Source organism: Methylobacterium sp. D48H, assembly GCF_053345715.1.
Map to the genome: position 1 here is coordinate 1 of NZ_JBKFAP010000032.1, position 45,841 is coordinate 45,841.

General features: G+C 72.9%; 49 protein-coding genes, 1 tRNA gene and 1 pseudogene. 28 read left to right on the forward strand and 23 right to left on the reverse strand.

Annotation, left to right across the window (positions count from 1 at the left end):
• The 4 genes and pseudogenes from ACLBX8_RS28370 to ACLBX8_RS28385 form a co-directional block, all read left to right on the forward strand.
• A pseudogene (locus ACLBX8_RS28370) lies at positions 1-299 on the forward strand (methyl-accepting chemotaxis protein); the annotation flags it as partial.
• Positions 300-406: 107 nt separating this feature from the next.
• Positions 407-823: an FKBP-type peptidyl-prolyl cis-trans isomerase gene (locus ACLBX8_RS28375; protein WP_026605341.1), complete on the forward strand. Its 417-nt coding sequence runs from the start codon at positions 407-409 to the stop codon at positions 821-823.
• A gap of 36 nt (positions 824-859) precedes the next feature.
• Positions 860-2,230 carry a Wadjet anti-phage system protein JetA family protein gene (locus ACLBX8_RS28380; protein WP_447716189.1) on the forward strand — a complete coding sequence of 457 codons (1,371 nt, stop codon included), beginning with the start codon at positions 860-862 and terminating at the stop codon, positions 2,228-2,230.
• On the forward strand, positions 2,223-2,849 hold the full coding sequence (locus ACLBX8_RS28385) for a DUF4194 domain-containing protein (protein ID WP_020095807.1): 627 nt from the start codon (positions 2,223-2,225) through the stop codon (positions 2,847-2,849). The genes ACLBX8_RS28380 and ACLBX8_RS28385 overlap by 8 nt, the downstream gene beginning before the upstream one ends.
• Before the next feature lie 169 nt (positions 2,850-3,018).
• Here ACLBX8_RS28385 and ACLBX8_RS28390 read toward each other — a convergent pair whose 3' ends face one another.
• A complete protein-coding gene (locus ACLBX8_RS28390; protein ID WP_447716190.1) occupies positions 3,019-4,695 on the reverse strand; it encodes a methyl-accepting chemotaxis protein in 1,677 nt (558 codons plus the stop codon).
• A gap of 171 nt (positions 4,696-4,866) precedes the next feature.
• On the opposite strand from ACLBX8_RS28390, the gene ACLBX8_RS28395 reads away from it, so the two are divergent.
• Positions 4,867-8,304 carry an SbcC/MukB-like Walker B domain-containing protein gene (locus ACLBX8_RS28395; protein WP_447716191.1) on the forward strand — a complete coding sequence of 1,146 codons (3,438 nt, stop codon included), beginning with the start codon at positions 4,867-4,869 and terminating at the stop codon, positions 8,302-8,304.
• A gap of 70 nt (positions 8,305-8,374) precedes the next feature.
• On the opposite strand, the gene ACLBX8_RS28400 is transcribed toward ACLBX8_RS28395, so the two are convergent.
• The gene (locus ACLBX8_RS28400; protein WP_042674010.1) at positions 8,375-8,590 is read right to left on the reverse strand and encodes a hypothetical protein; all 216 of its coding nucleotides are present in this window, start codon (positions 8,588-8,590) and stop codon (positions 8,375-8,377) included.
• A gap of 413 nt (positions 8,591-9,003) precedes the next feature.
• On the opposite strand from ACLBX8_RS28400, the gene ACLBX8_RS28405 reads away from it, so the two are divergent.
• The 3 genes from ACLBX8_RS28405 to ACLBX8_RS28415 are packed head-to-tail and all read left to right on the forward strand — an operon-like array spanning position 9,004 to position 11,144.
• Positions 9,004-10,134, forward strand: a complete 1,131-nt coding sequence (locus ACLBX8_RS28405) for a S1C family serine protease (RefSeq protein ID WP_026605342.1) — start codon at positions 9,004-9,006, stop codon at positions 10,132-10,134.
• A complete protein-coding gene (locus ACLBX8_RS28410; protein WP_447697493.1) occupies positions 10,131-10,379 on the forward strand; it encodes a hypothetical protein in 249 nt (82 codons plus the stop codon). The genes ACLBX8_RS28405 and ACLBX8_RS28410 overlap by 4 nt, the downstream gene beginning before the upstream one ends.
• Positions 10,380-10,382: 3 nt before the next feature.
• Positions 10,383-11,144, forward strand: a complete 762-nt coding sequence (locus ACLBX8_RS28415) for a J domain-containing protein (protein WP_447716192.1) — start codon at positions 10,383-10,385, stop codon at positions 11,142-11,144.
• A 138-nt stretch (positions 11,145-11,282) separates the two neighbouring features.
• Here ACLBX8_RS28415 and ACLBX8_RS28420 read toward each other — a convergent pair whose 3' ends face one another.
• Positions 11,283-12,752 carry a D-alanyl-D-alanine carboxypeptidase gene (locus ACLBX8_RS28420; protein WP_447697495.1) on the reverse strand — a complete coding sequence of 490 codons (1,470 nt, stop codon included), beginning with the start codon at positions 12,750-12,752 and terminating at the stop codon, positions 11,283-11,285.
• 338 nt (positions 12,753-13,090) lie between these two features.
• Here ACLBX8_RS28420 and ACLBX8_RS28425 point away from each other — a divergent pair, with 338 nt between their 5' ends.
• From ACLBX8_RS28425 to ACLBX8_RS28445, 5 genes are all read left to right on the forward strand, one after another.
• A complete protein-coding gene (locus tag ACLBX8_RS28425; protein WP_447697496.1) occupies positions 13,091-13,435 on the forward strand; it encodes a phasin family protein in 345 nt (114 codons plus the stop codon).
• A gap of 205 nt (positions 13,436-13,640) precedes the next feature.
• Positions 13,641-14,027 (forward strand): ATP-dependent Clp protease adapter ClpS, encoded by a 387-nt coding sequence (gene clpS / locus ACLBX8_RS28430; protein ID WP_447683660.1) that lies wholly within the window; start codon positions 13,641-13,643, stop codon positions 14,025-14,027.
• Between the two features lie 38 nt (positions 14,028-14,065).
• Positions 14,066-16,552 carry an ATP-dependent Clp protease ATP-binding subunit ClpA gene (clpA, locus tag ACLBX8_RS28435; protein WP_026605345.1) on the forward strand — a complete coding sequence of 829 codons (2,487 nt, stop codon included), beginning with the start codon at positions 14,066-14,068 and terminating at the stop codon, positions 16,550-16,552.
• Between the two features lie 92 nt (positions 16,553-16,644).
• Positions 16,645-16,929 (forward strand): hypothetical protein, encoded by a 285-nt coding sequence (locus ACLBX8_RS28440; RefSeq protein ID WP_020095819.1) that lies wholly within the window; start codon positions 16,645-16,647, stop codon positions 16,927-16,929.
• 64 nt (positions 16,930-16,993) lie between these two features.
• On the forward strand, positions 16,994-18,292 hold the full coding sequence (locus ACLBX8_RS28445) for a flavin monoamine oxidase family protein (RefSeq protein ID WP_447716193.1): 1,299 nt from the start codon (positions 16,994-16,996) through the stop codon (positions 18,290-18,292).
• Between the two features lie 21 nt (positions 18,293-18,313).
• Here the strand turns inward: ACLBX8_RS28445 and ACLBX8_RS28450 are convergent, their stop codons facing one another.
• Genes ACLBX8_RS28450 through egtB form a run of 3 tightly spaced genes read right to left on the reverse strand, consistent with a single transcriptional unit; the run spans position 18,314 to position 21,667 of the window.
• Entirely contained in the window at positions 18,314-19,378 is a 1,065-nt protein-coding gene (locus ACLBX8_RS28450; RefSeq protein WP_447716194.1) for an adenylate/guanylate cyclase domain-containing protein, read from the reverse strand.
• Positions 19,379-19,405: 27 nt separating this feature from the next.
• Entirely contained in the window at positions 19,406-20,380 is a 975-nt protein-coding gene (egtD, locus tag ACLBX8_RS28455) for an L-histidine N(alpha)-methyltransferase (protein WP_100253524.1), read from the reverse strand.
• Between the two features lie 18 nt (positions 20,381-20,398).
• Positions 20,399-21,667 (reverse strand): ergothioneine biosynthesis protein EgtB, encoded by a 1,269-nt coding sequence (egtB, locus tag ACLBX8_RS28460; RefSeq protein ID WP_091679828.1) that lies wholly within the window; start codon positions 21,665-21,667, stop codon positions 20,399-20,401.
• Positions 21,668-21,961: 294 nt separating this feature from the next.
• On the opposite strand from egtB, the gene murI reads away from it, so the two are divergent.
• Complete coding sequence (gene murI, locus ACLBX8_RS28465; RefSeq protein WP_447716195.1) at positions 21,962-22,837, forward strand: glutamate racemase; 876 nt, start codon at positions 21,962-21,964, stop codon at positions 22,835-22,837.
• 131 nt (positions 22,838-22,968) lie between these two features.
• Here the strand turns inward: murI and ACLBX8_RS28470 are convergent, their stop codons facing one another.
• Entirely contained in the window at positions 22,969-23,166 is a 198-nt protein-coding gene (locus tag ACLBX8_RS28470; protein ID WP_447697500.1) for a hypothetical protein, read from the reverse strand.
• A 424-nt stretch (positions 23,167-23,590) separates the two neighbouring features.
• Complete coding sequence (locus ACLBX8_RS28475) at positions 23,591-23,803, reverse strand: hypothetical protein (RefSeq protein ID WP_427509305.1); 213 nt, start codon at positions 23,801-23,803, stop codon at positions 23,591-23,593.
• Between the two features lie 242 nt (positions 23,804-24,045).
• On the opposite strand from ACLBX8_RS28475, the gene ACLBX8_RS28480 reads away from it, so the two are divergent.
• The 4 genes from ACLBX8_RS28480 (at position 24,046) to ACLBX8_RS28495 (ending at position 26,399) form a co-directional block, all read left to right on the forward strand.
• Positions 24,046-24,258: a hypothetical protein gene (locus tag ACLBX8_RS28480; protein ID WP_020095828.1), complete on the forward strand. Its 213-nt coding sequence runs from the start codon at positions 24,046-24,048 to the stop codon at positions 24,256-24,258.
• Between the two features lie 106 nt (positions 24,259-24,364).
• Positions 24,365-24,622, forward strand: a complete 258-nt coding sequence (locus ACLBX8_RS28485) for a hypothetical protein (protein WP_042673854.1) — start codon at positions 24,365-24,367, stop codon at positions 24,620-24,622.
• Between the two features lie 133 nt (positions 24,623-24,755).
• Entirely contained in the window at positions 24,756-25,397 is a 642-nt protein-coding gene (locus ACLBX8_RS28490) for a DUF47 domain-containing protein (RefSeq protein WP_447697501.1), read from the forward strand.
• 15 nt (positions 25,398-25,412) lie between these two features.
• Positions 25,413-26,399: an inorganic phosphate transporter gene (locus ACLBX8_RS28495; RefSeq protein ID WP_020095831.1), complete on the forward strand. Its 987-nt coding sequence runs from the start codon at positions 25,413-25,415 to the stop codon at positions 26,397-26,399.
• Between the two features lie 30 nt (positions 26,400-26,429).
• On the opposite strand, the gene ACLBX8_RS28500 is transcribed toward ACLBX8_RS28495, so the two are convergent.
• The 4 genes from ACLBX8_RS28500 to ACLBX8_RS28515 all read right to left on the reverse strand — a co-directional run bounded on the left by ACLBX8_RS28500 (position 26,430) and on the right by ACLBX8_RS28515 (position 29,408).
• A complete protein-coding gene (locus ACLBX8_RS28500; protein ID WP_447697502.1) occupies positions 26,430-26,771 on the reverse strand; it encodes a GCG_CRPN prefix-to-repeats domain-containing protein in 342 nt (113 codons plus the stop codon).
• A gap of 84 nt (positions 26,772-26,855) precedes the next feature.
• Complete coding sequence (locus ACLBX8_RS28505; RefSeq protein WP_447697503.1) at positions 26,856-27,119, reverse strand: GCG_CRPN prefix-to-repeats domain-containing protein; 264 nt, start codon at positions 27,117-27,119, stop codon at positions 26,856-26,858.
• 181 nt (positions 27,120-27,300) lie between these two features.
• Entirely contained in the window at positions 27,301-28,674 is a 1,374-nt protein-coding gene (locus tag ACLBX8_RS28510; RefSeq protein WP_447697504.1) for a sensor histidine kinase, read from the reverse strand.
• A complete protein-coding gene (locus ACLBX8_RS28515; RefSeq protein ID WP_354455823.1) occupies positions 28,674-29,408 on the reverse strand; it encodes a response regulator transcription factor in 735 nt (244 codons plus the stop codon). Before ACLBX8_RS28515 ends, ACLBX8_RS28510 begins: the two co-directional genes overlap by 1 nt.
• Before the next feature lie 151 nt (positions 29,409-29,559).
• On the opposite strand from ACLBX8_RS28515, the gene ACLBX8_RS28520 reads away from it, so the two are divergent.
• Positions 29,560-30,639, forward strand: coding sequence for a tartrate dehydrogenase (locus tag ACLBX8_RS28520; RefSeq protein WP_447697505.1), 1,080 nt, complete (start codon positions 29,560-29,562; stop codon positions 30,637-30,639).
• Between the two features lie 25 nt (positions 30,640-30,664).
• Here the strand turns inward: ACLBX8_RS28520 and ACLBX8_RS28525 are convergent, their stop codons facing one another.
• A complete protein-coding gene (locus tag ACLBX8_RS28525; protein WP_447697506.1) occupies positions 30,665-31,720 on the reverse strand; it encodes a serine endopeptidase in 1,056 nt (351 codons plus the stop codon).
• 233 nt (positions 31,721-31,953) lie between these two features.
• Between ACLBX8_RS28525 and ACLBX8_RS28530 the strand changes: the two genes are divergently transcribed.
• The 4 genes from ACLBX8_RS28530 to ACLBX8_RS28545 all read left to right on the forward strand — a co-directional run bounded on the left by ACLBX8_RS28530 (position 31,954) and on the right by ACLBX8_RS28545 (position 33,352).
• Positions 31,954-32,415, forward strand: coding sequence for an anaerobic typically selenocysteine-containing protein (locus ACLBX8_RS28530; protein ID WP_447697507.1), 462 nt, complete (start codon positions 31,954-31,956; stop codon positions 32,413-32,415).
• A 22-nt stretch (positions 32,416-32,437) separates the two neighbouring features.
• Complete coding sequence (locus tag ACLBX8_RS28535; protein ID WP_447697508.1) at positions 32,438-32,839, forward strand: thiol-disulfide oxidoreductase DCC family protein; 402 nt, start codon at positions 32,438-32,440, stop codon at positions 32,837-32,839.
• 4 nt (positions 32,840-32,843) lie between these two features.
• Positions 32,844-33,059, forward strand: a complete 216-nt coding sequence (locus ACLBX8_RS28540; RefSeq protein ID WP_012317770.1) for a hypothetical protein — start codon at positions 32,844-32,846, stop codon at positions 33,057-33,059.
• A gap of 158 nt (positions 33,060-33,217) precedes the next feature.
• A complete protein-coding gene (locus tag ACLBX8_RS28545; RefSeq protein WP_267965754.1) occupies positions 33,218-33,352 on the forward strand; it encodes a hypothetical protein in 135 nt (44 codons plus the stop codon).
• Between the two features lie 467 nt (positions 33,353-33,819).
• Here the strand turns inward: ACLBX8_RS28545 and ACLBX8_RS28550 are convergent.
• Together ACLBX8_RS28550 and leuC are read right to left on the reverse strand one after the other, a co-directional pair.
• Positions 33,820-33,904: transfer RNA gene (locus ACLBX8_RS28550), tRNA-Leu, on the reverse strand.
• Positions 33,905-33,971: 67 nt separating this feature from the next.
• Positions 33,972-35,384 (reverse strand): 3-isopropylmalate dehydratase large subunit, encoded by a 1,413-nt coding sequence (gene leuC, locus ACLBX8_RS28555; protein ID WP_042673866.1) that lies wholly within the window; start codon positions 35,382-35,384, stop codon positions 33,972-33,974.
• A gap of 244 nt (positions 35,385-35,628) precedes the next feature.
• Between leuC and ACLBX8_RS28560 the strand changes: the two genes are divergently transcribed.
• A complete protein-coding gene (locus ACLBX8_RS28560; protein ID WP_447683647.1) occupies positions 35,629-36,594 on the forward strand; it encodes a 2-hydroxyacid dehydrogenase in 966 nt (321 codons plus the stop codon).
• Positions 36,591-37,502 (forward strand): AprI/Inh family metalloprotease inhibitor, encoded by a 912-nt coding sequence (locus tag ACLBX8_RS28565; protein ID WP_447697509.1) that lies wholly within the window; start codon positions 36,591-36,593, stop codon positions 37,500-37,502. Before ACLBX8_RS28560 ends, ACLBX8_RS28565 begins: the two co-directional genes overlap by 4 nt.
• Positions 37,503-37,544: 42 nt before the next feature.
• Here ACLBX8_RS28565 and ACLBX8_RS28570 read toward each other — a convergent pair whose 3' ends face one another.
• The 4 genes from ACLBX8_RS28570 to ACLBX8_RS28585 all read right to left on the reverse strand — a co-directional run bounded on the left by ACLBX8_RS28570 (position 37,545) and on the right by ACLBX8_RS28585 (position 40,803).
• Positions 37,545-38,159, reverse strand: a complete 615-nt coding sequence (locus ACLBX8_RS28570) for a cytochrome b (RefSeq protein WP_447697510.1) — start codon at positions 38,157-38,159, stop codon at positions 37,545-37,547.
• Between the two features lie 67 nt (positions 38,160-38,226).
• Complete coding sequence (locus tag ACLBX8_RS28575; protein ID WP_020095845.1) at positions 38,227-38,793, reverse strand: NAD(P)H-dependent oxidoreductase; 567 nt, start codon at positions 38,791-38,793, stop codon at positions 38,227-38,229.
• 184 nt (positions 38,794-38,977) lie between these two features.
• A complete protein-coding gene (locus ACLBX8_RS28580) occupies positions 38,978-39,637 on the reverse strand; it encodes a class I SAM-dependent methyltransferase (protein ID WP_020095846.1) in 660 nt (219 codons plus the stop codon).
• A 2-nt stretch (positions 39,638-39,639) separates the two neighbouring features.
• Complete coding sequence (locus ACLBX8_RS28585) at positions 39,640-40,803, reverse strand: glycosyltransferase (RefSeq protein WP_447697511.1); 1,164 nt, start codon at positions 40,801-40,803, stop codon at positions 39,640-39,642.
• A gap of 137 nt (positions 40,804-40,940) precedes the next feature.
• Between ACLBX8_RS28585 and ACLBX8_RS28590 the strand changes: the two genes are divergently transcribed.
• Positions 40,941-42,152, forward strand: a complete 1,212-nt coding sequence (locus tag ACLBX8_RS28590; protein WP_447716196.1) for a DNA topoisomerase IB — start codon at positions 40,941-40,943, stop codon at positions 42,150-42,152.
• Between the two features lie 35 nt (positions 42,153-42,187).
• Here ACLBX8_RS28590 and ACLBX8_RS28595 read toward each other — a convergent pair whose 3' ends face one another.
• Together ACLBX8_RS28595 and ACLBX8_RS28600 are read right to left on the reverse strand one after the other, a co-directional pair.
• Complete coding sequence (locus tag ACLBX8_RS28595; RefSeq protein ID WP_020095849.1) at positions 42,188-42,874, reverse strand: LuxR C-terminal-related transcriptional regulator; 687 nt, start codon at positions 42,872-42,874, stop codon at positions 42,188-42,190.
• A gap of 212 nt (positions 42,875-43,086) precedes the next feature.
• Positions 43,087-43,983 (reverse strand): GGDEF domain-containing protein, encoded by an 897-nt coding sequence (locus tag ACLBX8_RS28600; RefSeq protein ID WP_447697513.1) that lies wholly within the window; start codon positions 43,981-43,983, stop codon positions 43,087-43,089.
• Between the two features lie 74 nt (positions 43,984-44,057).
• Here ACLBX8_RS28600 and ACLBX8_RS28605 point away from each other — a divergent pair, with 74 nt between their 5' ends.
• Positions 44,058-44,414: a hypothetical protein gene (locus ACLBX8_RS28605; RefSeq protein ID WP_447697514.1), complete on the forward strand. Its 357-nt coding sequence runs from the start codon at positions 44,058-44,060 to the stop codon at positions 44,412-44,414.
• Here the strand turns inward: ACLBX8_RS28605 and ACLBX8_RS28610 are convergent.
• Together ACLBX8_RS28610 and ACLBX8_RS28615 are read right to left on the reverse strand one after the other, a co-directional pair.
• Positions 44,386-44,775 carry a hypothetical protein gene (locus ACLBX8_RS28610; RefSeq protein ID WP_020095852.1) on the reverse strand — a complete coding sequence of 130 codons (390 nt, stop codon included), beginning with the start codon at positions 44,773-44,775 and terminating at the stop codon, positions 44,386-44,388. The genes ACLBX8_RS28605 and ACLBX8_RS28610 overlap by 29 nt on opposite strands.
• Positions 44,776-44,924: 149 nt before the next feature.
• Positions 44,925-45,155 (reverse strand): hypothetical protein, encoded by a 231-nt coding sequence (locus tag ACLBX8_RS28615; protein ID WP_026605348.1) that lies wholly within the window; start codon positions 45,153-45,155, stop codon positions 44,925-44,927.
• Positions 45,156-45,474: 319 nt separating this feature from the next.
• Between ACLBX8_RS28615 and ACLBX8_RS28620 the strand changes: the two genes are divergently transcribed.
• Positions 45,475-45,841, forward strand: a 367-nt coding sequence (locus tag ACLBX8_RS28620) for an AAA family ATPase (protein ID WP_447716197.1), incomplete at its 3' end; no start/stop codon positions are given.

The following is a 45,841-nucleotide window of genomic DNA, read 5'->3' on the forward strand; positions in this document are numbered from 1 at the left end:
CCGTCGCGGCGATCGGGACGATCACGGCCCGCATCCGGGACATCGACGGCGTGGCGACCACGATCGCGGCGGCGGTGGAGCAGCAGGGCGCGGCGACCCACGAGATCGTCCGCAACGTCGGGCAGGCGGCGCAGGGCGCGGCCGCGGTCACCGGCCACGTCGCCGGCGTCGCCGCGGCCTCCGGCGCGACCGAGGCGGCGGCGGGCGAGGTCCTGGGCGCGGCCGCCGCCCTGTCGGCCCAGGCCGCGCACCTGACCGAAGAGGTCGGCCGCTTCCTCGACGGCGTCCGGGCCGCCTGAGCGCGTCCCCGGAGCGCGGACGGCCGCCTCCCTGGCCTGGACGGGTCCGAGGCGATAGAAGGCCTCCCGACGGCCGGCGCGCACGGCGCCGGCTCCAGGGAGAAACCATGCCTCGCCTGTCCCCCCTCTTCGGAGCCGCGTTGATCGCCATGACCACAGCCGCCAATGCCGAGACCGTGACCACCCCGTCGGGCCTCAAGTATCAGGACGAGGTCGTCGGCACCGGGCCCGAGCCGAAGGCCGGCCAGACGGTCACCGTCCAGTACACCGGCTGGCTCGACGAGGGCGGCAAGAAGGGCAAGAAGTTCGACTCGTCCCGCGACCGCAACCAGCCCTTCAGCTTCCCCCTCGGCGCCGGCCAGGTGATCAAGGGCTGGGACGAGGGCGTCGCCACCATGAAGACCGGCGGCAAGCGCACCCTGATCATCCCGCCGCAGCTCGGCTACGGCGCCCGCGGCGCCGGCGGCGTGATCCCGCCGAACGCCACGCTGATCTTCGACGTCGAGCTCCTCGGCGCGAAGTAAGCGGCACGGCTGCGCGACGGCGGGAATTTCGACACGATGCTGTTCGCGCAGCTGTCCGACGAGCTGTTCAAGCCGCTGGCCTCGCCGAGCCGCGGCTTCAACGCGGCCCTGCTCCTGCACCTGCACCGGCGCGTCCTCGGGGCCGAGCCGGTGCGCAAGGCCGAGCTCCTGGCCGAGATCGGCGACTTCGCCGCCGGCTGGAGCGACCCGGAGGTCAGCGGCGACGAGCCGATCTCGGCCGACCCGGCCGAGCGCCGCACGGCGCTCTACCGGCGCCTCCTCGACACCGGCTGGCTGATCGAGCGCCGCGAGCGCTACGTCCCGGTCGCGGAGTTCGACCCCGAGGCCCGCCTCCTCTTGGAGGAGCTGTCGCGGCTGGAACGGGGCGAGACCCGCTCCTACGGCGGGGCCGTGCTGGAGGTGCTGGGCGGGCTCGAGAGCGCCCTGTCGGACCCGGCGAACCGATCCGAGGCGCTGTCCAACGCCGCGCGGGGCGCGGCCGCCTTCCTGTCCCACGTGCGCGGCCTCGCGGCCGGCATGCGCAAGGTCGAGGAGCGGATCCTGCGCGAGCCCGACCGCGCCAAGACCTTCCGGCTGTTCTTCGAGGATTTCGTCGAGCGCCACCTGATCAGCGACTACCGGACGCTGCACACCCGCTTCAACCCGTTCCGCTTCCGGGCCAGCGTGGTGCGCGAGGCCGGCCGGGCGCTGCGCGATGCCCTCACGGTCCGGGCCCTGGCCGAGGGCCTGATCCGCGAGGGGCGGAGCGCCGATCTTGACACGGCGCAGCGGGCCGTCCGGGCGGATCTCGCCCAGATCCTCGCGGTGTTCGAGGGCCTCGACAACCACCTCGACGCCGTCGACGCCGTGGTGGCGCGCCTGGAGCGCCGGATCGCCTCCGCGCTGCACGTGATGGACCGCCCGGACCCGAGCGGCGTCGAGCGCGTCGCCGCGATGCTGCGCACCGTCGGGGAAGCGGAGATCGCCCCCGAGGTGCCGGGCGACGTCTCGCTGCTGCGGCCGCCGATCGGGCACGCGCATCTCCAGGCGCCGCGCGCCCGCAAGTCGGCTATCGACATGGAGCCGCTGCCCGACATCGAGGACGACCCCGTGGTCGACGCCTTCGCGGCCGCCAAGGCGGAGTTCCGGCGCCGCACCACCGTGACGCCCGAGAGCATGAGCGCCTTCGTGGAGGCCCGGCTCGGCAGGGCGGTGCGGCTGCGCGGGTCGCAGATCGCCATCGCGGGCGTCGACGACTTCATCGTGTTCCAGCGCCTGCGCGAGATCGACGTGCTGTTCGACGCCAAGCTCGGCGCGCGCTACGCCCTGATTCGGCTGCCCGAGCGCGTGGTCAACGGCTGGCTGGACTGCCCGGATTTCCTGCTGGAGCGCCGTCCCCGTGCTTGAGGGTTTCCGCGCGATCATCGACGGCGACGAGCCGCCGCCGCCCGGCGCCCGGGCGCCGGACGCCGAGGAGCTGTGCCGCGCCCTCCAGGTGCTGCTGAAGGGGCAGGTGATCTACGCCGAGACGCAGGGCATCGGCCGCTCCTACGAGCTCGCCCGGCACTACGCGCCGTTCTTCACCGACTACTTCGCCTGCCTCGGCTACGCGCTGACCGTGTCGCACCGCGACCAGATGGTCTCGCTGAGCCCGGCCGCCGACGCCCCGCGCCACGACATCGTCTCGGAGCGCCTGCGCAAGGACGAGACCCTGGTGCTGCTGGCGCTCCGGCTCCTCTACGAGGAGGGCCTGCGCGACCACCGGGCCGGAACGGACGGGATCGTCGACTGCACCACCGACGAGATCGTCGAGAAGATCCGCGCCGTGGCGCGCAACGAGCCCCCCGAGGAGGGCCGGCTCGCTGACATCCTGCGCCTCTACGCCAAGCGCGGCGGCCTGCGCCTCGGCGAGCGCGACCGGGTCGAGCGGGTCACGCCGCTGTCGCTCCTGCCGGGGCTGACGGTGCTGGCCTCCGACGCCTGGATGGAGCGCCTGCGGGCTTGGTCCGAGGCCGGCGAGGCCTGATTTCGCCGTCCGGTCGACCAGTTCGGCGCCGTCTTTGCGAGCGGAGCGAAGCAATCCAGCCAGCGCCACGATTGCCGGCGTCGCGCTGCCCTGGGTCACTTCGCTGCGCTCGCGATGACGGAGTGAGATACGTCAACCGCGACGTGCGGCCGAACCCACGTGACCGCGCTCAGGCCGCCCGGACCGTCGCCAGGAAGTGCTCGACCTCGCTGCCGAGATGGGCCGCCTGGCGGGCCATCTCGGAGGCCGAGGCCAGGACCTGCGCGGCGGCCGCGCCGGTCTCCTCGGCGGCGCCGGCGACGCCGCTGACATTGACGGTCACCGACTCGGTCCCGGTCGCGGCCTCGGCGACGTTGCGGACGATCTCCTGCGTGGCCGCGCCCTGCTCCTCCACCGCCGCCGCGATGGAGTTGGCCATGCCGCTGATCTCGCGGATGCGGCCGGCGATGCCGTCGATGGCCTGGACGGCCTGGCCGGTCGAGCCCTGGATCTGCGCGATCTGGGCCGAGATCTCGGCCGTCGCCTTGGCGGTCTGGTCGGCCAGCGCCTTCACCTCGGTGGCGACGACCGCGAAGCCGCGGCCGGCGACGCCGGCCCGGGCCGCCTCGATCGTGGCGTTCAGCGCCAGCAGGTTCGTCTGGCTGGCGATCGCCGAGATCAGGTCGACCACCTCGCCGACCCGGCGCGCGCCGGTGCTCAGGGCCTGGACGAGGTCGGCCGTGGCGGCGGCCTCGCGGACGGCGGCCTGCGCCAGGTCCGCCGAGGAGCCGACCTGGCGGCCGATCTCGTTGACCGAGGAGCCGAGCTCCTCGGCCGCCGCCGCGACCGTGGTGACGTTGGAGGAGGCCTCCTCGGCGGCGGCCGCCGCGCTGGTCGACTGGCCGGCCGTCTGCGTCGCCGTCGCGGTGAGGCTCTGGGCCGTGGACTGGAGCTGCGTCGCCGCCGACGTCACCGAGCCGACGATGCCGCCGATCGCGGATTCGAACCGGTCGGCGAGTTCGCGCGTCGCCTGCCGGCGCTGCGCCTCGGCGCCGGCCCGGGCCTGCGCGGTCTCGGCCTCGAGGGCGCGGGCGTGCAGCAGGTTCTCCCGGAAGACCGCGACGGTCGCCGACATGGCGCCGATCTCATCCCGCCGCGCCGCGTAGGGGATCTCGGCCTGGGTGTCGCCGTCGGCGAGCCGCCGCATGGACAGCGTCATCCCGGAAAGCGGCCGCGACACGCCCGTGAAGGCGTACAGCATGGCGCCGAGCGCGATGACGAGGCTGACGAGCAGGCTCACGACGGTCGTCCGGACCGCGTCGGCCTGGCTGTCGCGGGCCGCGCGTCCGGCCGCCTCGCCGTTCCGGATGTTCAGGTCGGCGAGGGCACGGGTCGCGCTGGAGGCCGCGAGGTAGTTGGCGTTCATCGGCCCGCGGAAATAGGCGAGCGCCTGATCGTGCTGGTCGGCCGGGAAGGCGCGCAGACGCGTCCAGTCGGCCTGCTGCACCGCCAGCTTGGCGAGCAGGTCGTCGTAGATCCCCTGCTCCTCCTTCGACGCCACCAGGCCGCGGTACGCCTCGGCCTTGGCCTGGCGGTTCCGCATCATCTCGTCGGCGTTCTTCAGGCTGGTCTCGCGCTCGGCGTCAGTATCCGCCGTCACGTAGCGGAACTGCCACAGTCGCGAGCGCATCACGAGGGCGTTGATCGCCTGGGCCTCGTTGATCGACGGCACGGCGTTGTCGATCAGCTCCGCGAGCCGCTGGTCGACCGCCTGCATCTTGTAGAGGGTCACGCCGCCCTGAACGATCGCCGCCAGGAGCAGGAGGGCGAAGAGGCCGCTGAGTTTTGCTTTGAGACTGAGACGCATCGGTCGGTTCCGGTCGTGCAGGCGAGACCCGCAGGACATGAACAGTTTGTGCTAACAGGGTTATAACCTGAGGTAGGATCAGGCTTCACGGGTTCGCGTGTGTCGGCTTGCATACGCGGCTGAGTCCGGCCAACTGGGCCGCTCATTCCCCGCCACCGACCCACCGATACCGTGTACGTCCTCACCGACATCGCCATCTCGAACTGGTACCTGATCCGCCGCGAGCAGATCCGCCTGCGCGGCGCCGCGGCGCTGGTCGGGCCGACGGGGGCCGGGAAGTCGACGATCTTCGACGCGGTCGGCACGGTGCTGGCCGGCAACAACGCCAGCCGCCTCGCCCTCAACGCCTCGGCCTCCGGCCGCAGCGCCCGCACCGTGCGCGACTACTGCCTGGGCTGGATCAGCGACCCGGCGGAGGGCGGCCGCCCGACGCGGGAATCCTGCGAGACCGTGCTGGTGCTGGTCTTCGAGAACCCCGATTCCGGCCGCGTGGTCTCGGTCGGCCTCGCCCTGGCGGCCCGGGCCGCCGAGCCGAAGGAGACCGTGCTGTCGCGCTTCATCGCGGTCGGGCACCGGTTCGAGGTCTCCGACTACGCCCGCACCGCCCCCGGCGGCACTTACACGGCGCCCTGGAGCGAGATCGCCGCGGAGCTGCGCGCCCGCGCGTCGAGCTTCACCGAGTACCGCACCTCCGGCGAGCGCTTCACGGCCGACGTGCTGGCGACCCTGCGCGAGGGCGCGCCGGCGCCGGAGCCGCGCCACTTCCTGCGCAGCTTCGCCAACGCGGTGGCGTTCAAGCCGATCTTCGACACCAGCGCCTTCGTGCGCGCCTTCGTGCTCGAGCCGGAGCCCCTCGACGTCGAGCGCGTGCGCCACTCCATCGCCAACTGGCGGCGCCTCCGGGAGACCATCGCCGAGCTGGAGACCCGGCTCGGGCGCCTGCGGCGCCTGCGCGACCGCTACGAGGCCTGGGGCGAGGCGGTCCTCGCCGCCGCGACGCACGAGCTGCGGGCGGCCAGCGCCGATCTGCGACGCCGCAGCCTCGACCTCATCGCCGTCCGGGGCCGCCTCCGCGAGGGCGCCGACACCCTGCGCATCGCCCGCGAGCGCGTCGCGGCGAGCCGCGGCTACGTCCGCGAGATCGACGGCGAGATCGCCGAGAAGAAGGCGCTGGCCGCCGCGGGCGCCGCCGAGGGCCGGCTCGCGGCCTCGACGCTCGGCCTGTCCATGCTGGAGCGCGACCGCAAGGAACTGATCGGTCGGATCGGCGACCTCGTCGCCCTCGTCGGGCAGATGGCCAAGCTCCAGCCGGTCGCCCCGATCCTGCGCCAGAGCTGCCCGCAGGCGGCCCGCCTCGCCGAAGCCTGCGCCCGGGCGGGCCTGCGCCGGGACGCCTCGCCCGAGGAGATCCTGCGCCCCGACGGCCCGCTGGCCGAGCTGGCCGACGGGCTGGCGCGCCTGCCCGACTTCGACGAGGCCCTGGAGCGGGCCGCCGAGGACGCGGCGCTCAAGGCCCGCGCGCAGGAGAGCGAGGCCGAGCGCACGGCCCCGCGCACCGGCGGCGGCCCGGCGGCGCGGCTGTCCTCCGACACGGTGGCGTTCCGCGGCGAGCTGGAGCGGCGCGGCATCGACGCGCTGCCGATCTGCGAATTGGCCGAGATCGTCGACCCGACCTGGGGGCCGGCGCTCGAAGGGCTGCTCGGGCGCGCCCGCGAGGCCCTGGTGGTCGCCCCGGACCGGCTGAGCGAGGCCCTGGGCGTGCTGCAATCGGGCCGCGACCGCTACAGCCGCTGCATCCTGGTCAAGACCACCGACACCGCCAAGCAGCGCGCCCGCCGCTACGACGACGGTCCGCTCACCGTGATCGAGACCAGCGACCCCCACGCCGAGGCGTTCCTCGGCGTGCGGCTCGGCGGCTACGACCTCGCCCGGGACGATGCCGAACTGGCGCGCCTGTCCCGGGCCGTGGCGCCCAGCGGCCGGACCACGGCCGGCATGGCCTACACGGTCACCCGCAGCGTCGACCTGCTGATGACCCGCGGCCATCGCGGGCCGACCGCCGACAGCCGCCGCGCCCACGAGATCGCCGTCGCGGAGGCGCGGCGCCTGCGCGGCGAGGCCGCGGTCCTGCGCGAGGCCGCCCGGACGGCCGCCGCGATCCGGGCCCGCGTCGCCCGGGGCCTCGACGCGGTGGAGGCTCTGCGGGCCGAGCTCGACGGGCTTGAGGGGCGGCGGCGCACGCTCCAGACCGAGCGGGAGGGCATCGAGAAGCGCGACACGGCCGGGCTCGCCGCCGAGATCGCCGCGCTGACCACCGAGCGGGTCGGCTACCTGCGGGAATTGTCGGAGGAGCTGGAGCCGAAGCTCGACCGCCTGCTCGCCGACGAGGCGGCCCTGCGCGCCCGTCTGGGGCCGGTGCGCGAGGCCGTCCGCGCCGCCCTGTCGGCCCGCCGCGCGGCCCTGCGCCAGCTGAGCGCGGGCGACGCGGCGCGGGTGCGCCTCGCCCGCGCCGAGCCCTTCGACCTCGGCGCGGTCGCCGAGGCGCGGCGGGCGCTCGCCGGCCTCGACGCCAAGGCGGCCGGGGCGCGGGTGAGCGCCGAGCGCGGCCTCGCCCGGGATTCCGCCGAGGCCGCCCGCTCGCACGGGCGGATCGCCGAGCGCGAGCTTGCGGAGGCCTGCGCCGCCTGGCGGGTGGAGAACCCGCTGGCCTCGGGGGACGCCCCGGCGATCGACGGCTTCGCCTGGGTGCGCCGGGAATACGAGGCGGTCGAGGGGCACGAGTTGCGCCGCTACCGGGCGCAGGCAGAGCGGGCCGAGTCCGAGATGCGCCGCCTCATGACCGAGGACCTGCTGACGCGCCTCGCCGACCGATTCGAGCGGGTCCATGCCCGGCTCGCGGCCCTGAACGAGCGGCTCTCGGCGCGCAGCTTCACCGGCCAGACCTACGCGTTCGAGGCGGCGGTGGACCGCCGCTACGCCGCCGTCCACGCGCTGGCCACCGAGACCGCCCGCTCGCCCGAGGCCGCGCAGGCGCTGCTCGCCGGCGAGGCGGAGGGGCCGATGGCGGCCGCGCTCGAGGAGATCACCGCCCTGATCGCCGGCGCGGACGACGCGGCGCGGCTCGCCGATTACCGCAACTACTTCGTCTACGAGATCGGCATGCGCGACCGGGCGGGCAACCGCACCACGATGTCGGCCCGGGCGCTGCGCGGCTCCGGCGGCGAGGCGCAGGCGCCGTTCTACGTGGCGATCGCCGCGTCGCTCGCCAGCGCGTACTACCCGGGCGACCGGCCGGGCGACGAGAATCCGGGGCTCGGCCTGTGCCTGCTCGACGAGGCGTTCTCGAAGCTCGACGTGCGCAACAGCCAGGCGCTGGTCGATCTCTACCGCGCCTGGGGGCTGCAGCTGCTGATCGCCGCCCCCGAGGACAAGCGCACGACGCTGACCGAGGTGATGGACACGATCGTGACGGTCTACAAGAGCCCGGATCTGACCTCGGTCCGGATCGAGGCCGAGCACCCCCTCGAGGCGGCCCGCCGGGCGCTGCACGCGATCAACCCCGACCAGGTCGGGATCGAGGGCTTCCGCCAGTCGGACGCCGCGGAGTGAGCCCGCGGGGCACCGGGGCGGGGCTTCGCGCCGCCGTCCCCGGTATCCCCGTTCTCCGGGTGATCGATCGTCAGTTCAGGTAGGTGCGGATCCAGTTCGGCGAGAGGATCTCGCCCTCTTCGGTGATGATCCAGGGCTGCTTGGCCGGGTCGGCCAGGGCGCCGGCCGCGGCGGCGATCGCCTCCCGCAGGGTCCGGTAGCGCTCGGGCTGCGCGAGCGGGGCGCTCGCCGGGGCCGTGCGCCAGATCGTCAGATCCGCGGGCCGTTCCAGAGCTTCGGTTTCCATGGGTACTCGTCCTTCCGAACCGTTTTGGACCGTTCAGATCGCCGCCGCCGGGCTCTGCCGAGGGGCTGCGGCGATCGATGGTCTGAGCGTCAATGCAAGCATCTCTGCGGCAGCTTTGCGATCAATTCGGGCGGTTCTCGAAACCAGCATCCGGTGCCGAGGCACGAGTTCGGGCGCGGTTCGGTGTTCCATGTCCGTATTGAGCGCGACTGAGCTGCCCTGGACTTGCGAGAATTGTGGCTCCTGAATGATGACCATTCCGTTAGCCAGTCTGCGCCGGTCGCCGACGTGCGCCAGAACACGTCAGGGGCCTGTCGGCGGCGGCGCCTCTCTGTGTTGACGCCCCGATCCTGAACGCGCACTTAAGGCTCGGCCCGTCGGGGCCCGCCTACGCGCTTCTCTCGGAGTCACCCGTGCCGGATCGTACCGTGCGCATCGTCCTCGCCGCGGTCCTGGTCCTGCTGGCGCTCTACGTCGCCCAGCCCTACCTGCAGCCGCTGCTCTACGCGGCCGACACGCCCCGGGCGATCACGGCCCGCGGCGATCTGGCGCCGGCCGAGTCCTCGACGGTCGCGCTGTTCGAGCGCGCGAGCCCGTCCGTCGTTCACGTTTTCGCGCAGGGCGCCGCGCAGAACCGCGACCTGCTCGACCTCGACGACCAGGGCGGTGAGCAGGGCGGGACGCAGACCGGCACCGGCTTCGTGTGGGACGGCGCCGGCCACATCGTTACCAACACCCACGTCGTGCAGAACGCCGCGCGGAGTGGCGGCTCGGTCTCGGTCCGGATGAGCGACGGCGAGGTCGTGCCCGCCACCCTCGTCGGGATGGCGCCGTCCTACGACCTCGCGGTCCTGCAATTGGGGCGGGTGCGGACCATGCCGCCGCCGCTGGCGATCGGCACCTCGGCCGATCTCAAGGTCGGGCAGTCGGCCTTCGCCATCGGCAACCCGTTCGGCCTCGACCACACGCTGACCACCGGCGTCATCAGCGCCGTGCGCCGCCGCATGCCGACGAGCGAGGGCCGCGAAGTGTCCGGCGTCATCCAGACGGACGCGGCGATCAACCCGGGCAATTCCGGCGGCCCGCTCCTCGATTCCGCGGGCCGGCTGATCGGCGTCAACACCGCCATCGTGTCACCGTCCGGCGCCAGCGCCGGCATCGGCTTCGCGATCCCCGTCGACGTGGTGAACCGGATCGTGCCGGAGCTGATCAAGGCCGGCCGCGTGCGCAATCCCGGCATCGGCATCATCGCCGCCCAGGAGGCGGCCACCGCGCGGCTCGGCATCGACGGCGTGGTCATCGTGCGGGTGCTGCCCGGCTCCCCGGCCGCGCAGGCCGGGCTGCGCGGCGTCGACCCGCAGACCGGCGACCTCGGCGACGTGATCGTCGAGGCCAACGATCGCCCGGTCCACCGCCTCGCGGACCTGACCGCGGCCATCGAGGAGGCCGGCCTCGGCGCCGGCGTGACCCTCAAGGTGGAGCGCGACGGCCGGATCCGGCAGGTCCGCGTCACCACCGCCGAGGTCGCGGAGAACCGGCGATGACGCGGGCGGCCCTCCTCCTGACCCTGATCGTCCTCGCCGCCGCCGCGCGGGCCGGCGAAGCGCCGACGCGCGCGCGCCTCTGCCCGGAGAACCTGCCCGAGGGCGTGCGCCTCCCGCCGCAGCCCGGCTGCGACGCGAGCGTGCGCCCGCCGACGCCGCGCCGGCCGGGCCACTTCGATCTCGGGGACGGGACGAGCATCCAGATCGGCGGGAGCGCGTCCGCCCTCTACGGCGTGCGGCGCTGAGCGATGGTGCTGTTCGCCGGCCTGCTCGCCTGCCTGACCCTGTGGTGGCTGTCGAAGAACTCGGGCGGCCTCGGCCGGAGGCTCCGCGGCGGTCTCCGGGCGGGCCTCGGCGCCGCCCTCGGGCGGTCGCGTCTGCCGACCTTCGGCGCCTTCGCGCTGCTCGCGGCCGGGTTCCTGCTCCTGCGCGGGAACTTCGTCCTCGCGGCACTGCTCGGGCTGAGCGGCGTCTGGATGATCGAGGGCCAGGCCGCCATGACCGCGCGGCTGCGCCGGCTGATCCGGCCGGGATCCGGCGAGAGCCCGCGCGACCCGGAGGACCGCCGCTTCCGCACGGTCCTGATCGACGCCCTCGTGCGCCCGGACGGCAGCCTGCGCACGGGCCGCGTCATCGCGGGGCCGGGCGCCGGCGCGTGGCTCGACAGCATGCCCACCGGGGCCGTGGTCGAGCTGCTGCGGCTCTGCCGGATCCGCGACGCCGCCGGCGCCGCCCTGCTAGAGCCGTATCTCGACCGCCGGGCGCCCGGATGGCGTGTAGACGCTGAGGGCGATCGCGACCCGCGGCCGCGCCGTCCGCCGCATCCAGGGGCGATGACGCAGGAGCAGGCGTACGAGATCCTGGGGCTTCAGCGCGGGGCGACCGCTGAGGAGATCCGGTCGGCCCACCGGTCTCTCATGAAGCGCGCCCACCCCGACCAGGGGGGCAGCGCCGAGGGCGCGGCGCGCGTCAACGCGGCCCGGGACAGGCTTCTGAACCGACATCGCTGAACTCCACGCGCGTTGTCAGAGAGTTACCGATCGTCGGCCGCGGACGAACTCGGTCGCGGCCGTTCCGTATCCGGCGCGCGGGCGCGCCGGTGGCTCGCGAAACGCGGCGCGCGGGCGCGCCGACGGGTCTCGCGGGTCTCAGCTCCGGGTGGCGAAGCAGCTGAAGCCGCTGCGCTTCAGGGCCGAGCAGGCCTCCTGGGCGGAATCCTGCTCGGAGAAGCCCGAGAAGCGAGCGCGGAACAGCGTGGTGCCGCCGTGCTCGACCTTGACCGTGTAGGGCGCGGCCTTCGACAGGCTGCCGCCGACCTTGGCGCGCGCCTCCGAGAGCATCGTCCGGGCCTTGGACTCGTCGTCCATGGCGCCGAGCTGGATCACCCAGGCGGTCGGGACGACGCGGGCGCCGGAGACCGCCTTCGGCGGCTCGTCGCGCTCGAGGGAGGCCACGCGGGCCGTCGACTTGGACGCGCCCGGGAAGGGCGGCTGGGCGTTGCCGCCGCCGGCATAGGCCTGGGCCGCCTTCGGGATGCCCTGCGGGCCGGGCTTCCAGGTGCCGCCCGGCGTCGTCGTCTTGGCGGGAGACAGGTCGAGGGGCTCGCCGGTGGTGCCGGTCGTCTCGACGTCCTCGTCGTCCGCCGAGGCGACCTGCGTGCGAGTCCGCGAGACCGCGTCGGCGACGACCGCCGGGCGGGCGCGCTCGGCGACCTCGGTGACCGGCGCCGAGATCCGGGCGCCGGCATAGGCGCGCGGCAGGCTGGCGCGGACGAGGTCGGCCATGATCCGGTCGCGGCTCGCGCCGGACTTGCCGCCCAGCACGATCGCCACGATCTGGCGCCCCTCGGACTTCGCCGCGGTCATCAGGTTGAAGCCGGAATCCCGAGTGTAGCCGGTCTTGATCCCGTCGACGCCCTGGACGTTGCCCAGCAGGCGGTTGTGGTTGCCGATCACCCGGCCGCGGAACGCGAAGGACCGGGTTTGGAAGTAGCGGTAGTAGTGCGGGAACCGGTCCTGGATCGCCCGCGCCAGCACGGTGAGGTCCCGTGCGGTGGTCAGCTGGTCCGGATCGGGCAGGCCCGAGGCGTTGGCGTAGTGCGTGCGGCTCATGCCGAGGGCGTGGGCCTTCGCGGTCATCATCTGGGCGAAGCGCTCCTCGGAGCCGGCGATGTTCTCGCCGATGGCGCAGGCCACGTCGTTCGCCGACTTCGTCACGATCGCCTTGATGGCGTCCTCGACCGAGATGGTCTGGCCGGGGCGCAGGCCGAGCTTGGACGGCGCCTGGGCGGCGGCGTGGGCCGAGATGGTCAGGTCGGAATCGAGGGCGAACTTGCCCCGCTCCATCTGCTCGAACAGCATGTAGAGCGTCATCACCTTGGTGATCGAGGCCGGGTGCCGCAGGGCGTCCTCGTTCACCGCGTGCAGGGTCTTGCCGCTCTTCACGTCCACGACCATCGCCGCGTAGGGCGGGTTGTAGCCGCCGCCGGCGCGGGCATGGTGGTGGTGCCGACCGCGCCGGGCGTCGGCCGGTGAGGCCATGGCCGTCAGGACGGCGGCGGCCAGGATCGCGGCCGGGAGCGCTGGAATCGTCCGGGAGCGGCCTACTACGCTACGCATCACGCCTGATTGCCTCGCGAGACCGGATCTGGCCGGTCGTATCCCCTGCAGAGCCTTCCGCCGATCACGTGGCCCCGCTGCATCAGTGGAGAGTTAGGCAAGTGCAGTTACAGGCCCGTTAATGCGATCGCGGCGAGTGCCGGATCGTGCCGGTCCGGCATCCGCTTACCGGCCGTTCCCGACCCGCTGTTGCCGGTCGGCCATGCCGTGCCGGTCGCGGCCGGCCGCTCTTACAGGCCCGAGCTTGACGCTGGCTGTCGTGCCGCACACTCTCGCGGCGATCCGAAACTGTCGGTCGCGGATGGCGGGCCGGCTCGGCGGCGGACCGGAGATCGGCGATGCAGAGACCCCCTGCCCTCCCCCTGAGCCCGGTCGCCTCCGGCTTCGGGACGCCCCTGCGGCGGTTCGGGATCGCGAGCCGGGCGGCCCAGACCCTCGGCATCGAGTATCTCGACTCGGTCAAGAAGGCCCTCGACGATCTCGGGGCGACCTGGGGGGCGCTGGCGGCGGCCCGCAGCCCGACCGAGATCCTGGCGGTGCAGGCCGCGTACCTGCAGCGGGCCGGGGAGCGCGCCGCGGCCCGCTCGGCCGCCGCCGGCGACGCGATGCTGGGCCTGACCGGCGCGTTCCTGCAGCCGAAGGCGGTGGCGCCGGCCGCGGCCCGTCCCGGCCCGGCGCGCTAGCGGGTCGGCCATCATGCGCCGGGGACGCGCGGTGCAGGGCGGACAAGTGCGCACAGGCGTCTGGCGAAGTCGGCTCACCGTCTGTAGATTAACCGGCGTGGAGCTGAGCGCTGCTCCCGGCAGGCCAGGATCAGGATCGGCCGTGAGGGCCGGCGGCGCCCGCTCCGAGCAAGGGATCGGTTCGACGCACATGAGACAGGTCCCCATGCAGGGCACCGCGAGTTCGACCAGGGAGCACCGGCCGGCGCGTATCGCGGTCACGGCATCCGGTTCGCGCACGCCCGGGGGCGACGACCGGTCCAACACCGCGATCATCACGCGCACGAAGCCGCGGACCAAGCGGCCGAGTCTGTACCGGGTACTCCTTCTGAACGACGACTATACGCCGATGGAGTTCGTGGTCCTGGTGGTCGAGCGGTTCTTCAACAAGAGCCACGAGGACGCCTACCACATCATGATGCACGTGCATCAGAACGGGGTCGGCGAGTGCGGGGTCTTCACCTACGAGGTGGCGGAGACCAAGGTGACGCAGGTCATGGACTTCGCACGCAAACACCAACATCCTCTCCAGTGCGTTATGGAAAAGAAATAGGCGCCGCTCGCGGTAGGCACGAAGGACAGAGGCCAGCTTTGCCAAGCTTCTCACGCAGCCTAGAACAAGCCCTCCACCGCGCCCTGGCGCTCGCCGGGGAGCGCCGGCACGAATACGCGACGCTGGAGCATCTCCTGCTCGCCCTGGTGGATGACCAAGACGCGGCCGCGGTCATGCGCGCCTGCAACGTCGAGATCGACACGCTCAAGCGCAGCTTGGTCGACTACGTCGATACCGAGCTCTCCAACCTCACCGGCGATGGCCGGCAGGACGCCAAGCCCACGGCCGGGTTCCAGCGCGTGATCCAGCGCGCCGTGATCCACGTCCAGTCGTCGGGCCGCGAGGAGGTGACCGGCGCCAACGTGCTGGTGGCGATCTTCGCCGAGCGCGAGAGCCACGCCGCCTACTTCCTGCAGGAGCAGGACATGACCCGCTACGACGCGGTCAACTACATCAGCCACGGCATCGCCAAGCGGCCCGGCGCCTCCGAGGCGAAGCCCGTGCGCGGTGCCGACGAGGAGGGCGCGTCCGAGCGTCCGAGCGACGAGGGCGATCCCCGCGGTGCCAAGAAGAAGGGCGACGCGCTCGACGCCTATTGCGTCAACCTCAACAAGAAGGCCCGCGACGGCAAGATCGACCCGCTGATCGGCCGCGAGAGCGAGGTCCAGCGGACGATCCAGGTCCTCTGCCGCCGGCAGAAGAACAACCCGCTGCTGGTCGGCGATCCCGGCGTCGGCAAGACCGCGATCGCCGAAGGTCTGGCGCGCAAGATCATCCAGCACGAGGTGCCGGAGGTTCTCGCCGACGCGACCGTCTTCTCCCTCGACATGGGCACGCTGCTCGCCGGCACCCGCTACCGGGGCGACTTCGAGGAGCGCCTCAAGCAGGTGATGAAGGAGATCGAGGCGCACCCGAACGCGATCATGTTCATCGACGAGATCCACACGGTGATCGGCGCCGGCGCGACCTCGGGCGGGGCCATGGACGCGTCGAACCTGCTCAAGCCGGCGCTCGCCTCCGGCACGCTGCGCTGCATCGGCTCGACCACCTACAAGGAGTACCGCCAGTACTTCGAGAAGGACCGTGCCCTGGTGCGGCGGTTCCAGAAGATCGACGTCAACGAGCCGTCGATCCCCGACACGATCGAGATCGTGAAGGGCCTGCGGCCGTACTTCGAGGAGTTCCACAAGCTCAAGTACACGACCGAGGCCGTGAAGGCCGCGGTCGAGCTGTCGGCCCGCTACATCAACGACCGCAAGCTGCCCGACAAGGCGATCGACGTGATCGACGAGACCGGCGCCTCGCAGATGCTGGTGCCGGAGGCGCGCCGCAAGCGCACCATCGGCATCAAGGAGATCGAGGCGACCATCGCCACGATGGCCCGGATCCCGCCGAAGACCGTCTCCAAGGACGACGCGGTGGTGCTCCAGCACCTGACCGAGAACCTGAAGCGCGTGGTCTACGGACAGCCGAACGCCATCGAGGCCCTGACCTCGGCGATCAAGCTGGCCCGGGCCGGCCTGCGCGACCCGGACAAGCCGATCGGCTCGTACCTGTTCGCGGGCCCGACCGGCGTCGGCAAGACCGAGGCCGCCAAGCAGCTCGCCGCCTCGCTCGGCGTCGAGATGCTGCGCTTCGACATGTCGGAGTACATGGAGCGCCACACGGTGAGCCGCCTGATCGGCGCGCCCCCCGGCTACGTGGGCTTCGACCAGGGCGGCCTGCTCACCGACGGGATCGACCAGCACCCGCACTGCGTGCTGCTCCTCGACGAGATCGAGAAGGCGCATCCGGACCTGTTCAACATCCTGCTGCAGGTGATGGATCACGGGAAGCTGACCGACCACAACGGCAAGCAGGTCGATTTCCGCAACGTCATCATCATCATGACGTCGAACGCGGGCGCCTCGGACCTGGCCAAGGCGGCCTACGGCTTCACCCAGTCGAAGCGCTCCGGTGACGACGTCGAGGCGATCAACCGGCTGTTCGCGCCGGAATTCCGCAACCGGCTCGACGCGATCATCTCGTTCGGCCACCTGCCGAAGGACGTGGTGGCGAAGGTGGTGGACAAGTTCGTCCTCCAGCTCGAGGCGCAGCTCGCCGACCGCAACGTCACGATCGAGCTCTCCGACGAGGCCCGGGACTGGCTGGTGGAGCACGGCTACGACGACGCGATGGGCGCGCGCCCGATGGCCCGGCTGATCCAGTCGACCATCAAGACGCCGCTCGCCGACGAGGTCCTGTTCGGTAAGCTCAAGGACGGCGGCGCGGTCCGCGTGGTCGTCCGCAAGCCGGAGGACGGCGAGGCCAAGGCCGGCGCCAAGGACAGCCTGGGCTTCGACTTCCCGGCGGGTCCCGTGACGCCCAAGCCCGAGAAGGACGTGACCAACGCCGCCAAGCGCCACAAGCGCGCCAAGCCCCGCACCGCGGCCCGGAAGAAGACGCCGAAGGACAACAAGGGCGGCGGCGGCAGCTCGGGCGGCGGCGTCCGGACCGTGCCGAAGGTGCCACTCGTGCGCGCCTAATGGTGTGCAGGCCGGCCGGCGGCCTTCCGGACTCGGGGGCCGCCGGTCTATGACCGCCGCGACGCGCATGCGCCGCGGCGAGGAGGCGCCCGATGACTGACAACCTGCACGAGGGACCTCTGTCCCCCGTCGCGCAGCCGGCGCCCCCCAAGAAGCTCACCCGGCGCGAGGAGCGGCGCCGGCGTCGCCAGCGGCGCCGCCGCGGCGAGGAGGTGCTGGCCTGGGTGCTCGTGCCGTTCATCTGCTTCGGCATCTACTGGGGCATCGCCGCCGGCTTCGACTTCTTCGGCACCTCGCCGGGCCAGGTCTGGGACCAGCTGATGCAGGTCAAGGCCATGATGGAGAAGCGTTCGGGTCCCCAGGGCGCGCGCGGCTAGCGCGCCGCCCCTGTCCGGACGCAGGAGGCGACGCCTCCGGAGACGGTTCCGAGCGGGCGCGCCCATGACACCGACCCGTCGATCGATGCTCGCCGCCCCCCTCCTGGCGATGCCGGCCCTCCGGGCCCGCGCCGGCGGCGGATCCGTGGTCGTCGTCGGCGCCGGGGCCGCGGGGCTCGCGGCCGCCGCCCTCCTGCGGGCGGCCGGGCAGAGTTTCACCCTCGTCGAGGCCCGGGACCGGATCGGCGGCCGCGCCTTCACCGACCGGGCGCTCGGCGCCGCGTGCCGGTTCGACGCCGGCGCCGAGTACATCCACTGGGCCGAGCGCAATCCCTGGGCGCCCATCGCCCGGGCGGCCGGGGCGCACGTCGCCCGCGAGGACGGCTGGGCGCGGCGGCTCGTCGTCGACGGCCGTCCCGCCACCGTCGCCGAGGCGGCGCAGCGGCGCGCCGGCTTCTCCGGCCTCGACGCGCTGCTCGCCCCGAAGGGCGGCGACCCGTCCCTGGCGGAGGCGGCCCGGGCCGGCGGCCCCGACGCCGCCCTGGCGGCGGCCGGCCTGAGCCGGCTCTCCCTCGGCGAGGATCCCGAGCGGGTCTCGGCCGTGGACTACGACCGGCTCTGGTCCGGCTCCGACCTCTGGATCGACGGCTACGGCGACCTCGTGGCGCGGCACTTCGCCGACCTGCCGGTCAGCCTCAACTGCCCCGTGCGGGCGATCGACTGGTCGGGCCGCGGGGTCCGGGTCGAGACGGCGCGGGGCACGATCGCGGCCGCCGCCGCCATCGTCACGGTGCCGGTCGGCGTGCTGAAGGCCGGGGCCGTGGCGTTCGCGCCGGACCTGCCGGACGCCGCCCGGACGGCGCTCGACGGCCTGTCGATGGGCGCCTACACCAAGATCGGCCTGCGCCTCGACCCCGCGCGCCTCGACGGCGCCGACCTCGGCGACGCGGTCTCGGTGGCGACGGGCGGCCCGACGATCTACTTCGAGATGCAGCCCTTCGGCCGGTCCCTGGCGGTGGCCAATCTCGGCGGCGACCTCGCGCGCGACCTGTGCCGGGCCGGCGAGGCGGAGGCGGTGGCGCTCGCCACCGAGCGCCTGGTCGCGGTCCTCGGCGGCGGCGCCCGCAGCGCCGTCCAGGCCGGGCGCCTCGCCGGCTGGTGGACGGACCCGCACGCCCGGGGCTCCTACTCGATCGCCGCGCCCGGCCACGCGGAGGCCCGCGACCGCCTGCGCGCGCCGGTCGGCGGGCGCGTGTTCTTCGCCGGGGAGGCGCTGGCGGGCGGCGGTGCCATGACGGTCGGCGGGGCGACGCTCGACGGCGAGCGCGCGGCCCGCGCGGTGCTGAAGGCGCTCGGCGCCTGACGGGCCCGTCGCCGCGGCGGTTCACGCGGTCGCGGCGCGGCGCGGCAGCGGCCGCGCGGGCGCCGCGACGGTGGCCCGGCGCCGGATCGCCGCCACCTCCAAGGGCTCGGCGCGGCCGCGCAGGGCGTGGGCGCCGAGATCCTCCGCCACGAGGTCGTCCGGCAAAGGGCCGAGCCGGGCGAGGAGGTCGGCCGAGACGAGGACGTCGACCCCCAAGGTCTTCGACAGGGCCTCCAGCCGGGCCGTCGTGTTCACGACGTCGCCGAAATACGCGATCTTGTGCCGCTCCAGCCCGATCTCGGCGGTCACGACCGGGCCGCAATGCAGCGCGGCGCGGAACTGCGGCACCTGCCCGAAGCGATCCCGCCAGCTCTCCGCCTCGGCGGCGAGGCGCTCCTGGAACGCGAAGACGCAGCGCAGGCAGGCGGCGTCGCGCAGGCCCCGCTCCATCGTCCAGGTCACCAGCGCGAGGTCGCCGACGTAGTCGTCGATGGAGCCGCGGGCGCGGGCCACCGGCAGCGCCAGGGCGTTGAACACCTGCCCGAGATAGGCCTGCGCCGCCCGGTCGCCGTGGCGGTCGGCGAAGCGCGTCGACCCGGTCACGTCGAGGAAGAGGAAGATCCGCTCCTCGCTGATCGGCCGGTGGTAGCGCCCGATCAGCAGGTTGGCGAAGACGCCGGGGCCGATCAGGTCGCGGACCCGGAACACGAATACCACCAGGGCCGAGATGCCGAGCGCGTAGAGCAGGCCGGACTGCGACATCAGCATCGCGTTCCGCTCGCTGTACATGAAGCGGAACAGCTGGTTCAGCACCGTGCTGGCGACCGCGTTCCCGACCACGATCAGCGCGATGTAGAGCGCCACGGTGGCGAGCAGGAACAGCGGCGTCGCGAGGCCGCGGATGCGGTCGCGCAGGCGCGGCGCCAGCAGCTGGCGCTCGTAGAGCAGGATCGGCGTGCCGATGATCGCGCCGCGGATCGCCGTCCCGGTCAGCGGGGCAATCCCGAAGATCACCCCGTAGAGGAGCCCCGCCAGGGCCCCCAGGGCGGGCGCCACCAACAGGAACCAGCGCGGGCCGAAGCGCATGGGTTCGCGTGCCCCGCCCGGCCCCGCTCAGTCCAGCCGGAGCGCGTGGACCGAGAACAGCTGGTCCGGGTCGGTCCAGACCGTCAGCCACGTCCAGCCCGCCCGCTCGGTCAGCGCGCGGAACGTGGCCGGCGTGTACTTGTAGCTGCTCTCGGTGTGGATCGTCTCGCCCGCCGCGAACGCGAAGGTGTCGGCGCCGACCCGCACCGCCTGGGCGTCGCGGGCGACGAGATGCATCTCGATCCGCGAGGCGTCGGTGTTGAACACCGCCCGGTGGCTGAACGCGCCCGGCTCGAAGCGGCCGGCGAGCTCCCGGTTGATCCGGGTCAGGAGGTTGAGGTTGAAGGCCGCCGTCACGCCCTGCGCGTCGTCGTAGGCGGTCTCCAGCACCGCCGGGTCCTTCACGAGGTCGACGCCGACGATCATGTGGGCGCCCGGCCCCAGGATCCGCCCGAACCGGCGCAGCAGCGCCTCGGCCTCGTGCGGGTCGAAGTTGCCGATGGTCGAGCCCGGGAAGAACCCGGCGCGCGGCAGGCCGTTCAGGCTGTCCGGCAGGTCGAAGTCGCGGGTGAAGTCGGCCACCACCGGCTCGACCCGCAGGTCCGGGAAGTCGCCCCGCAGGACCTCCGCCTGCCCGCGCAGGAACTCGCCGGAGACGTCCACCGGCACGTAGGCCGCGAGGGTGTCGAGGTGGCGCAGGAGACGGCGCAGCTTCACGGTCGAGCCGCTGCCGAACTCCACCAGCGCCGCGTGGGCCGGCAGCAGCGCGGCGATCTCGGGCCCGCAGGCGTCGAGGATGCCGATCTCGGTCCGGGTCGGGTAGTATTCCGGGAGCCGCGTGATCGCCTCGAACAGCGCGGACCCGGCCTCGTCGTAGAAGTATTTCGGCGACAGGGCCTTCTGGGGCTTGGACAGGCCCGCGCGGACGTCGTCGAGGAAGCTCAGCGGCGGCGCGTCCAGCGTGACCGGCGTCGCGTCGGCGAAGGTGGGCTTGATGGTCAAGGGCGGCTCCGGGGCGCGTCAGGCGGCGTCGGCGAGGCGCAGGCCGGTGAACTGCCAGCGCTGGTGCGGATAGAAGAAGTTGCGGTACGGCAGCCGGGCATGGCCCTCGGGGGTCGCCACCGACGAGCCCCGCAGCACGAACTGGTTGGCCATGAACTTGCCGTTGTACTCGCCGAGCGCCCCCGGGAGCGGCCGGTACCCCGGGTAGGGGACGTAGGCGCTGCGGGTCCATTGCCAGACGAGGCCGAAGGCGTCCGGCAGGCCGCCGTCGCGGGCCGCGACCTCCCACTCGAACTCGGTCGGCAGGAACCGGCCGGCCCAGCGGGCATAGGCGTCGGCCTCGTAGTAGCTGACATGGGTGACAGGGGCGTCGAGATCCACCGGGCGCTCGCCGCCCAGCGTCATGGTTGCCCACCCCTCCCCGTCCCGGCGCCAGTAGCCGGGGGCCTCCCAGCCCTCCGCCGGCCCGGCATACCAGCCGTCGGAGAGCCACAGCTCCGGCTTGGCGTAGCCGCCATCCTCCATGAAGGCGAGCCACTGGCGGTTCGTCACCAGCGCCCGGTCGAGGCGGCCGGCCGGGATCAGCGTCTCGTGCCGGGGCGACTCGTTGTCGAACGAGAACCCCTCGCCCGCATGCCCGATCCACGCGATCGCGCGGTCGAGGGTGACCTGGCCGGCCTGCGCCGCCGCCTTCGGGAAGCGCCAGTCCGGGTCGTAGGCCGGGTTCAGCGGGTTCTGCGCGAAGGCGTGCAGGATGTCGGTGAGGAGGAGCTCCTGGTGCTGCTGCTCGTGGTAGAGGCCGATCTCCAGGATCGGCAGCACCGCCTCGAGCGCGCGCTCGGAGGCCTGGCCCAGCAGGGCCTCGACCGCCCGGTCGATATGGGCGCGGTAGGCCGCGACCTCCGCCATGGTCGGGCGGGTGATCATGCCGCGCTGGATGCGCGGCTGACGGGGACCGGCCGCCACGTAGTACGAGTTGAACAGGTAGTGCAGCCGCGCGTCGTAGATCGCGTAGCCCGGCAGGTGCTCCCGCAGCAGGAACTGCTCGAAGAACCACGTGACGTGCGCCCGGTGCCACTTGGTCGGGCTGGCATCGGCCATCGACTGGACCTGCTGGTCTTCCGGCGAGAGCGGCGCGGCGCGGCGCTCGGTCTCGCTCCGGACCTGCCGGTAGGCGGCGATCCAGGCGGCCCGGTCGATCGGCCGGGCCGTGACGTGCGGCGGCGGGAAGGCCGGTGCCGCGGGGTCGCGTCTCTCGTCCGGGCGCAGTGCGGCTGTCGCTGCCATGACGATGATCCCTTTTTTCGGGCCTGACCGAGAACCGTCTTCTCGACCCCGGCCGGCGCGCAGAAGATATGTTCCGGCCGTGTTCCGACAACCTCTGCAAGAGCGGACGCGGCGGCTTCGCGTGCGCCTGGTCGGCGCGCGGTCGCCGCTCGGCCCACCGGGCCTCTTCGCCGCGTCGGCGCGCCGGTTAACGGAACGGGTTGGGGATCACGGGTCTTTCTCTCGCCGCAGTGACACCGCCTTAACCCTCGCTGCCGAGATTTTGGGACGCTCTTCGAGGAGTCCGGGGTTCTCATGCGGATCGATCTGATGGCCGGGGCCAGCCTGTCCGCCGCCGCTCTGCGCTGCGCCGCAGAGCCGACCATCCTGGTGTTCGATTCCGGCCTCGGCGGCCTGACCGTCCTCGACGCGGTGCGGCGCGCCCGCCCGGATGCCCGCTACGTCTATGTCGGCGACGACGCCGCCTTCCCGTACGGCCGGCTCTCGGAGGCGACCCTCGTCGCCCGCGTCCTCACCGTGATGGAGCGGCTGGTCGCGACCCACCGGCCCGACCTCGTGGTCATCGCCTGCAACACCGCCTCGACGCTGGTGCTCCCGGCGCTGCGCCAGCGCTTCACGACGCCCTTCGTGGGGGTGGTCCCACCGATCAAGCCCGCCGCCGAGGCGACGCGCTCGCGGCTCGTGACCCTGCTGGCGACGCCCGGCACGGTGGCGCGCTCCTACACCCACGACCTGATCGCGACCTACGCGGGCTCCTGCGCGGTGACGCTGGTCGGCTCGCAGAACCTCGCCGGCTTCGCGGAGACCGAGCTCGCGGGCGCGCCGGTGGACGACGCCACCCTCGCCGCCGAGATCGCCCCCTGCTTCGTCACCGAGGCGGACGGGCGGCGCACCGACGTGGTCTGCCTCGCCTGCACCCACTATCCGCTGATGCTGCCGCGCCTCCAGGCGGTCGCGCCCTGGCCGGTGACCTGGATCGACCCGGCGCCCGCCATCGCCCGGCGCGTCGTGCAGCTGATCGGCCCCCTCCCCCGCGAGGCGGACCGGCACGGCTCGGCGCTCGGCGCCTTCACGGCCGGCACCTGCCTGACCGACGCCCTGCGCGCGGCCCTCGCCGCCCGGGGCATCGGCGACGTCGCCGTGGAGGCGGTGCCGCTGCCGATGCAGTGACGCGGCGCCTCGCGCGCCGCCGAGGCTTCGCCGGGTGATGCCCGGTCCGGGCTGACCGGTCGTCCGCCGCGCCGTTTCAGCGGACCGCGTCGCTCAGGCGCCGCGTCGGTCGCCCTCCGGGGCCGCGCGCCTCACCGCGGGTTGTGGCTGGCCGCTTTCTGGACCGTCGTGAGCGGTGCCGCCGACGCGTCGGCCTCGGCGGGAACGACCAGATGGACGAACAGCATGCCGGCCGCGACGATGAGCGCCAGGGCGAGGATGCGCCACAGTTCCAGGATCGGCTCCTGCGCCGGGGCATCCTGAATCGCTCGGTTCGTCTCGCTCGGCATCGCTTCCGCTTTCCCGCCTGTGACCCTCCGGATCGGACACCCGGAGGATGAACGCTTGGTAAAATCCGCCCCGATCGGCCCGGCCCGCCGAGGCGGGCTCGGCGGGGAGCGGGGTCCGGCGTCGGGATCGTCGCCGCCACCGCGAGGCAGAGGGAGCGGGCGCTGGCGATCGCCTCGCCGACCGGGGCCGTGTCGCAGCGGAATGGGGCCGCAGCGGGACGGGCCCGGTCCCGCGGCGTGCGGTGCCGCACCCGCTGACGCTTCGGCCGGGGCGCCGTCCGGGTCACGAGGCCGAGCGCGGAGGCCTCACCCCGTCGTCTCGGATCCACCCGCACGTCCCGGAAGCGAGAGGGACGGGCTCGGGTGAGACGTCGATGGCCGGCGCGGATCCGGGCCGCTCCCGGCGCCGGCAGGTCCGGTCGACCTAGGCGGCGGCCGGCAGGGCGGCGACCTCGCAGCTGTCGGCGCGCAGGCGCCAGTCGACCACGCGGGCCCCCGCGCAGAGCAGCGCCTTGGCCTGCCAGACGGCCGACACCTCCGACTGTGCCCGGACCAGGATCGCGCGCTGCCGCACCCGGTGCTCGTGGCCGGTATCGTCCGCGACGGTCTTGTAGAAGGTGACGCGATAGAGGCGCATGGTCCGGGCTCCGGTTGGGCGCGGGGATCGTGGGAGACCGGGGCCGGGCGCGCATTGATCCCGCGCAAGGACGGGACGCCCGTCACGCGCGCGGATGTCTCGGGTGGGCGCAATCAGTTGTCGACAGTTGAATACCCAGCGATACAGGGCGTTGATTACATTCGCGGGAATGGTCTAGCTTCATCAGAAATCGTCCGCAGTCCGTAACGGTCCGCGGCGGGGCTCCAGACCGGGAGTGCCTGATGTTCGAGAGCGTGTTCTGGGGTGCGGTACTCGTCGCGCTGATCGGTTCGGCCGCGCTGGTGGCGATCGGCGCCAGCGTCCAGCCGCGGTTGGGTCGCAAGATGGAGATGGACGCGCGCCTCGCCGATCCGCGCCGCACCTTCGGGCGCAAGCGGCGCTGGGCGCGTCCGCCGCGGACGATGCGGCGCCCCGGCCTGCTCCCCATGCGGTGACTAGCGCTGCACCAAAGACGTACATCTCCCGCCGCCGGCGCGCGTGATAGCTACCTGTTCACTGCGGAAATGCAGTGTTCACGCCGGGCTGGAGGGATCGGTACTGATGAGCGTGCGTCAGATTTGTGATCAGGTTCGGATCGCCGAGCAGGCCTTCACCGCCGCGCTCGGCAACATGAAGGCCGCAGGCCTGCGCGAGTCGCTGACCCGCGAGCTCCAGGAGATGGAGAGCGCCGAGATCGACGCCGGGCAGGACGCGGCCGCGGCGCGGTCGGCCTCCTGGAAGCGGGTCAAGATGCTGCACGGGCTCGGCTACCCGGTGGATTTCGGCTGGCTCCACGCCGCCGCCAGCCCGGTCCGCTGAGCGGCGCCGGCCGGCGCCGCCCCGCCGGCAGATTGTTTGCCGGCTCCCGGATCGGGTCGGCGCTCTCGCCCGTTGTGCTTGCCGGGTGCCGCCGCACCCGGCCGCCGCGCCGACCTCTCGATCCGGACACGCCATGCTGGCTTGGTTTCGCGCCCTGATGCCGCGGGAGGACCGGTTCTTCGATCTCTTCGAGCGTCACGCGCGGACGCTCGAGGACGGCGCGGCCGCCCTGCGAGGCCTTCTCGACGGGACTCAGGCCGTCCCGGCGGCCTACGCGGCGATCGCGGCCCACGAGGACGCGGCCGACGGGATCACCCGCGAGGCGCTGCTGGCGGTCCGCCGGACCTTCATCACCCCGTTCGACCGCGGCGACATCCAGGCCCTGGTCGGCTCCCTCGACGACGCCATCGACCAGATGCTCAAGACCGCCAAGGCGGTCCAGCTCTTCGAGGTGACCACCTTCGAGCCGGCGATGCGCGAGATGGGCGCGGTCATCCAGGAGGCCGCGCAGGTCACCGCCAAGGCGCTGCCGAAGCTGCGCGCCCTCGGCGAGAACGCCGCCGCGCTGAACAGCCTGACCGAGCGCGTCATCGAGCTGGAGGGGCGGGCCGACGACCTGCACAATGACGGGCTGAAGGCCCTGTTCAAGGCCTCGGGGCGGGACCCCATGGCCTTCCTCGTCGGGTCCGAGCTGTACGGCCACCTGGAGAAGGTCATGGACCGGTTCGAGGACGTGGCGAACCAGATCAGCAGCATCGTCGTCGAACATGTCTGAGCCGCAGGTCGCCGCGTGACGCTCCTCGTCGTCCTCATCGTCCTCGCCCTGGTCTTCGACTTCCTGAACGGGCTGCACGACGCCGCGAACTCCATCGCCACGATCGTGTCGACGCGGGTGCTGGCGCCCCGCTACGCCGTGTTCTGGGCGGCGTTCTTCAACTTCGTGGCCTTCCTGGTCTTCGGCCTGCACGTCGCCGGCACGGTCGGCTCGGGCATCATCGACGTCGCGACGGTGGACGACCGGGTCATCATGGGCGCGCTCGGCGGCGCCATCACGTGGAACCTGGTCACGTGGTACGCCGGCATCCCGTCCTCCAGCTCCCACGCCCTGATCGGGGGCCTGCTCGGCGCCGGCATCGCCAAGGCGGGGGTCGGCGTGATCGTCTGGCCCGGCGTCATCGCCACCAGCGCCGCCATCGTCCTCTCGCCGGCCCTGGGCTTCGCCCTCGGGCTGCTGCTGATGCTGGCGGTCTCGTGGATCTTCGTCCGCTCGACGCCGCACGCCGTGGACCGCGTGTTCCGGGGCTTGCAGTTCGTCTCGGCCTCGCTCTACTCCCTCGGCCACGGCGGCAACGACGCCCAGAAGACCATGGGCATCATCGCGGCCCTGCTCTACGCCCACGGCGAGAGCGGGGCGTTCCACGTGCCCCTCTGGGTGGTGCTGTCCTGCCAGACCGCCATGGCCCTCGGCACCCTGATGGGCGGCTGGCGCATCGTCCACACGATGGGGTCGAAGATCACGCGGCTGTCGCCCATGCAGGGATTCTGCGCCGAGACCGGCGGCGCCGCGACGCTGTTCGCCGCGACGGCCTTCGGCATCCCGGTCTCGACAACCCACACGATCACGGGCGCCATCGTCGGCGTCGGCGCCGCGCGCCGGGTCTCGGCGGTCCGCTGGAACGTCGCGCAGGGCATCGTGATCGCCTGGGTGATCACGATGCCGGCCGCGGCCCTTGTCGCGGCCCTGACCTACGCGGCCTCCGGCCTGGTCCTGCCGTAGCGGACGGGCGCGGCCGGATCCGCCCCGGGCTCACCAGCGATGGTGCCAGCCGCCGTGCTGCCAGCCCCCGTGCCAGCCCCGATGCCAGCCGCCGCGCCATCCCCCATGCCAGCCGGCATGGCGGAAGCCGCCCCAGCGATAGCCGCCGCCCCACGCGAAGCGTCGGTGCCAGCGGTAGCCGTAGTGCCACCGGTAGCCGACGCGCGGATAGACCGGGACGTAGACGAACGGCCTGTAGCCCAGATTCGGCCGGCACCAGCCGTAGACGTTGCGGTGGAAGCCGGGCCCGCAGCCGTCGCGCGCCTCGGCGCTCGAGCCGGCCAACAGGACCCCCGCGGCGAGCGCCACGGGCAGGACGAGAGTGCGGATCATGACTCAACTCCGGGAGTGTCTCCACGGGAGTCCGGCCGCGGGGCCGGACGCGGAACGGGGGACGCGATCGAGCGTCCCGGCGTCTCAGTTCGGCCAGCAGCGGCGGCCGTAGGGGCCGATGTGGAAGCCCGCCGGGCACGAGCGGCCGCGGATGTAGCCGCCCCACTGGCCGCCGGTGCGGCAGCCGCCGTACGGGCCGCGATGGCCGTAGGGACCGCAGCCGCCGTAGACCTGGGTGATCCGGGCGCCGTCGGCGCCGTCGGAGACGGCGTCCTGCACCAGCGGCAGCGCCGAGGCGGGCACCGCGAGGCTCACGAGGAGGGCGGCGGGAGCGAGAACCTTCAGCATCGGTGATCTCCTTCTGCTCGGTCCGGCGGCCCGGCCCGGGGCCGGCCGCCGCCGCCGGGGCGGAGGATCCGCCGCGGCGTGTGAGCGAAGGTTGGTCGGCGCGCGCTGCCCGGATGTGACCGGGGAGCGCCGTCCTGTAACGATGTGTAACGGCCGGTTGCGGGCCCGTTGCGGCCCGCCGTCAGGACAGGCTCGGCAGGGTCACGACGAGCCGCGCGCCGCCGTCCGCGCCGGCCTCCGCCACCACCGTGCCGCCGTGGGCCTCGGCGATCTGCCGGCTGATGGCGAGGCCCAGGCCTGTCCCGCCGGTCTGCCGGCTGCGCGAGCGCTCGACCCGGTAGTACGGGCTGAACACCGCCGTCCGCTCCGCCTCGGGAATGCCCGGCCCGTCATCCTCGACGACGATCCGGCAGACCGTCCCGGCCCGGCTGACCGCCACCGCCACCGAGGAGCGCCCGAACTTGACGGCGTTCCCGATCAGGTTGGCCACGACCCGGCGCAGGGCGACCGCGTCGCCGGCCACGGTGGCGTCCCGTACCTCCTCGCCGGTCAGGCTGATCGTGGCGCCCTGGGCGGCGTGCTCGGCCACCTCGACGGCGACGAGATCGGCGAGATCCACCGGCGCCCGGGTCGCCTCGACGGCGGTGCCGCGGGCGAAACCCAGGGACGCCTCGATCAGCTCGGTCATGGCGTCGAGATCCGCCACGAGCTTGTCCCGGAGCAGCGGCTCCGCCACCACCTCGGCGCGGAGGCGCAGCCGCGTCAGGTAGGTCTTGAGGTCGTGCGAGATGGCGCCGATCAGCAGCGAGCGCTCGGCCATGAGGCCGGCGATCCGCTCCTGCATGCCCTGCACTGCCTGGGCGAGACGCCGGATCTCGGGCGCCCCCCGGGGCGCGCTCACCCGCTCCGGGGCGCGGCCGTCGAACCGGGAGACCGCGTCGGTCAGGCGGCGCAGCGGCGCGAGTTCGTGGCGCGTGCCGACCAGGACGAGACCGGCCGCCGCGGCGCCGAGCACCGCCACCCAGAGGCTCAGCGGCTGGCCGAACAGCCACGGCATGAGCGAGCGGCGATGCTCGGCCGCGCTGATCACCGCGTACCGGCCGTCGGGCAGCCGGTAGGTCGCCAGCGCGAGGCGGCCGACCGGCCCGGTGCGCTCGGCCTGCGCGATGTTGGCCGGATCGACGCCGCGGCGCAGCAGGGCGGCATCGGTGTAGGCCTGGACGCGGTCGGCCGGCTCGGCCGTCATCCGCCGGATCCGGGTTTCCAGGCGGGGCTCGCGGATCAGGTCGACGGTGTCGGGCGGCGCGTCGACGATCTCGGCCCGCAGCACCTCGCCGCTGACCGCCTTCAGGATGGCCGGCCTCTGGGCGGGATCCGCGTCGCGCAGCAGCGTCATGATGCCGGCGGCCTGGTCGACCCGCGGGAAGCGCGAGCCCGCGGGCAGCCGCTCCTCCCGGCGCTGCCAGTGATCCAGGGCCACGGTGGCGAGGACGAGCAGGGAGAGGGCGCCGAGCAGGAGCAGCATGATGCGCCCGAGGAGCCCGACGCGGCCCATCACGGCGTTCCGGAGCGGACCGGGGCGGCCAGGATGTAGCCGGCATTGCGCACGGTCTTGAGCAGGGACGCGGCCTGACTGCCCGAGGCGTCGAGCTTGTGCCGCAGGCGGCTGACCTGGACGTCGATGGTGCGGTCGAAGGCGTCGGCGGTCCGGCCCCGGGTCCAGTCGAGGAGCTGGTCGCGCGAGAGCACCCGCTGCGGCCGGGTGACGAAGCAGTGGAGCAGGTCGTACTCGGCGCTGGTCAGCGGGATCTCGGCGGCGGGATCGCCGGTGATCACCGTGCGGGCCGCGAGATCGACGACGAGGTCGGCGACACTGAGACGCTCGGAGGCGGCCGCGGCCGGCTGGCCGCCGACGCCGTGGGCCCGTCGCAGGACCGCGCGGATCCGGGCCAGCAGGACCCGCGGGTTGAACGGCTTCGAGACGTAGTCGTCGGCGCCCATCTCCAGGCCGAGGACCCGGTCGATGTCCTCGTCCTTGGCGGTCAGCATCACGACGGGCGGGCCACCGGCGTCGCGGAGGCGGCGGCAGATGGAGAGGCCGTCCTCGCCGGGCAGCATCCAGTCGAGGACGACGAGGTCGGGCGCGGGGCCCGCCGCGATCAGGCGGTCGAGGGCCGCGCCGCCGTCGAGGGCGACGGCGCGGAACCCCTCGCCCTCCAGGTAGCCGGCGAGCAGGGCGCGGATGTCGGGATCGTCCTCGACGATGGCGATGGTGGTGCCCTCGTGCATGGGGCGAGCATAGGGGCGGCCGGCGGCACGGCAACGCGAAACTGCACAGTGTCACAAAACGTTACACGTCCCGATCCGGACACGGAGCCCGCGCCCACCGTCACGCGCTCGCTTTCTCGTCTCGCCACCGAAGACACACGAGAAGACACCCATGACGAAGACCTACACCATCGCGGCCATCCCCGCGGACGGCATCGGCGTCGAGGTCATCGCCGCCGGCATCGAGGTGCTCGATGCGCTGGCCGAGAAGACCGGCTCCTTCGCTTTCCAGTTCGACCATTTCGATTGGGGATCGGACTACTACAAGAGGCACGGCGCGATGATGCCGGCCGACGGCCGCGACCAGATCCGGAACCACGACGCGATCTTCTTCGGCGCGGTCGGGGCGCCGGACGTGCCCGACCACATCACCCTCTGGGGCCTGCGGCTCGCGATCTGCCAGCCCTTCGACCAGTACGCCAACGTCCGTCCGACCCGGATCCTGCCGGGCATCACCAGCCCGCTGCGCAACGTCTCGGGTCCGGAGCTCGACTGGGTGATCGTGCGGGAGAACTCGGAGGGCGAGTATGCCGGCGTCGGCGGACGGGTCCACCAGGGCCATCCCAACGAGGTCGCCACCGACGTCTCGATGATGACCCGCTCGGGGGTCGACCGGATCATCCGCTACGCGTTCGAGCTCGCCCGCTCCCGTCCGCGCAAGCTGCTCACCGTGGTCACCAAGTCCAACGCCCAGCGCCACGCCATGGTGATGTGGGACGAGATCGCCGCCGCGGTCGCGAAGGACTTCCCGGACGTGACCTGGGACAAGATGCTGGTCGACGCCATGACGATGCGCATGGTGACGAAGCCCGAGACCCTCGACACGATCGTGGCGACGAACCTGCACGCGGACATCCTGTCGGACCTCGCGGCGGCGCTCGCCGGGTCGCTCGGCATCGCGCCGACCGCCAACATCAACCCGGAGCGGACCTACCCGTCGATGTTCGAGCCGATCCACGGCTCGGCCTTCGACATCGCCGGCAAGGGTATCGCCAACCCGGTCGCGACCTTCTGGACGGCGTGCCAGATGCTGGATCACCTCGGCGAGAAGCCGGCGGCCGACCGGCTGATGCGCGCGGTCGAGCGGGTCACCGCGGATCCGAACCTGCACACGCCGGACCTCGGCGGCACGGCGACGACCCGTCAGGTCACCGACGCGGTCATCGCGGCGATCCGGGGCGACAACGCCTGAGGCGTGCCCGCGTGCCCGGGCGGCCTCAGGGCGCCTCGCTCGCGAGATCCGGGCTCCGGGTGCCGCAGGCCCGGCAGAAGCGCTCGAAGGTGCTCTTGCGCTGCGCGCAGGACGGGCAGTGCGCGAAGATGCCGAGCCCGCAATGGGGGCAGAAATTCGTGCTCGCGTCGTCGAGGGCGATTGGCCGCTCGCAGCCCGGGCACGCCTTCTTGGCGAGGCGCGCCAGGGCCTGGTCGGTGGCGATCTCGGTCCGCCGCTCGGCGTCCGGGCGCGCCTCCACCACGGCCTGCCGGGCGCGGTAGGCGTGCAGCGCGTTGATCGCCGCCCGGCCCGCGACCAGGGTGACGATCACGCCGACGCCGTACTGCACGTAGCCGCCGTAGCTCGGCATGTAGGGCACGAGCTCGACGAAGAACGCGAAGGCCGCCGCGAAGGCGAAGCCCCACACGAAGGGCCAGTTGCGGGTGCGGCGGCGCGTGAGCAGGAGCCATCCGGCGAGGGCCAGCAGCGGCAGCGTCAGGGCGAGGCGATAGCCGAAGACGCGCAGCTCCTGGCCGCGCTCGGCCGCGTCGAGGCGCGTCTGCGCGGCGGCCCGCAGGTCGGTGTCCACGCGCAGCTGCGCCGCCTCACGCTCCGACAGGTCGAGCCCCGTCCGCGCCAGGGCCGCGAGCCGCTCCTCGATGGTGCGCTCGGCGGCCTTCAGCGCATCGAGCTGCTGCGTGCGCGCGATGAGCCCGGGATCTTGGTCGACCCGCTGCGTGGCGTCGCGGGTCTTCAGCCAGTTGGCGAAGGTCTCGCGCGCGCCCTCGGAGGCGGCCTGCGCAGCCTCGAGGGCGAGCTGGTCCTGCTCGACCGTCCGACGGTTGTCGTCCTGCTCCCGGCGGATCTGCTTGAGGGCCTCTGCCGACGCCGTGCCCTGGTCGGTGTCGAGGAACTGGTCGAGAGTGTAGCGGTGCTCAACCTGCGGCAGATCGCCGACGACCAGCGAGCCGAGCCCGATCAGGAACCACGCGAAGACCAGCGCGACGAGCCAGAGCGCCAGCGTGAACCAGCGCTCGGAGAGCCTTGTACCGGACCGCACGCGAATCGACCTCGCCGAAAACCGAAGCGGGTCCTTATACCGCGCGACGCGCCCGGGATATGCCGGCTGGCCCGGCTTCCGGGCCCGCGGCCGCGGGCAACTTCCCGCCGCGACCGGGATCGCTCGCATCCGACCGGGTGCGGCGTTGCGCCCGGGAACGTCGCGGACCGAGCCGCCTTTCCCGGCGGTGTGCTCGGCGGAGCGCGCTGCCCCTCCAATCCGGACGTATCGACATGCTGACACTCGCGCGCGGACCGGCGACGCTCCTGGCTCTCTCCGCTGTCCTGGCCGCAGGGCCGGTCCTGGCTCAGGGCAAGCCCCTGCCGCCGCCCGCCACCGACGCGATGCCGCCCGTGGAGCTGACGATCAGCCTGAAGGACGGCAAGCCGGTCTGCGACCCGGCCGAGCTCAAGCTTCCGGCCGACACCAACGTCGCGCTGAAGATCGTGAGCAGCGCCGACGCGCCGGTGACGATCACCGCGCCCGGGCAGTTCGAGAACGGCCTCGTGCTGCACGCCGACGGCGACCTCGTGCATGTCGCCAGCGAGAAGGGCTACACGGTCAAGCAGAACGGCAGGGGCACGCTGCGCCTGCGGACGATGAAGGCCGGCCAGGAGGAGTACGCGTGCACCAGCACGCGCAACGCCGACGCGCCCTTCAAGGGCAAGCTCGTCCTGAGCCCGCCCGCGAACTGAGCCCCTAAGCACCGGCGCGGCCATGGCCGAGGATCGCTCCGACGGGCGGCTCAGCGTCTACTACGACGGCGGCTGCCCGCTGTGCCGCGCCGAGATCGACCAGTATCGCCGGTGCGCCGGCGCGGACCGGCTCGCCTTCGTCGATGTCGGCTCCGGCGCGCCCGAGTCGGCGCTCGGCGCGGATCTCGACCGAGCCCGGGCCCTGCGCCGCTTCCATGTCCGGACCGCGGACGGGCAGCTGATCTCCGGCGCCGCCGCGTTCGCGCGCCTCTGGCGGACACTGCCCGGCTGGCGCTGGCTCGGCCGCCTGGTCGACCTGCGCGTCCTCGGTGTCCGGCCGATTCTGCCGGTCGCCGAGCTGGCCTACCGGCTGTCGCTGCCGCTGCGGCCGCGCCTGGCCCGGCTGATGGCCCGCCTCCGGTGAGCCGATGGCGACCCGCTGCGTCCACTATGTCGGCTTCCGGGACGACCGGTACTGGAACGCCTACCGGATCTTCGGCGGCCCGCGCGTGATCCACCGGCGCTGGGATTTCTACGCGACCCGCGACGTCGGGCCGGACGACGTGGTGGTATTCGCCGAGGGTGACGAGACGCAGCCCGTCGCGGACAGGAACGCCACGGATCTCGACGAGCGCTGGCTGTAGCGGTCACGCGGGGCAGCCCGTGCCGGGGGTACGCGCTTCCGCGGACGCTGCCGCGTCTCCGTGCCAGAGGAAACCCCAGCACCTTAAGAGGTATTGCGCCCCGACAACAATTCGCGAGAGTAGCGGTGAGCTTCCACTTGCAATCGAGGAGGTCCGCGGTGGTCGAGATCCGTATATCGGAGGACAACGACGGCCGCTGGACGGTCTACGCGCCGGGGCTGGTGGTCACCGACCTGACGCACGAGGAAGCCCAGGCTTTCGCGGCGAGCTACCGGCGCGTCACCGCAGCGTGATCGGGAGAAGCCGGCGCGGCCGTGCCGGCGGGTTTGCGTGGATCCCCGAAGGGACGTCACGCCGCCGCGAGCACGGCGCTGTCGCAGCGCGGGGCACGAAAAAACCGCCGCGGCCGGAGCCGGGCGGTTCGAGGTGATCTCGCTGGGGGAATGTCGAGACCTCGTCTACGCGCGGGATGGCAGCGCGGTTCCGGTCTCCAGGTCGAACGGTGCCCCCTGAGGCCCGGACGACCACTCCTACCGCCGTGCCTCCTCGCCGCCCCGTGATCGCATGGCTCGCCACATCTGAGGAAACGGCGGCACAGCGCCGGGGCCGGTCGGTCGAACGGGGCGACCGATACGCGGACAGTGGGTCGGGATTTGAAAGCCCGAGAGTCGCGGCGGGCGCCCGCATCCTCGGTCCGCGGATCCCGCACCCCAGAAACAACAAAGCCCGCCAATGCGTTGGCGGGCTGCTGTCAGGCATTTGGTGCCCAGGAAAGGACTCGAACCTTCACCTCTCGCGAGACTGGTACCTGAAACCAGCGCGTCTACCAATTCCGCCACCTGGGCTCGCCGTCGGCCATCGGCCGGCGACGGCTCCGTTTAGGCAACGGAGCCGCCGGCGTCAATCGCGATTTCAGCCCTGCGGCCACTCCCGGATGTCGACGAAGTGTCCGGTGACCGCCGCGGCCGCCGCCATGGCCGGAGAGACGAGGTGCGTGCGTCCGCGGGGACCCTGGCGGCCCTCGAAATTGCGGTTCGACGTCGAGGCGCAGCGCTCGCCCGGACGCAGCTTGTCCGGGTTCATGCCGAGACACATCGAGCAGCCCGGCTCGCGCCAGTCGAAGCCCGCCGCCTTCAGGATCTTGTCGAGACCCTCGGCCTCGGCCTGCGCCTTCACGAGGCCGGAGCCCGGCACGATCATCGCCGAGACGCCCTCGTGCACCTTCCGGTCGCCGACGACCCGCGCGACCTCGCGCAGATCCTCGATGCGGCCGTTGGTGCAGGAGCCGATGAAGATCCGGTCCAGGGTGATGTCGGTGATCCGGGTGCCCGGCGTCAGGCCCATGTAGGCGAGCGCCTTCTCCTTCGACTGCCGCTTGTTCTCGTCGGCGATCTCGGACGGGTCCGGCACGCGGCCCTGGATCGAGATCACGTCCTCGGGGCTCGTGCCCCAGCTGACGATCGGCGGCAGGTTGGCCGCGTCGAGACGCACCTCGCGGTCGAAATGCGCGCCGGCGTCGGTGACGAGGCTCTCCCAGTAGCGGCGGGCCGCGTCGAAGGCCGCGCCCTTCGGCGCCTTCGGGCGGTCCTTCACGTAGGCGAAGGTCGTCGCGTCGGGGGCGACCATGCCGGCGCGGGCACCGCCCTCGATCGACATGTTGCAGATCGTCATCCGGCCCTCCATCGAGAGCGCGCGGATCGCCTCGCCGGCATACTCGATGACGTGGCCGGTGCCGCCGGCGGTCCCGATCTCGCCGATGATCGCCAGGATGATGTCCTTCGCGGTCACGCCGGGCGGCAGCGTGCCATCGACGGAGACGCGCATGTTCCTGGCCTTGCGCTGCACCAAGGTCTGGGTGGCGAGCACGTGCTCGACCTCCGAGGTGCCGATGCCGTGGGCCAGCGCCCCGAAGGCGCCGTGCGTCGAGGTGTGCGAATCGCCGCACACGATCGTCTGGCCGGGCAGCGTGAAGCCCTGCTCCGGGCCGATGATGTGGACGATGCCCTGGCGGCGGTCGAGGGCGTCGTAGAACTCGATGCCGAAGTCTCGCACGTTCTCGGCGAGCGCCTCGAGCTGCGTGCGGCTCTCGGGATCCTCGATGCCCTGCGAGCGGTCCGAGGTCTGGACGTTGTGGTCCACGACGGCCAACGTCTTCTCCGGATGGCGCACCTTGCGGCCGGCCACGCGAAGACCCTCGAAGGCTTGCGGGCTCGTCACTTCGTGGACGAGGTGCCGGTCGATGTAGAGGAGGCTGGAGCCGTCCGGCTGGACATCGACGACGTGGTCGTCCCAGATCTTGTCGTAGAGGGTGCGCGGGCTGGTCATCGGTCTTCGTCTTCGGCGATTGGGGTCGGTGCAGAACTCTCGCGATGATGCGTGGTCCTTAGTAGGCATCGCGCGCGGTTTTCGAAAGAGGCGAGCCCTGTGCCGGCCGAACGGCCGCCCGGCTGATCCGCGCGGTTGTCACCGCCGGCCACTCCTGCGCGCTGGCGCCCCACCCCGCACAGGCTCTATGCCGGGACGGGGGAGGCGGCCGACACCGACGCGCGGCCGAACGTGGGAGTGAACGATGGCTGAGGCCCCGGTCGAGATCCTGTTGCTCCGGAAGATGCACCCGTTGGTGGAGAAGGCCTTCGCGGGGCGGTACGGGGTCCACCGGCTGGCGGAGGCCGCGAACCCGGAGGCCCTGCTCGCCGAGATCGGCCCGCGGATCCGGGCGCTCTGCGTCGGCGGCGGGGTGGACGGGGCGCTGATGGACCGGCTGCCGAACCTCGAGCTGATCGCGAATTTCGGCGTGGGCTACGACGCCGTCGACGCCGCGGGGGCGCAGCGGCGCGGCATCGTCGTCACCAACACGCCGGACGTCCTCACCGACGAGGTCGCCGACCTCGCCCTCGGCCTCACCCTCGCCACGCTGCGGCGGATCCCCCAGGCCGACCGCTACCTGCGGGACGGCCACTGGCCCAAGGCGCCCTTCCCGCTCACGGCATCGCTGCGCGGGCGACGGGTCGGCATCCTCGGTCTCGGCCGGATCGGGCGGGCGATCGCCCACCGCCTGGAGAGCTTCGGCGTCGCGATCGACTACCACGGCCGCAGCCGGCAGGCCGACATACCCTACACGTATCACGATACGTTGATCGGCCTCGCCCGCGCGGTCCACATCCTCATCGTGGTGGCGCCCGGCGGCGCCGACACGCGCAACCTCGTGGACGCGGCCGTGCTGGAGGCGCTCGGTCCCGAGGGCATCCTGATCAACGTCGCCCGGGGCACCCTGGTCGACGAGGCGGCGCTGACCGCGGCGCTGAAGGCGGGCACGATCCTCGGCGCCGGCCTCGACGTCTTCGAGAACGAGCCGCACGTGCCCGCGGATCTCGCCGCCCTCGACAACACGGTGCTGCTGCCGCATGTCGGGTCGGCCTCCGAGCACACCCGCGCGGCGATGGCCCAGCTCGTGGTCGACAACGTCGTCTCGTGGTTCGAGGGACGGGGTCCGCTGACGCCCGTCGCCGAGACACCCTGGAGACCGACCGCGTGAGACAGGCTCGGGCCGCCCTGCTGGCCGCATCGGCGCTGATCGCGACCGCCGCGATCGTCCGACCGGCCGCCGCCCAGGACGTGCCCGCCGCCACAGACGAGGCCGCACCGCCGTCCCCTCCGCCGGCCGCGGAGACGCTCGCGGCGCCCCCGGCTCCGACCGCGCCGCCGAGCCTCCCCGAGAAGCTCGGGCAGGTGCCGGGAACCTGGGACCTGTCGCGGGACGGCACCAACCGCCGCTGCGTCATGACGCTGGTGCTCGACAGCGGCGAGGCGGGGCAGCGGCTGCGCTTCCCGGCGGGATGCCGGAGGGCCCTGCCGGTCCTGAACGGGGTCGCCGGCTGGCTCTTCGTCGACGGGGCCGTCCGCCTCGTTGACCGCAACGTCCGCCCGGTCCTCGATTTCGCCAAGCGGCCGGACCAGCGCAGCCTCGTCGCCCAGGCCGAGGGCGGCGAGCGCTACAGTCTCGTTCCCCTCGACATCGTCGCGATGCGGCCGGCCGACGCGGCCGCCGCGCCCGAGACCGCGCCGGCGGATCCGGCGAGCCCGGCCCCCTCCCCGCTCCAGACCGCGGCCCCGGTGCCGGCCGAGCTGCAGCCGCCGCCGACCGCCTCGGCCGCGACCGCCTCGGCGGGGCCGGCGCCGGGGCTCTACGCCCTCGACCGCTTCCAGCAGCGCGATACCTGCCGGATCAACCTCGACGGGGTCGGCGGCGGCGTGCACATCGTCCCCGGCTGCCACGACAGCGGCCTGGAGGTGTTCGATCCGGTGCGCTGGCGCTACGCGAAGGGACGGATGACGCTGACCGCCAAGCGCGGCCACAGCATCGACCTCGTCCCGAGCGGCGACGGCCGGTGGCGGCGCGATCCCGAGGTCGGCACCACCTTCGTCCTGCGCCGCGTCGATTGAGCGCACCGCGCGACGACGGCCGCGCGCTCGATGACGGGCGCGTCAGCGCGACGAGCCGCGCCCGTCCTGGACCGGCAGCATCCGCTCCAGAAGACCGTCGCGGCGGATCACCAAGTGCCACGCCGTGCCGGCGACGTGCAGCAGGACCAGGGCGTAGACGAGCCATTGGCCGAACACGTGGATCGACTCGAAGATCTTCTGCGTCGCGTCGTCCTTCGGCAGTCCCGGGATCGTGAACAGCCAGAAGTACGGCGTGTCGCGCCCGGACAGCGCGCTCAGCAGGTAGCCGCTGATCGGCATGATCAGGAAGATCGCGTAGAGCAGGAAGTGGTTGACGCGCCCGATCAGCGTCAGGAGCCGGGGCGCATGCGGGTCCGGCGGCGCGGGCCGGATCATCCGCCAGAGGATGCGCACGACCACGATCGCCAGGATCGTCAGGCCGACCGACTTGTGCAGCACGAACATGCTGCCCTTGGCGGGTGTCGGCGGCAGGCTGATCGCGACCCAGGCGAGCGGCAGCACCGCCAGGACGAGGGCGGCGTTCAGCCAGTGCAGCGCCTGCGAGACCGGGTGGTAGCGCGGCAGTCCGGATGCCGTGACGTAGGTGGCGGGCAGCGCGGTCGGCGCCTTGCCGGCCGTGAGCGGAGAGCCTGACATGATCCCTCGCGGAAGAGCGTGGTCCCCCTCCGATCTAGGGCCCGCCTCAGGCCGGGGGAGTCTCCCGTCAGCCGGATGCGCCGGACGAGGCCGTCCGCGACACGTCGAGCAGGGCTGCGAGTTCCGCGGCCGCGGCGCGCAGCCGGATCGCCACGGTCTCGTCGACGATGCGGCCGTCCACCAGGTCGTCGGACCCGGCATAGACCGAGGTCGGCGCGACGTGGGCCGCGAAGAAGCCGAACAGGGGTCGGAGCCCGTGCTCGACCACCAGGGCGTGGCGCAGGCCCCCGCCCGTCGCGGTCAGCGCCACCGGCATGCCGATCATCCGGGCCGGGTCGACGAAGTCGAAGACGTGTTTGAACAGCCCGGCATAGCCGCCCTGGTAGACAGGCGTCCCGACGATCAGCGCGTCCGCCGCCTCGATCGCCTCGACGAGGCGCGCGGCGGGCGCCGAGAGGTCGTCCCGCTGCGTCGCGCCGAGGCCCGGGCCGGCATCCATCAGGTCGTACACGGCGAGGTCGATCCCGCGCAGGCGACCGAGTTCGGCGCCGAGGGCCTCGACCAGGATGCGGGTGCGCGAGGGTCGCTTGGCGCTGCCCGAGAAGGCGACGACGCGGGCACGGCTGGGCTTCACACTCGACTCGACACTCACCACGAAACCTTCCGCCGCAGCACGCCCTGATCCGGGACTCCGAACACCCTGGCGCATGCGCGGCACGCGACGCGGGTCGATTCGACGGTAACGCATTCCCGCGCCGGATAAAGCCTCGGCGCGGCCGCGCGGGCGGCGGTCCGGCAGGACCGTCTCGGCGGATCCGTCATCCGCGGAGCCGCCAGACGTGGCTGCGCTTGATCTCGGAATCCTCCAGCGCGCGCGAGACCGGAACCTCGTAGGTCGCGAGGCAGTCGAGGCGGTCCCGCGGAAGGTAGGTGCGGCCCGGATCGCCGATCAGCACGGTGACGCCGCGCGCCTGCAGGCGAACGAGCCAGGCGGTCACGGCCTCGGCGAGGTCGCGCTCGTAGAACACGTCGGCCGCCAGGACGAGATCGGCCCGGGGATCCGTGGCGAGGAGATCGTCGGCGATCGCGGCGACGCGGTCGCCGACGCCGTTGGCCGCGGCGTTCAGCCCGATCGCCGCGACGGCGAAGGGGTCGAGGTCGCTGGCGACGACGTGGCGCGCCCCGGCGCGGGCCGCCGCGATCGCGACGAGGCCGGACCCCGAGGCGAAATCCACCGCGCGCGCGCCGTCCGCGACGTCCGGGTTGTCGAGGACGTAGCGGGCGAGCGCCTGGCCGCCCGCCCAGGCGAACGCCCAGAACGGCGGCGGCAGCCCGATCGCCTGCAACTCCTCCTCGGTCCGCTGCCAGAGATCGGTCGCCTCGTCGGCGACGTGCAGGCGGATCTCGGGCGCGTGGGGGACGGGCAGCAGGCGGGTGTTGGCGCGGATGAAGCCGGCGGGATCGTCCGGTGCGCGCACGGTCAGGCCTCCAGCAGGTCGCGCCACACGGCGCGGACTTGGTCGGTCACCGCCGTCTCGGTGAAGCCCCCGGTCTCGATCCGCGCCCGCGCGGCCGCGCCCAGGCCGGCGACGAGACCGGCATCGCCGCTCAGGCGCGCCAGGGCGGCGGCCAGGGCCGGCGCGTCGTCCGGGGGAACGAGCAGGCCCTCGACGCCGTCGCGCACGAGGCTGCGGCAGCCCGGGACGTCGGACGCGACCAGCGCCCGGCCGCAGGCGGCGGCCTCCAGCAGCGTCCGCGGCAGGCCCTCCCCGCCGCGCGAGGGCAGGCAGGCGACGTGGTGGCCGGCCCAGACCCCCGCGACGTCGGTCGTCGGCCCGTGCCAGACGATGCCGTCGCGGCTCCAGGCGCGCAGGGTGTCGGCGCCGATCGCCCGCCGGTTCGACGGGTCCGGCGCGCCGTACAGCGCCAGCTCCACCGGCGCGCCCTGGCTCCGGGCGAGGCGAACGGCCTCGACGGCGACGTCGATCCCCTTCGACCACAGCATCCGGGCGACGACGGCCACCCGCAGCGGCGGCATCGGCGGCAGCGGCTGCGGGACGAGGATCGCGGGATCGACGCCGGCGCCGCCCACCACGGTCACCGACCGGTCGAGCGGGTCCAGGCCCAGGGCCAGGGCGTCGTCGGGGTTCTCGAAGAGGAAGCGCGTCCGCGACGAGGCCAGCGGCCCCCGGATCAGCGCCCGCAGGGCGAGGCGCGCCGCCCGGCCGAGGCGGTCGCTCCGGGCGCCGACGAGGCCGAGGCCGGTCAGGGCGAAGACGCGGGACGGGATGCCCGCCATGGCGGCGGCCGTGCCGCCGACCAGGATGCCGCGCAGGGCGATGCAGTGGACGATGTCGGTCTTCAGCGCCTTCAGGATCGCGGCGAGCTGCCCGGCCGCGTAGCCCGCGGCCATCGGGTTGAGGCTCGCCCGCTCGGCCTCCAGGTTGACGACCTGCGCGCCGGTCGCCTCGATGGCGGCCCGGTGGAGGCGGACCCGCGTCACCACCGCGACCGAGAGACCCATGCCGACGGCGGCGCGGGCCATCGGAAGGAAATGCGAGGCGAAGAACCAGTCCTCGGTCACCACGAAGACCAGGCGGCGCATCGGAACGGGCAGGTTCCCGGGTTCGGCATCGGACTGCATCCGTCCCCTCTAGCACGGCGGCGGGGCCCGTCCTGCGACGGATGTGCAGGCCCGGAACGGCGATCCCGTGCCGCCGGTTGTCCAAGGCCTTCTCGCCGGGCGAGGCAGCCCGGCGGCGTCGATGGGAGGGGCTGTTCATGGCGTGCGTCGAGACGGCGGAGAGCGGCGGAGACCTCCGCGCCGCGGCCGAGGAGGCCGGGCTCGTCTACGTCGATGACGGCCGGCCCGGGCTGACCCGCCGCCGCAGCGGCACCGGCTTCCGCTACTGCGACGCGAAGGGCGCGCCGGTGCGCGACAGGGCCGTGCTGGCCCGCATCCGCGGCCTCGCGATCCCGCCGGCCTACACGGATGTCTGGATCTGCCCCCGCCGCAACGGCCACGTCCAGGCGACGGGCCGCGACGCCAAGGGGCGCAAGCAGTACCGCTACCACCCGGACTTCCGGCAGGCGCGGGAGGCCAACAAGTTCTCGCGGATCATGGCCTTCGCGGACGCGCTGCCGGGCATCCGCCGGCGCGTCGACGCCGATATGAGGCGGCCGGGCTTGCCCCGCGACAAGGTGCTGGCCACCGTGGTCCACCTGCTGGAGACCACGCTGATCCGCGTCGGCAACGACGATTACGCGCGGACTAACAAGAGCTACGGCCTGACGACCCTGCGCGATCCCCATGTCCGGATCGAGGGTTCGGCCCTGTCGTTCCGGTTCAAGGGCAAGAGCGGCAAGACCTGGGACGTGTCGCTAAAGGACCGGCGGGTCGCCCGGATCGTCAAGGCCTGCCAGGACCTGCCGGGCCAGGAGCTGTTCCAGTATCTCGACCCGGACGGCACCCAGCGCGACGTCACCTCCTCGGACGTGAACGCGTACCTGCGCGAGATCACCGGCGAGGACTTCACCGCCAAGGATTTTCGGACCTGGGCCGGCACGGTGCTGGCGGCGCTGGCGCTGCGGGAGTTCGAGAGCTTCGACAGCGAGGCCGGGGCCAAGCGCAACATCCGCGCGGCCATCGAGAACGTCGCGGGCCGCCTCGGCAACACGCCGACGATCTGCCGCAAGTGCTACATCCACCCGCAGATCCTCGACTGCTACCTGGAGGGCGGCCTGCTCCTGCAGGTGAAGGACGCGGTCGAATCGGAGCTGAGCGAGGATCTGTCGAGCCTGCGGCCCGAGGAGGCGGCGGTGCTGGGACTTCTGCAGGCGCGCCTCTCCGCCGCCGAGGACGCCGTCAAGGCCGGAGGTCGGGTCAAGCCGGCGGGCGCGCGGAAACGCGGGGCGAAGGCGCCAGAGCGGTCCAAGAGCGGGACGGCGGCCAAGCGCGCGTCCGGAGCCCGGAAGGCGGCCGCGGCCGCTTAGGGGGGCGGTCTCGCCGAGACCGCCCGATCCCCCTCTCAGTGCCGGGACTGGTTGTCGTTGCCCGAGGACCGGTTGTCGGTGCCGCGCCGAACCTGATCGCTGGAATCGACCACGGGGGCCAGGCCGAGCTGGCGGGCCAGCGAGACGAGGTCCTTGAGCCGGCCGGTCTGGGTCTTGCGCCGCAGGTTGAGCCGGTGGGTCTCCACCGTGCGCACGCTGAGCGCCAGCCGCCGCGCGACCTCTTTGTTGCTGAACCCGGAACTCAGGAAGCGCAGCACCTCGGCCTCGCGGGGCGTCAGCCCGAGGCTCTCGCCGGCCTCCGGCGGCATCGCCACCGGCTGCTCCGGCGGGACCAGCACGTCCGAGCCTTCCGCCAGGGCGAGCAGCGCCGCGCCGAGGTCCCGCGGCGACTTGGAGCGCGCCACGAAGGCGTCGGCGCCCGCCGCCAGCAGGGCGCGGAGGTCGTCCGCCGTCAGCGCGCCGAAGGCGACCAGCGTGCGCAGCGCCGGCTGGCGCTCCTTCAGGGCGACGATGCGGGCGATCCCGTCGGCCAGCCGGATCTCGTCGAGGAAGACCAGGGCGACGCTGCTGCCGGCGTCGGCGCGGTCGAGATCGGCCTCGCCGATGGTGTGGAATTCGGGCATGTGCTCGAGGGTGGCGCGAACCGTCGCGCTCAGGTCCTCCGGCTCATCCAGGATCAGGACGCCAACGGCCGTACTCATGACCTCGCACCTCTCTCTCCCGGCTTGATACAGGCGGCCGGGATCGAAGGCGAAGTTCCAAGATCCGTTCCAGCAACAACTCGCGAATATTAAGCTTTATATTGGCCGAATCGATCCCCAGAAACGGATACTCGGCGAATCAATGCGCCGATCTGGGACGACGGTGGGACACCGCTCGACGGACTGTGCCGATCCGGGACGGGCGGTCCGGTTCAGCCCGCGACGGCGCGGATACCCTCGCTCTGATCCGGCACCACCCGGTTCCGGCCGCCGCCCTTCGCCGCGTAGAGCGCGACATCGGCCCGCTTGACCAGGGCCTCGACGCTGTCGCCGTCGTGCCACGTGCTGACGCCGAAGCTGCAGCTCAGCGCGATCGGACCCCGCGCCCCGTGGATCCGCAGGGCCTGGACGTCGGCGCGCAGGCGCTCGGCCTGCGCCACGGCCTCCGCGAGCCCGCGGCCGGGCAGGATGACGGCGAATTCCTCGCCGCCGAGGCGTCCCGCGATCCCGGCACCGGCGATCAGCTCGGCCACGGCCTTGATCGCCACGTCGCCGACATCGTGCCCGTGCTCGTCGTTGATGCGCTTGAAGTGATCGATGTCGAGGAGGATCGCCGAGACGGCGCCCGGCCTCGGGTCTCGCGCCGCGGCGGCCCGCGCGCGCTTGAAGAAGGCGCGCCGATTGTAGGAGCCGGTCAGCGGGTCCGTCTCGGCGAGGCGGATCAGCTCCTCCTGCATGGTGGTCAGGCGCTCGGCCGCGCGCAGGCGCGCGTTCAGCTCCTCGGCGCTCGGCGGCTTCTCGATGAAGTCGTCGGCGCCGCTGTCGAGGGCCTCGGCCAGGCTGCGGACGTTGCGGGCCGACGACATGGTGATGACGTGCAGCGGCCCGCGGGATTCGGCGAGGAGCCGGGCCGACCAGCAGAGCTCGAGCCCGCAGAGCGGCCGCACTTCCAGGCTGGTGATGAGCACTCGGACCGCGGGCGTCGCCGCCAGGAACTCCAGCGCTCGCTCCGAATCCGTGAACGGGTGCACCGCGTGGCCGCGCGGCTCGATCAGGGAGGCTATGATCTGCAGCACGACGCGGCTCGAGTCGACGATGACGATCTGCATGGCGTGACCCGCACCCGATATCCGCGGTGTAAGCTGGAAGGCTTAACCGCCCCCCAACGGAGCTGAACCCCGGTATGAGCGTGGCCATTACCACTCCGGATCGGCGCTATATCGTTGTCCGGGCGCGTCTGTGGCGCCGCGCGAATCCCGACCTGTCGGAAACCTGTCGGGCCGCGCTGGTGCAGCGCCTGATGGCGGCGCGCCGGGGCGTGAAGGAGGCCAAGCGGGCCGAGCGCGCGGGCGAGACCGGCGCCGCGGAGGCGCTCGCCGCCGCCAGGGCCGAGGTCGATGCGGCGAAGGTCGGACTCGGCGAGCGCGGGCCGGTCTGGTGGACGGACGGCGCGCCCGACCTCAACCGGCACCTCGTCCGCAACACGCCCTACGCGGCGTGGTTCGCGGCGCTCAGCGCCGGGGAACCTGAACCGCGATGACCCGGGCCCCCGCGACCGGGTCGGCCCCGACGGCGCGCGCGCCGCGGCGGCCGTAGGGGGCGGCGTTGATCACCGTCAGGGTCGGCTCGGCCGCTGGAGCGGCCTGGATGCCGGTCACCGTCGGGACGCCGTAGGTGCCGTAGCTCCAGGGCGTGGGCACGATCTGGGTCGGGCGCGGCACGCGGGTCAGCGGGGCGCCGATATAGGTGCCCCGCACGAACTCGCCGGCAAAGCCCGGATCGGCGGCGTAGCCGGGCGCGTAGGCGACCGGAGCGTAGGGATCGGCGCTCCGGAAGGTCTGCGCCGACGCGGGCGCCGCCGCCGCCAGAGCGAGCAGGGTCACGATCGTCCGGTTGGCCATGGGTCCGGCTCCGAGGGGTATCGGCGGGCGCGGTGCGCGCCGGGTGCGGGGCCAACAGACCGGATCACCGGCCGTTCCGCGTCTCCAGTCGCGCAGAGTGCGTAACGGTCCCGTCATGCCCAGCCGATCGGCCCCCGGGTGCGCACCGGTCAGCGGCAGGTGGTGATCCGCCGGACCACCCAACCCTCGCCCTCGATCCACAGACGGCGGCGCGCCCGGCTGCAGGTGACGTCGTCCTCCCGCTCCGCCGAGACGGGATGGACCTGCGGGTTGGCCTCGGCGACCTTGGTCTCGGCCGGGCCGTTAGCGGCCTGGGCCGCGAGCGGAACGGCGAGCATGACGGTGCCGGCTGCGGCGGCAGCGATCGTACGGAGTTTCATCGGGGAGAAGCGCCCTGCGGCCATGCTTGGAGGTTTGGTCCAGGAATGCGCGGGCCGGCGGTTCGGTTGCATCCCGGTTGCGTCGATCGCGACGGCCCGTGCGCTCGCTCACATCGCCGGTGGCGCCACACGGGCTGACGCCCGGCCACGACACCTGGCCACGACACCTGGCCACGACACCTGGCCACCTTGCCCGGCCGGGGCGCTTAGACTTCCCGGCTTTCACGGGTAAGGAAGAACAAAACCGGATGCGCCGGTGCCCAGCCGTCCTGCGAGACCGCCCACCGCGGGCCGCGGCACGGTCCACGAAGCAGGGTTCATGAGCAAGTCGAAGCCTCCGACCAACGCGCTCCTGACACCGGAGAAGCGCACCGAGGACGTCGATCAGACGATCCGCCCCCTGAGCCTTGCCGAGTTCATCGGTCAGCGCGCGGCGCGGGCGAACATGCAGGTGTTCATCGAGGCGGCGCGGAAGACCGGGCAGGCGCTCGACCACGTGCTGTTCGTCGGGCCGCCCGGGCTCGGCAAGACCACGCTGGCGCAGATCGTGGCGCGCGAACTCGGCGTGAACTTCCGCTCGACCTCCGGGCCGGTGATCGCCAAGGCCGGGGATCTGGCCGCCCAGCTCACCAACCTGGAGGAGCGCGACGTCCTGTTCATCGACGAGATCCACCGGCTCAACCCGG

Excerpts from the sequence above, each read along its gene's own strand:
- ACLBX8_RS28375 (WP_026605341.1), top strand. The coding sequence starts at position 407 with ATGCCTCGCCTGTCCCCCCTCTTCGGAGCCGCGTTGATCGCCATGACC.
- ACLBX8_RS28380 (WP_447716189.1), top strand. The coding sequence starts at position 860 with ATGCTGTTCGCGCAGCTGTCCGACGAGCTGTTCAAGCCGCTGGCCTCG.
- ACLBX8_RS28390 (WP_447716190.1), bottom strand. The coding sequence starts at position 4,695 with ATGCGTCTCAGTCTCAAAGCAAAACTCAGCGGCCTCTTCGCCCTCCTG.
- ACLBX8_RS28400 (WP_042674010.1), bottom strand. The coding sequence starts at position 8,590 with ATGGAAACCGAAGCTCTGGAACGGCCCGCGGATCTGACGATCTGGCGC.
- ACLBX8_RS28410 (WP_447697493.1), top strand. The coding sequence starts at position 10,131 with ATGACGCGGGCGGCCCTCCTCCTGACCCTGATCGTCCTCGCCGCCGCC.
- ACLBX8_RS28415 (WP_447716192.1), top strand. The coding sequence starts at position 10,383 with ATGGTGCTGTTCGCCGGCCTGCTCGCCTGCCTGACCCTGTGGTGGCTG.
- ACLBX8_RS28420 (WP_447697495.1), bottom strand. The coding sequence starts at position 12,752 with ATGCGTAGCGTAGTAGGCCGCTCCCGGACGATTCCAGCGCTCCCGGCC.
- ACLBX8_RS28425 (WP_447697496.1), top strand. The coding sequence starts at position 13,091 with ATGCAGAGACCCCCTGCCCTCCCCCTGAGCCCGGTCGCCTCCGGCTTC.
- clpS (WP_447683660.1), top strand. The coding sequence starts at position 13,641 with ATGCAGGGCACCGCGAGTTCGACCAGGGAGCACCGGCCGGCGCGTATC.
- ACLBX8_RS28440 (WP_020095819.1), top strand. The coding sequence starts at position 16,645 with ATGACTGACAACCTGCACGAGGGACCTCTGTCCCCCGTCGCGCAGCCG.
- ACLBX8_RS28445 (WP_447716193.1), top strand. The coding sequence starts at position 16,994 with ATGACACCGACCCGTCGATCGATGCTCGCCGCCCCCCTCCTGGCGATG.
- ACLBX8_RS28450 (WP_447716194.1), bottom strand. The coding sequence starts at position 19,378 with ATGCGCTTCGGCCCGCGCTGGTTCCTGTTGGTGGCGCCCGCCCTGGGG.
- egtB (WP_091679828.1), bottom strand. The coding sequence starts at position 21,667 with ATGGCAGCGACAGCCGCACTGCGCCCGGACGAGAGACGCGACCCCGCG.
- murI (WP_447716195.1), top strand. The coding sequence starts at position 21,962 with ATGCGGATCGATCTGATGGCCGGGGCCAGCCTGTCCGCCGCCGCTCTG.
- ACLBX8_RS28470 (WP_447697500.1), bottom strand. The coding sequence starts at position 23,166 with ATGCCGAGCGAGACGAACCGAGCGATTCAGGATGCCCCGGCGCAGGAG.
- ACLBX8_RS28475 (WP_427509305.1), bottom strand. The coding sequence starts at position 23,803 with ATGCGCCTCTATCGCGTCACCTTCTACAAGACCGTCGCGGACGATACC.
- ACLBX8_RS28480 (WP_020095828.1), top strand. The coding sequence starts at position 24,046 with ATGTTCGAGAGCGTGTTCTGGGGTGCGGTACTCGTCGCGCTGATCGGT.
- ACLBX8_RS28485 (WP_042673854.1), top strand. The coding sequence starts at position 24,365 with ATGAGCGTGCGTCAGATTTGTGATCAGGTTCGGATCGCCGAGCAGGCC.
- ACLBX8_RS28490 (WP_447697501.1), top strand. The coding sequence starts at position 24,756 with ATGCTGGCTTGGTTTCGCGCCCTGATGCCGCGGGAGGACCGGTTCTTC.
- ACLBX8_RS28500 (WP_447697502.1), bottom strand. The coding sequence starts at position 26,771 with ATGATCCGCACTCTCGTCCTGCCCGTGGCGCTCGCCGCGGGGGTCCTG.
- ACLBX8_RS28505 (WP_447697503.1), bottom strand. The coding sequence starts at position 27,119 with ATGCTGAAGGTTCTCGCTCCCGCCGCCCTCCTCGTGAGCCTCGCGGTG.
- ACLBX8_RS28510 (WP_447697504.1), bottom strand. The coding sequence starts at position 28,674 with ATGGGCCGCGTCGGGCTCCTCGGGCGCATCATGCTGCTCCTGCTCGGC.
- ACLBX8_RS28515 (WP_354455823.1), bottom strand. The coding sequence starts at position 29,408 with ATGCACGAGGGCACCACCATCGCCATCGTCGAGGACGATCCCGACATC.
- ACLBX8_RS28520 (WP_447697505.1), top strand. The coding sequence starts at position 29,560 with ATGACGAAGACCTACACCATCGCGGCCATCCCCGCGGACGGCATCGGC.
- ACLBX8_RS28530 (WP_447697507.1), top strand. The coding sequence starts at position 31,954 with ATGCTGACACTCGCGCGCGGACCGGCGACGCTCCTGGCTCTCTCCGCT.
- ACLBX8_RS28535 (WP_447697508.1), top strand. The coding sequence starts at position 32,438 with ATGGCCGAGGATCGCTCCGACGGGCGGCTCAGCGTCTACTACGACGGC.
- ACLBX8_RS28540 (WP_012317770.1), top strand. The coding sequence starts at position 32,844 with ATGGCGACCCGCTGCGTCCACTATGTCGGCTTCCGGGACGACCGGTAC.
- leuC (WP_042673866.1), bottom strand. The coding sequence starts at position 35,384 with ATGACCAGCCCGCGCACCCTCTACGACAAGATCTGGGACGACCACGTC.
- ACLBX8_RS28560 (WP_447683647.1), top strand. The coding sequence starts at position 35,629 with ATGGCTGAGGCCCCGGTCGAGATCCTGTTGCTCCGGAAGATGCACCCG.
- ACLBX8_RS28570 (WP_447697510.1), bottom strand. The coding sequence starts at position 38,159 with ATGTCAGGCTCTCCGCTCACGGCCGGCAAGGCGCCGACCGCGCTGCCC.
- ACLBX8_RS28585 (WP_447697511.1), bottom strand. The coding sequence starts at position 40,803 with ATGCAGTCCGATGCCGAACCCGGGAACCTGCCCGTTCCGATGCGCCGC.
- ACLBX8_RS28590 (WP_447716196.1), top strand. The coding sequence starts at position 40,941 with ATGGCGTGCGTCGAGACGGCGGAGAGCGGCGGAGACCTCCGCGCCGCG.
- ACLBX8_RS28595 (WP_020095849.1), bottom strand. The coding sequence starts at position 42,874 with ATGAGTACGGCCGTTGGCGTCCTGATCCTGGATGAGCCGGAGGACCTG.
- ACLBX8_RS28600 (WP_447697513.1), bottom strand. The coding sequence starts at position 43,983 with ATGCAGATCGTCATCGTCGACTCGAGCCGCGTCGTGCTGCAGATCATA.
- ACLBX8_RS28605 (WP_447697514.1), top strand. The coding sequence starts at position 44,058 with ATGAGCGTGGCCATTACCACTCCGGATCGGCGCTATATCGTTGTCCGG.
- ACLBX8_RS28610 (WP_020095852.1), bottom strand. The coding sequence starts at position 44,775 with ATGGCCAACCGGACGATCGTGACCCTGCTCGCTCTGGCGGCGGCGGCG.
- ACLBX8_RS28615 (WP_026605348.1), bottom strand. The coding sequence starts at position 45,155 with ATGAAACTCCGTACGATCGCTGCCGCCGCAGCCGGCACCGTCATGCTC.